Genomic DNA, 57,440 nt, shown 5'->3' with positions numbered 1-57,440 from the left:
GACGGCAGGCGTGCTGGAAGCGCCCGACAACGGTGGCCCACGCCACCAGAATGATTCGGAGGCAGACCCTTGGTGCGATTGGTTCTCGTTGGCCCGCCCGGTGCGGGCAAGGGCACCCAAGCGGCCGTGCTGAGCGAACAGCTCGCGGTCCCCCACATCTCCAGCGGAGACCTGTTTCGGGCGAACATCGACAACGCGACCCCCCTGGGGCGCCAGGCCAAGAGCTACCTGGATGCCGGGGAACTGGTCCCGGACGAGATCACCAACGAGATGGTGCGCCAGCGGCTGGCCGAGCCGGACGCACGTGAGGGTTTCCTGCTCGACGGTTTCCCGCGCACCACCCCCCAGGCCGACGTGCTCAGCGGCATCCTCGCCGAGAACGGTATGGAGCTGACCGCCGTGCTGCGCTTCGACGTCTCCCGCGACGAGCTGGTGCGCCGACTGCTGGAGCGGGGCCGCTCGGACGACACCGAGGACCTCATCCGCCGCAGGCTGGCCGTCTACGACTCGGAGACCGCGCCGCTGCTGGAGTACTACCAGGGCAAGGTGATCCCGATCAACGCGGTGGGCAGCGTTTCCGAGATCACCGAGCGAACCCTCGAAGCCCTGCGCGCCCGCGCCTGAGGTGGGTGCCGTGCTGCGACGTGGGAAGGGCATCGAGGTCAAGACGCCCGGGGAGATCCAGGCGATGCGGGCGGCCGGACTGCTGGTCGCCCGCGCCCTGAACGAGGTCGCCGACCTGGCGCGGCCCGGGGTCAGCACCGCCGAGCTCAACGAGGCGGCCGATCAGGTGATCCGGGACGCGGACGGGACGCCCTCGTTCAAGGGCTACCACGGGTTCCCGGCCTCGATCTGCACCTCGGTCAACGAGAAGGTGGTGCACGGGATCCCCTCGCGAGGGGAGGTCCTGGCCGAGGGCGACCTGGTTTCGGTGGACTGCGGGGCGATCCTCGACGGCTGGCACGGTGACTCGGCGGTGACCCTGCTGGTGGGGGAGACCGATCCGCGGCACCGGGCGCTGTCCGAGGCCGTCAAGCACTCCATGTGGGCCGGTATCGGCGAGGTCCGTGCCGGTAATCGGCTGACCGACATCTCGCACGCGGTGGAAATGGCCGCGCGGGACTCGATGACGACCGACGGCGTCGACTACGGCATCATCGCCGAGTACGGCGGGCACGGGATCGGCACCAGGATGCACATGGAGCCGTTCCTGCCCAACCTCGGCAAGCCGGGCAAGGGGCCGAAGCTCAAGGTCGGGATGGCCCTGGCCGTGGAGCCGATGCTGACCCTGGGCACGACCGAGACCGAGGAACTCGACGACGAGTGGACCGTGGTGACCGCCGACGGCACCAGGGCGGCGCACTGGGAGCACACCGTGGCGATCACGGAAGACGGCCCCTGGGTCCTCACCGCCCCCGAAGAGTGATCGCTGTCCGCTGGTCGACCTCGCGTAGCCGGTCGGGCGGCGGAACCTCAGGCGGGCCCCGCCCGTAACCCGGCCACCGCCCCTCGCGGAGGCGCTGCGGCGCGCAGCGCCTCCGCGAGGGGCGTTCTCGCGAGGCGATGACTGAGAGTCCCCCGTCCGGTGCCGGTTGGTTACGTGATGCGGGCGGGTTCGCCACTTGTGAAAAGCGGAGCGAGGTTACCCGTCCGATCCGCTACGCGAGCCAGGATCCGTATCTCCTCCTAGATCGGGCGGCGGCAGATGTAGTGCATGAGCGGGGGGAAGTTCAGCCAGGTCGTGTGCGTGAGCACTTCGTCGAAGGTCGTTTCGAGCTGCTGGTGGAAGTGCTTGCCGCTCCCGGAACACCGCGCGGACAGGTAGCTCAGTGCGGTGAAGGCGCCGTGGGGCGCGAGCACCTCGGTGCACTGGCGCAGGATGTGCAGCCGGGTGTCGTCGACCAGCAGTGACCACGGGATGCTGCTGATGATCGCGTCGACCCGGTGCACCCCGAGCTTGTCCAGCAACACGAGCAGGTCCCCCGCGTCACCGTGTACGATTTCCATTCCCGGTTGGTGGGTGCGCAGGTGCTCGACGAGCTCCTCGCCGAGCTCGACACCGATGTGACGGGCCCCGGCGGGAAGCCGTGTACTGATGGCGCCGCTGAGCGAGCCGGTCCCGGGGCCGAGCTCCACCACGACCGGTTCCCCGATGCTCGGAACGACCTGCGCGACCGTGGCCGCCACGGCGCTCGAGGTGGGGGTGGCCGCGCCGACCATGGTGGGGTGCCGGAGCGCCGTGTGTAGGAAAGTGCGGTATTCGTCCAATATTCCCGCCCCGAACGGCCTACTTCGGCTGTGCGGCGCGTGGTCCTGCTCGGCGTTCACGCTTCTCCTCGTCGATGGTCGCCGGTCCGCCCGGCCGTCGGTCGAGGCCGAGGCCGAGGCCGTTGACGGCAAGATATCCGCATTCACGAATCCGCGCGATGTGCGAGGCCTCTCATCGGGCCGCTTCACCGCCTGCACCGAATGTCGCAGGGTGCCTGTGCAAGGCGGTTACCGGCGGGCGTACACTGGAGCAACGGCGCACTCGTCGCGCCGGTCCGTACTCCGGTCCCGCACCGCCTGCGTGCCCGTGGGATTCCCACGGGACTCCCGTAGGACTCCGGTGCCGGTTCACCGGTTTCTTGCGGTACGCCGCCGAGGCTATCGCGTCGGCGGCTGTCCAGCCGTGTTCGGACCGGTTCGCGAGTGAGCTCGCCTTCGACGCCGGTCTTCGGTGTCGGCGGCCAGACAAACTGTCACCGTCACGAAACGCGGAGGACATGGGCAAGAAGGACGGGGCCATTGAGGTCGAGGGTCGGGTGATCGAGCCGCTCCCCAACGCGATGTTCCGTGTCGAGTTGGAGAATGGCCACCAGGTCCTGGCTCACATCAGTGGCAAGATGCGCCAGCACTATATCCGCATCCTGCCCGAGGACAAGGTCGTCGTGGAGCTGTCTCCCTACGACCTCTCCCGTGGGCGCATTGTCTACCGCTACAAGTGACCTCCACGGTGTTCGGGAGACCGGACACGCGTCCTAACAGGAGAGCACGACCGTGAAGGTCCAGCCAAGTGTGAAAAAGATCTGCGACACCTGCCAGATTATCCGTCGCCACGGGCGCGTACTGGTGATCTGCACCAACCAGCGCCACAAGCAACGTCAGGGCTGACGGACGGCGTCGCGGACGACGTACAACGACAAGGGACCTCCCTGGAACCTGCCGGCTTGTGAGGCGAGCCGGTTGACCCCCGGATTCCAGGCCGGGGCTCCGTCGCCCTCGAAATCCGGCCTTCGGCCGGTTCGTGGGTTGCGGGGACGGTCAGGGAGCAGACCTGGATCAACGAGTGAGGAGAACCTGCCTAATGGCAAGGCTCGCTGGCGTTGACCTCCCCCGCGACAAGCGGATGGAGGTGGCGCTGACGTATGTCTACGGCATCGGTCGTAGTAGCTCGAAGCGGATTCTGGCCGCCACGGACATTTCGTTCGACACGCGCGCCAAGGATCTCGGCGACGATCAGCTCGCCGCACTGCGTGAGCACGTCGAGAACAACTACCGGGTAGAGGGTGACCTCCGTCGCGAGGTCCAGGCCGACATCCGCCGGAAGATCGAAATCGGGTCCTACCAGGGGCAGCGTCACCGCCGTCACCTGCCGTTGAACGGTCAGCGGACCAAGACCAACGCTCGCACCCGCAAGGGGCCGAAGAAGACGGTCGCCGGCAAGAAGAAGGCCGGACGCAAGTAAGCCTCGCTAGGAGACCACGACAAACATGCCACCGAAGAGTCGCGCCGGGGCCGTCAAGAAGGTCCGGCGCAAGGAGAAGAAGAACGTTGCTCATGGGCAAGCCCACATCAAGAGCACGTTCAACAACACGATCGTCTCGCTGACCGACACCACCGGTGCGGTGATCAGCTGGGCCTCCGCCGGCCACGTCGGGTTCAAGGGCTCGCGCAAGTCCACCCCGTTCGCCGCGCAGATGGCAGCGGAGAACGCGGCCCGCAACGCCGCCGAGCACGGCATGAAGAAGGTCGACGTCTTCGTCAAGGGCCCGGGCTCGGGTCGGGAGACGGCGATCCGCTCGCTGCAGGCGGCCGGCCTCGAGGTCGGCACGATCCAGGACGTCACCCCACAGCCGCACAACGGTTGCCGCCCGCCCAAGCGGCGCCGGGTCTGACGCGGGGAAGGAGTAGGCAGACATGGCCCGTTACACCGGTCCAGCGACCCGCAAGTCCCGCCGTCTCAAGGTCGATCTCATCGGCGGTGACCAGGCGTTCGAGCGCCGTCCCTACCCGCCGGGCCAGCACGGCCGCGGCCGGGTCAAGGAGACCGAGTACCTGCTGCAGACCCAGGAGAAGCAGAAGGCTCGGTTCACCTACGGCATCATGGAACGCCAGTTCCTGAACTACTACAAGGAGGCCAACCGGCGTCCCGGCAAGACGGGTGACAACCTGTTGCAGCTGCTGGAGTCGCGGTTGGACAACGTGGTGTACCGCGCGGGACTGGCGCGCACGCGTCGGCAGGCCCGTCAGCTCGTCAACCACGGGCACTTCCTGGTCAACGGTCACCGGGTCGACATCCCGAGCTACCAGGTGACGAAGTTCGACATCATCGACGTGCGGCCGAAGTCGCAGAAGATGACGCCGTTCATCATCGCCAAGGAGACCCTCGGCGAGCGGCCGGTACCGGCTTGGCTGCAGGTCGTGCCCTCGACGCTGAGGGTGCTGGTGCACCAGCTCCCCGAGCGGGCCCAGATCGACACACCGGTCACCGAGCAGCTCATCGTCGAGCTCTACTCGAAGTGACGCTTCCCCGGGGGCGGCCCTGCCGGCCGTCCCCGGTGGCAGTTCGGTCGGCGGTGCCGGATGCACCGCCGGCCCGCCCGCGATCGTCCGCGGGCACGCCATCCATTCGGCGTCATATGGCGGGCGCCGTGCGGAAAGGAAACGACAGTGCTCATCTCCCAGCGACCCTCACTGTCCGAGGAGTCCGTCTCGGAGACCCGTTCCCGGTTCACCATCGAACCGCTGGAGCCGGGTTTCGGGTACACCCTCGGGAACTCGCTGCGTCGTACCCTGCTCTCCTCGATCCCGGGTGCGGCCGTGACCAGCCTGCGCATCGACGGTGTGCTCCACGAGTTCACCACGATCCCGGGCGTGAAGGAGGACGTCACCGACGTCATCCTGAACCTCAAGGAGCTCGTGGTCAGCTCCGAGGAGGACGAGCCGGTCACGATGTACCTGCGCAAGCAGGGGCCGGGTGAGGTCACCGCGGCCGACATCGTTCCGCCGGCCGGTGTGACCGTGCACAACCCCGACCTGCACATCGCCACCCTCAACGGCAAGGGCAAGCTGGAGATCGAGCTCGTGGTCGAGCGCGGTCGCGGTTACGTCCCGGCGGTGCAGAACAAGCAGGCCGGCGCCGAGATCGGCCGGATCCCGGTGGACTCGATCTACTCCCCGGTGCTGAAGGTGACCTACAAGGTCGAGGCCACCCGTGTCGAGCAGCGCACGGACTTCGACCGGCTGATCCTGGACGTGGAGACCAAGCCCTCGATCACCGCCCGCGACGCGGTGGCTTCGGCAGGTCGCACCCTGGTGGAGCTGTTCGGGTTGGCCCGCGAGCTCAACGTCGACGCCGAGGGCATCGAGATCGGTCCGTCGCCGGCGGAGGCCGACACCATCGCGGCCTACGCCATGCCGATCGAGGACCTCGACCTGACGGTGCGCTCGTACAACTGCCTCAAGCGGGAGGGCATCCACACCGTCGGTGAGCTGGTTTCGCGCAGCGAGGCCGACCTGCTGGACATTCGCAACTTCGGTGCGAAGTCCATCGACGAGGTCAAGTTGAAGCTCGTCGGTCTGGGTCTGTCGCTCAAGGACAGCCCGCCCGGGTTCGACCCGACCGCGGCCGCTGCCGAGTACCCGGCGGACCACTTCGCCGACGAGGACGAGGTCGGTGGCCTGGGCGACTACTCCGGTGGCTACGAGACCGCGGGTTACGAGACCGCGGGTTACGACAACGGCTACGACGACGGTCAGGACTACGCGGAGACAGAGCAGCTGTAGCTGTGGTGCGCGGAGGTTTTCGACGCTCCGCGCCTTGAGAGGAGCAATCCGATGCCCACCCCGACCAAGGGAGCGCGCCTCGGCGGGTCGCCGTCCCACGAGCGGCTGATGCTGGCCAACCTGGCCACATCGCTGTTCGAGCACGGGCGGATCACGACCACCGAGGCGAAGGCGAAACGGCTGCGGCCGCTCGCCGAGCGCCTGATCACCAAGAGCAAGAAGGGCGACCTGCACAACCGGCGGGAGGTCATGAAGACCGTCCGTGACAAGGATGTCGTGCACAAGCTCTTCGCCGAGATCGGCCCGTTCTTCGCCGACCGCAACGGTGGCTACACGCGCGTCGTCAAGACCATGCCGCGCAAGGGCGACAACGCCCAGATGGCCGTGATCGAGCTCGTGAACGAGAAGACCGCCACCGCCGAGGCGGAGGCCGCTCGCGGAACCAAGTTCGCCAAGGACGAGTCCGCGCAGCAGTCGACCGCGGGCAGTGTCGGTGACGAGTCGGTGTCCGACGAAACGGCCGCCGGTGAAGCCGCACCGACCACTCCCGAGGTCGGCTCGGAGTCCGAGGACGAGAACAAGGACCAGTCCTGACTCCTGCCGACAGCAGCAGTACCGACGAACCCGTCGCTTCCTCCGGGGAGGGCGGGTTCGTTCGGTTGCGCCTGGATGTCCGCTACGACGGCACCGATTTCTCCGGCTGGGCCAAGCAGCCGGGGCTGCGTACGGTCCAGGGCCTGATCGAGGACGCGCTGTGGAAGCAGCCGCCGGGGCGGCGGGCTCCGCGTTCGGTGGTCGTGGCCGGACGCACCGACGCGGGGGTGCACGCTCACCGCCAGGTGGTGCACGTCGACGTGGACCCCTTCGGCCCCGGCGAGGGGGGAAGGTTGCCCGTCGACGATCACGGCATCCCGGACCTGGAGCGGCTGTGCCACCGCTGGAACCGGATCTTGCCGGGGGACGTGCGTGTGCTGGGGGCGCGCGTAGCACCGGAGGGGTTCGATGCCCGGTTCTCGGCATTGCGCAGGTACTACCGCTACCAGGTTTCCGACGCGCCGTGGGGCGTGGATCCGTTGCGCCGTCGGGACACGCTGCCCTGGAATCGGCCGCTGGACGTGGACCGACTCAACGAGGCGGCGCGGGAACTACTGGGGCTCAACGACTTCGCCGCGTTCTGCAAACCGCGCGAGGGTGCCACGACGATCCGTGAACTGCAGCGGTTCTCGTGGGAACGCGTCGAGGAGCATCTGCTCGTCGCGCGGTTGGAGGCCGACGCTTTCTGCCACTCGATGGTGCGCAGCCTCGTCGGCTCGCTGCTCATGGTCGGTGACGGACGCCGCGAACCGGACTGGCCCGCCGACCTGCTCCGCGAAGGGGTGCGTACCAGCACCGTCGCGCCCGCCCACGGCCTTGCCCTCGTCGGCATCGACTACCCCCGCGACGTCGATCTCGCCGCCCGCGCCACCCAGGCCCGAGCCCGCCGTTCGCTGGGGTGAGCCGATTTTCCCTAAAGTTGTGCCACAACTTTAGGGAAAATCGTGAAACCCCGACGCGTAATTCATCCATAGGAGCCCGAGTCATCCACAGGACGTGAAATCGTTCTCGCGGTGACGGAACCAGGATCGCAAGACTGGGGCCATGCCACTTGCGCGGATCACGCCCAACGACAGCGCGGGTCTGTTCACTCGCGCCGAAGCTCTGTCGGCGGGATTGGACGACAACGATCTGAAGAGCCCCGAGTATCGGCGAGTTATCCAGGGGGTCTACTCGCTCGCCGAGAAGCCGTCGACGCATGTGCGGCGCTGCTCGGCAGCTGCGCTGAGACTGCCGGAGTACGCCGTCATCACGGGACGGTCGGCGGCGACGCTGTACGGAGTCGCGCTCGCTCGTCCCTTCGATCCCGTGGAAGTGATCGTTGGCGGTTGTAAGCGCGTCCACGGCGTCCGCAGCTGGGATGTCCGGAACTCTCCGTCGGAGTCGCTTCTTTGGTCACGGATCCGGCTGGCCACGCTCGAGCGAACCGCTCTCGATCTGCTCGCACGGAACGGCTTGTATCAAGGTGTGGCGTACTGTGACGCACTTCTGCACGCTGGCCTGCTGTCACCGGAGGACATCAGAGCGTTCCTGCAAGGGCGGCACGATCACGGCATCGTGCGTGCTCGACAAGGGGCGGAACTGCTCGACGAACGTGCGGAGTCGGTACCGGAGTCCGTTCTCCGGGTGGCACTGGTGCTGGCGGGGTTGAGACCGCGGCCCCAGTTGGAGATTCCGGGAGAGTTCGGTGCCCCGCTCCGCGCGGATCTGGGCTTCGAACGGGAGAAGGTCGTCGTCGAGTACGACGGTGCATGGCACGGTGATCCGGAGCGCTTTCGGCGGGACCAGCATCGGCTGGCGTGGCTGCGTGCTCACGGATGGCACGTCATCGTGGTGACGAGCGAGCGGTTGTACGGGGACTTGGCCGGGGTCGTGGACGAGGTTCGTGCGGCGGTCACGCGTCGGGCGCACGATTTTCCCTAAAGTTGTGCCACAACTTTAGGGAAAATCGTGAAACCCGAGCGGTCAGTCGCCGCGGCGGACGGGACCGAGGATCTCCTGCTCGCGCTGCTTGGTGACGAGTTGGATCGGTGTCCAGACCATGTTGCCCAACGCGATCACGGCATCGTCCTGCAACGTGGTGAGTTGCTGTACCTGGGGCGGTTGCAGGTACCAGATACGCCCTGCGAGCTGCGCCTGGTTCAGCGGTAGCCGCTGCAACAGCACCAGGTCCGCGGTGTTGACGGCCGTACCGTTGCCCGCCTGGGGGTGCAGGTAGGGAAGGATGTACATCGTGGTCTGCCACGGTGAGCGCGGCGGGAAGAGCTCCTGAGGCACGGCGCCGCCGTCGTGGATGACCAGCAGTGGTGCGTCCTCGGTGGACCGAGGAAGGTCGAACGGGGTGAGGCGCCGAATCTGGGCCAGCGGCACCTGATTCCCGTCCGGGGTCTGCCCCGCGGCCTGCTCCAGCACCTTCCACGCCGCCGGCCGTCCGGTCGCCACGATCACCCACGCACCGGTGGCCATCGCGCGCAGCGCGATCTGCCGGGCGAGGTAGAGCCCGCCGACCGTGGCCATCCGGGTCGGTTGTGGCCGCAGGATCGACGTGCCGAGCGGTTCACCCTTCGGCCCGGACCCGATGATCATGCCACCGCGGTCCCCGGACGGACTGACCGCGTCGAGGGTTTCGGGCGAGACGAGGAACTCCGGAGCCGCTCCCCGGGTGCTGCCCGGTGTGTCCAGTGTCCTGGTTCGGCTCATGCCGCACCTCCCAGCGGCAGCGTCGCGGTGAACCCTGCCAGTTGCAGGCCGCGTAGCGGGGTCAGAGTCAGTCCGAGGCGGTTGCTGATGGTTTGCAGTCGCTCGTCGGCGGCTTCGAGTTCACCGGGAGTCCTGGCGCTGACGCGCACGAGCCCGCGCAACCCGACAGCACCGTCCTCACCCACCGGAGAGATCGACATGGCGATGGTGGAGGACAGGGCGCGGACACCGGTCAGCGCGTTGAGGCTGTGGCTCATCTGGTTGGGCCAGCCGGTGATCGCGTAACTGGAGTGGCCGACACCGCCCGCTGTGACACCGTCCCAGCGCTCCTTGAGCCCGACCTGGCGCTGTGACCCCAGAACGGACTGAAGTTCCGCCGAGGCGATCCCGGCCTGGAGGAGCTCGTCCGGGTCGAGCGGCCGCGTCGGAACACCCTGCTGGTCCAGTGCACTACGCACACGCGACAGCGCGCCGATCAGCGCGCGGTGCGCGCCGACGACACCGCCACCGCGCTCGCCGACGGCCTTCGCGGAGTGTTGCGGGTCGAGCCGCACGGCGACCCAGGTGGTTCGGCGGGCAGCAGCGGGAAGCGGCCCCAGGACCTCCATGTAGGAGTTCAGCGCGGGCGAGTCGGACGGCAGCGCCGCACTGCCGGGGTAGCAGTGCCAGATCACCTGGATGGTGTCCAGCACCACGCCGCGGTCCTCCAGACACGGTGTGAGCGCCCCGAGGGGAAGATTGGGTGCGCTGCCGATCTCGTTGAGCAACGACGGCGTGGGTTCGACCATGAGTACCGCCGTCCACGTGCCCTCGTTGAAGGCCATTCCGACGGGGTTGCGGTCGTGGTCCTGACCGTGCGCGACCACCAGGTCCGGCACGGCCAGTCGCAGCAGGGAGACCCGGTGGTTCTCGTCCGGCCCGATGACGCCGTCGCCGTTCTGGTCACCGCCGTCGGTGCTGCCGGGGGTGACGGGATCGGCCACGCGCGTGTGGTTGCGGCTCTGGTACTCCAGCACCAGCCCGAACCACTGGGTGAGCCAGCGTCCGCGGCGTCGCAGCAGCGCGATGATGAGCGCGAGACCGGCGATGCCCGCGGACACCGGCCACCAGGTCTGGTTGAAGGCGACGAGGATCAGCCCGGCGGCGAGGCCGATCTCGATGACGACGAGGTTGGCCACGGGGAACGCCCCGAGGCTCGCGCCGATCGTGCGTCGTCGCGCGTGGATCCGCTTCCGTGGAGTGGCGGATTCGGTGCCGGCGGCCCCGGAGTTTTTGGGCTGGGCCGGATGTTGCGTGGTCACGGACATCCGTTCGGTCTCTCCCCCTCGCAGGTAGGTGCGGCGCACCCGCTCGTGGGTGCAGGCGAGTGTCGTTCGCGGCAACCGATCGAAGAGAATGCGCAACTGAGTCGGTCGAACCGTACCCACGCGGTGCCCTTCTCCGGCTACCCTGCTGAACGGTACCTCGGACGGGAGAGCTGTAGGCGAAGAATGGCATCAACACCCACAACGAAGTCACAAGTCCAGGCGTACAAGTTCGTCATCCGACGCATGGAGTCGGCACTGGCCCGCAAGGACGCCGTGATGCTGCACGATCCGCTGGGATCGCACAAGCGCGCGACCATCGCGGGAGCCATCATCGCCTGCGTAGGCATGATCGGTTTCCTGGTCTGGGGCCTTTTCGGCGGTCAGGGCTCTGTTCCCAAGCCGGGCTCCGTCGTCATAGCCAAGGAGAGCGGCAGTGTCTACGTCGTGACCAAGGACGACAGGGCGAAGAAGCGGTTGATTCCGATGCTGAACATGGCGTCGGCGAAACTGCTGGTCATGGCCAAGAGCGGCGACTACCGGGGTCAACGGATCAAGACCACGACGGTGCAGCAGTCGGCGTTGGCCCAGGTCCCCCGTGGACCGATGACGGGGATGCCGAACGCTCCGGGATTCCTGCCCAGCGCGGACAAGACCATCGCTTCGAAGTGGGCGATCTGCGACGTCGGTGACGTCAACACCCGGCTCAACGACGCGCAGGCCCAGTCATCGACCGAGGTGACGACCACGGTCCTCGGCGGGTCGAGCAAGCCCGGTCCCGAACTCGGGCCGAAGCAGGGTCTCTACGTGCAGGACCAGAGCAGTGAGAACAAGTACCTGGTCTATCGGGTGCAGATGGAGAATCGTCCGGGTACGCGCACGGTGAAGGCGCGTGTGCGCGAGAGCGAAGAGGCCGTGATGGAGATGTACGGTCTGAAGAGCGCGATTCCTCGTACGATCAGTACGAACATGCTCAACGCGATTCCCAGCGTGGCCCCGTTGGACGTTCCGACATTGCCGACCGGAACGGCCGACTACATGAACTCGGGCGACTACCAGCTCGGTAACGTGGTCCGCCGGACCGTTCCAGGTTCCGACGACGAGTACTTCGTGCTGGCGAACGGGGGCAAGCAGCGGATCTCGCGCGGTGCGGCCGCGGTCCTGCACGCCGCCAGGAACACCAGCAAGGAAATCCCGAACGCGACCGGCAGGCTCACCGACGTTCCCGACGTGAGCGCCGCCGAGGGGTTGAACGTGGGGCACTTCCCGCTGGCGGTGCCGCAGCCGGTGTCGTTCCAGGAGTCGAGCACGTCGTGCCTGAGCTGGAGTGCCGAGGAGGATAAGCGGCGGATCACGGTGACGCTGAACGACGGTTCCCCGACGGATCACTCCCCGGTCAAGCTGGCGCAGTTCGACGACTCCGGTCCGAGGGTGGACTTCTTCTACATGCCTCCGGGCAAGGCCGCGGTGGTGCACAGCACGACGACCGCGAACGGCGGTGACAGCGGCACGATCTCACTGGTCTCCGACCGCGGTGTCGTGTACCCCGTCAAGGACGTGGCCACGGCCAAGGGCCTCGGCGTGATCAACGGTTCCGGCGACATCAAGATGGCTCCGCCCGCTGTCCTGACGGCGCTTCCCGCTGGGGCGATGCTGGATCCGAGCCGGGCCAGCCGCGTCTATGACAGCGTTCCCGTGGAAAAGGGTTCCGGGGTGAACCGCCCGCCGAAGAAGGAGAACGCGCAGGCCGCGGGAGCGGCGTCCGCCGGTAGCTGAGTCGCAGGCGCCCGCTCGTCGCGTCCGAGACGATCCGCCCGCACCCTCCGAGGAGAGTGCGGGCGGATCGTCGTTTCGGCGCGTGGGTTCCGGAAGGTCGCTACAGCCGCAGCTTGGACTGGGTCTCACCTTCCTGGCGGGCGCGGACCTTGCGCACGGCGTTGACGAGGAACGCCGTGAAGACCACTGTGGCCAGACCGCCGACGGTTCCGCCGAAGGCGACCGCGACCGCGGCCCAGTTCCTGTCGGGGAACACGGCGGCTTCGAGCTGCCGTTGCTCGGCGGGACCTGCCGCCGCGTTGTGCTCGGCGGGGATCACGTCGTTGAGCGCGGCCATCGGATCGATCATGCCGTGCCCGATGATGTCGTTGCCCGCACCGGGGTTCATGGCCGTCTGCTCGATCCGGGTGATGACCTCTCCGGCGGTCAGCGGATCGCCCTGTTCCCGGAACTTCTCCTGGATCAGTGCGGCCAGCCCCGAGACGTAGGGCGCGGCGAAGCTGGTGCCCTGGACGGGCTGCGGCTGGCCGTTCGGGTCCGGGCTCACGCGGTTGACGAGTCCGTCGCCGTCCACACCGGGATCGATGGCGACGAGGTCCTCGCCCGGTGCTGCCACGTCCACCCACGGACCGGGCACGGTGAACTTCGACGGCGCACCCTGCTGGTTCACCGAGGCCACGGTCAGCACGTACTTGTCGAACCAGGCGGGGAGCACGGCCGTGCTCGGGTTGCCGGGCGAATTCTTCTGGCACTTCTTCCCGGTGTTGCCCGCCGCCGCCACGACGACGGTGTCCCGCTCGTAGGCGTACTTGACCGCCGCGTGGAGCTGTGGATTGCCTCGTCGCCCCACCGCGGTGGCGATCGGCTGGCAGGACGACTGCGAGATGTTGATCACATTGGCGCCCTGGTCGGTGGCCGACCGGATCGCCTTCGCCATCGTCAGGGTGTTGCCGACCGTTTCACCGCTGTCCGGTTTCTGGTACACGGCGGACTGCTGGCGAATCGAGAGGATGTTGCTGTCCGGCGCGATGCCGACGTAGCCGGTGTCCGGCGTCGAAGAGGCCGCGATGATCCCGGCCACGATCGTGCCGTGCCCGTCGCAGTCCTTGAGAGCCCCACCCGACACGCTGCTGCCGCCGGGGGTGAGCTGGTCCAGGCGTGGGTGCTGGTTCACCCCGGTGTCGATGACCGCGACCGTCTGGTTCTCGCCCGTGATCCCGTTGGCGTGGGCGCGTTCGAAACCGAGGACCCGCTGGCTCCACGGCACTTCCTCGATGGTCGGCGTGCCCTTGCTGCCGGCCATGCAGGCGTGTTGCTTCTCGTACTCGGGACGAACGGCGAGCTCACCGGAAGGAGCCGGTTTGCTCGGATCCACCGGTGGTGGCGTGATGTTGAGGTCAGGGTTCTCGGCGGGAGCCGCGGCGGCCTGGGGCACGGGGCCGCACAGGGCGACGATCCCGACCGTGGCCGCCAGGGCCAGGGCGTGCCGCGGCCCGCCGGAGCGCAAGGTGGAACGCATACCGCTTTCCTCTAGAAAAGGTTGATGTTGAGGTCGCGGATGGTCATGTAGACGTCCATCACGCCCAGCGCCAGCGGCAGCACCAGCGCGATCAGGACGGCTTCGAGAATGTCGACCGTGCGTCGCTGCACCGGTGAGAACCTCCGGTTCGGGAAGACCACGCCGAACATGAGCGATGCGGCACCGAGCAGCATCAGCGGCCAGAACACCCAGGCCAGCAGCACCAGCGACGGGGAGGTGGCCAGCAGGCCCACGGTCACCCCGAGCGCGGCGAGCAGGCCGCTGGACAGCAGGGCGACCGCCTGGCTGCCGTTGGCGTAGTTGCGACCACGCAGCAGCAGCACGGCGGAAACGACGATGGCCAGCAGCGGCCCCCAGACGTTCGGGGCGCTGGCGGCGATGACCGAACCCAGGGCGGCGGTCACACCGCAGCCCACGATCATGCCGGTCATGTACTGGTGGGCCAGACCGGACTGACGCTCGATCTCCCGGTAGTCCGGGGAGTCGTTTTCCTCCTTGAGGTCCTCGGAGCTGCCCGGCACGTGCGGCAGCGGCAGTTTGGCGAGCTGGATGGTCACGCGTGGCAGCATCGAGATCCCCGCGAGGCCGACGGCGGCGGCCCCGGCGGCGACTCCGGCCGGAGTCGCGACGGGACCCACCAGGGTCGCGACGACACAGGCCAGGGTCGCGAACAGGGACACGGTCGCCGCGCCGATGAAGACCACGATGCCGGACCCGATCACCATGATCGAGACCGACGAGAAGATCAGCGTCAGGGCGCTGGCCAGTAGTAGTGCCGGTTCCAGCTTGTCTCCGGGCACGATGTTGAGCCCGGAGACGAAGGCCATCGGCAGTCCGCCCGCCGCGGCGATCACCGTGCCCGTGGTGGAGGCCCCGTAGGCCCTGGTCACGATCGCACCGACCCCGGTGGCGAAGATCGCCACCACCATTCCGGCGACGGCGGCGATGATCTGGTAGATGATCCCTTGTGGAGCCGCGGCGATGCCCAGCGCGACCGCGGAGGCGATCAGTGCGAGCGCACCGGCCGTGTGACCGATCCGCGCGGCCGTCTCCTTGGTCCACGGGCGATAACTGCCCGGTTCGGCTTCGGCCAGCGCGTCGACGACGTCGTCGTAGAGCGGTGGCGGCGGATCGTCGGACCTGCGCCGCAGTTGCAGCATGTCACCGTCGACAATGCCCAGTGAGGCCAGTGTCTGGCTGGTGTCCAGTGGTGCGTCGCCCAACTTGGCCAGGCACCACCCGCCGTGTCGTGCCCCGCCGTCCGGACTGCCCTCGTGCGCCATGTCCAGCAGCATCGGTAGCAGGTCCGCCACCGAGACGTCGGAGGGCAGCGCCAGATCGATACGAGTCTTCGGCGCCACCACCGTCACGCGGCTGAACACCGTGGTCCCGGTCGCCACTTGGGCCCCCTACTCCCTTGTTCTCGTGCAAGTGCATGCCTTGGGTCGTGTGTGTGAGCGGTCCGATCCAACCAAGACGGAACGTTTTCGTTGAAAACGGCCCACTCGGGGATCGGGCGCCCCTAGTATGGCCCTGCCGGTCTCCGTCCGGGGTGGGAATGGTCGAACTCGTGCCTACTAGTTCATATTCGGTGGGCCACGGCAAGCCTCGAACGCCCTACCCCCGCGTCACCGGTGTCGCCGGCAGGACAGAATGCTGCCTGCGATCGAAAGCCACTCGACATGGAAGGGTGCTGCGTCCGGTGAGCACGCTGAAGTTCAAGCGACACCCACGCATGTCCGCTCCGCGGCCACCGGGCGGAGAGGTTCACCTCGAGGCTCCGCCCGAGATTCCGCGTGCGGTGCCGGGAAATATCGTCCAGAAGTTCCTTCCGGTAGTCATGATCGTCGCTTCGCTCGGCATGATGGTCTTCATGCTTCAGCGGGCGAGAAGCAACCCGATGATGATGATGATGCCGATGATGATGCTCGTCTCGACCGTCGGCATGATGGCGGGCGGTGGCCAGGGCGGTGGCCAGAGCAAGGCCGAGATGAACGAGGACCGCAAGGACTACCTGCGTTACCTCGGCCAGATGCGCGACCGCGCTCGGGAGGCCGCCGACGAGCAGCGGTTGGCGCGCACCTGGATGCATCCCGAACCGCAGACGCTGTGGTCCATCACCACCAGCCGCCGGATGTGGGAACGTCGCCCCGGCGACAGCGACTTCTGCCAAGTGCGGGTCGGTCTCGGCTCCCAACGGCTGGAAACCCGCCTCGTGCCACCGCAGACCGGCCCGGTCGACGAGCTGGAGCCGATCACCACGTTGGCCCTGCGTCGCTTCGTGCGCGCGCACTCGCTGGTTTCCGGCCTGCCCGTGGCGACGTCGCTGCGCGGCTTCGCCGGATTCGGGCTCCAGGGTGACAAGGAGGAGTGCCGGGGGCTGGCGCGCGCCATCATCGCCCAGCTCGCCACGTTCCACACTCCCGACGACGTCATCATCGCCGTGGCCAGCGGCGGCCGTACCCGCTCGGAGTGGGAGTGGATCAAGTGGCTGCCGCACGCGCAGCATCCCGAGCTCAGCGACGGTATCGGTTCGCAGCGCCTGATGGCCGGTTCGCTGCGCGCGGTCGAGGAGATGCTGGCCGACCAGTTCGAGGGCAGGCCGCGGTTCAGCCGCAACAGTGCGCCCCCGGAGGGGATGCCGCACATCGTGATCGTGATCGACGACGCCGAGATCAGCCGCGAGGAGCAGCTCATCCTCGAGGGCGGCATGGGCGGCGTGACCATGATCGACCTCTCCGACGCGCTGGGAGCCATCACCACCAAGCGCGGGATGCGCATGGTCGTGGAGCCGGGCCGCATCGGCGCGCGCGGCAACTCCGGCATCGAGTGGTTCGGTGAACCCGACTCGATGACCAAGGTCGAGGCCACCGCGCTGGCCCGGCAGCTCGCGCCCTACCGGACCGGGGGGACGGCGCAGGTCGAGGCCGACACGGCCGGCCAGGAGCCGTTGACCACCTCGCAGAACTACATCGAGCAGCTCGGCCTCAGCGGCGACCCGATGAGCTTCGACCTCAACGAGGCGTGGCGGCCGCGTCCGGTCGAGGAACGCTACAAAGTGGCCATCGGGCCGGGCGAGAACGGCGAGACCGTCTCGCTGGACATCAAGGAGACCGCCTCCGGAGGCATGGGTCCGCACGGGCTGTGCATCGGCTCCACCGGTTCCGGTAAGTCGGAGTTCCTGCGCACCATCGTGCTGGGCCTGCTGGCCACGCACTCCTCCACGGCGCTGAACTTCGTGCTGGTGGACTTCAAGGGTGGTGCGACGTTCAACGGGTTCGAGAACGCCCCGCACGTGTCGGCCACGATCACCAACCTCGCCGACGACCTGACCCAGGTCGACCGGATGCAGGACGCGCTGGCCGGGGAGATGAACCGGCGCCAGGAGGTGCTGAACAAGGCGGGCGCCAAGAACGTCTGGGACTACGAGGACATGCGTCAGGCCGGTGCCGAACTGGATCCGCTGCCCGCCCTGTTCGTCGTGGTCGACGAGTTCTCCGAGCTGCTGACGACGAAGCCGGAGTTCTCCGAGCTGTTCACCATGATCGGTCGACTCGGGCGTTCGTTGCAGGTGCACCTGCTGCTGGCCTCGCAGCGCCTGGAGGAGGGCAAGCTGCGCGGTCTGGAGTCGCACCTGTCCTACCGGATCGGTCTGAAGACTTTCAACGCCGCCGAGTCGCGTTCGGCCATCGGCGTGCCCGACGCGGCCGACCTGCCCTCCACCGGTGGGCACGGTTACATCAAGCACCCGGAGGGCATGGAGCGCTTCCGCGCCGCCTTCGTGTCCGGACACCTGCACCAGGGCACCGGACGCCGTCGCACCGTGGCGGCATCGCCGGTCACCGGGGAGAAGCGCCCGCGCTTCTTCATCCCGGACTACGTGGAGATGCCCCAGGAGCCCGAGCTCGAACCCGTCCCGGAGCCGGAACCGGAACCCGCCGCCGAGGCCAAGGGCGAGGACGGGGACGTCCGGGCGCCCACGGACTTCCAGCTCGTGATCCGCAAGGTTCAGGGGCAGGGGCCACCCGCGCACAAGGTGTGGTTGCCGCCGTTGGACGCGCCGCCGACGCTGGACACGTTGTTGCCGCCGTTGGAGGCCACGGAGGATCGTGGGTACTCGTCGGCGGGCTATGTGGGCTCGGGCAAGTTGCAGGTCCCGGTGGGGATCATCGACATGCCGTATCAGCAGCGGCAGGACCAGATGATGGTGGATCTGGGTGGTGCCAACGGGCACGGTGCCGTGGTCGGGGGTCCGCAGTCGGGCAAGTCGAACCTGTTCCGCGCGATGATCACGTCGATGGCGTTGACGCACACGCCCCAGGAAGTGCAGTTCTACTGCGTGGACCTGGGTGGTGGGTCGATGGCGGCGTTGCAGAACCTGCCGCACGTGGGTGGATTCGGCAGCAGGCGCGATCCGGACACGGTGCGGCGCACTGTCGCCGAGCTCAAGGACCTCATCGCCGAGCGGGAGGCGCGGTTCCAGGAGTTGGCCGTCGATTCGATGGGCGATTTCCGCAACCGCAAGCGTCGTGGTGAGGTCACCGAGGACGCGTACGGGGACGTGTTCCTGGTCGTCGACGGGTGGGGGGCGTTCCGCAACGAGTTCGAGTCGTTGGAGCAGGACGTGCTCGACCTGGCCGCCCAGGGGCTGACGTTCGGGGTGCACGTGTTCGTCTCGGCCAACCGGTGGGCCGAGATCCGACCGGCGTTGAAGGATCTGATCGGCACGCGGTTCGAGTTGCGGCTGGGTGATCCCAGCGAGTCCGAGATCGACCGCAAGGTCGCGGTCAACGTGCCCTCGGGCCGGCCCGGCCGGGGCCTGCATCCGACGAAGTTGCACTTCCTGACCGCGATGCCGCGGGTGGACAGTGAGAACCTGGCCGACCGGGTCGGGTGGGCGGCCTACAACGAGGACCTGTCCGACGGGGTGGCCGACCTGGTCAACAGGATCCGCGCGAATTGGTCCGGCCCGCCGGCGCCGCAGGTGCGGTTGTTGCCGGACGTGCTCGAGCACGCCCAGCTGCCCACGCCGGAGCAGCAGCCCCGGCCGAAGCTGGTGCCGATCGGCATCAACGAGGACGGGCTGCACCCGGTGTACCTGGACTTCGCCAACGAGCCGCACTTCTACGCCTTCGCCGAGCGGGAGGCGGGCAAGACCTCGTTGTTGCGCACCATCGTGCGCGGCATCATGACCCGCTACACCCCGCAGGAGGCCCAGATCCTGCTGGTCGACTACCGCCGCACCATGATCGGCTTTCTGGACACCGACCACCTGCTGGAATACGCCGTCAGCGCCGATCAGCTCAAGAGCAACGTCGCCGACGTCGGCAACGTGCTCAAGAAGCGCCTGCCCGGTCCCGACGTGACCCAGGAACAACTCAAAAACCGCACCTGGTGGTCCGGCCCCGAGGTCTTCGTCGTCGTCGACGACTACGAACTCGTCGCACCCCAGGGCAACAACCCCCTGGAACCGTTGGCCTCCTACATCCCCCAGGCCAGCGACGTCGGTCTGCACATCGTCGCCGCCCGCAACTCCGGCGGCGGCAGCCGCGCCCTGTTCGAACCCGTCATCGGCAAGATGCGCGAGGCTTCGGCACCGGGGCTGGCCATGAGCGCCAACAAGGACGACGGTCAACTCGTCGGCAACATCAAATCCCGGCCCCTGCCCCCCGGCCGCGGCACCCTCGTCAGTCGCAGCCTCCGCGGTGGGCCCCAGCTCATCCAAACCGCCTACATCCCGCAGGAATGAGGGGCGGGGTCGGCCCGTGAGGAACACCCGTGATCGGGGTGTCGACGGTTTCACGCGAAATCGTCGACACCCCGATCACTCTTCTCGCACGACCGAAGGCACACTGTTTCCACGCTCGCGCCGTATTTCGGGCGGGAGCGCACGGAAGACGACGTCGAGGGCGGCACCGTCCTCGACGGGCGACGAAGGAGTGGCCTGTGCCCCTGCACGTCTCGGTCGACTTCGGTACGTCGAGTACCTGCACTGTGGTCTCCGTCGACGGAGGCGAACCACAGGTGGTGGTGATCGACGGCTCGCCCCTGATCCCCTCCGCGGTGTTCGCCGCCGCCGACGGCACGCTGTTCGTCGGGCAGGAAGCCGAACGGCAGGCCGCCGTGGACCCGGCGCGTTTCGAGCCGCACCCCAAGCGACGTATCGACGAGGGTGAACTGCTGCTGGGAGACAGCGTGCTGCGGGTCGGCGACGTGATCGGCACGGTGCTGCGCAGGGCGGTCGGTGAGGCCCGCAGGTACGCGGCCGGAGCCGGGGTCGACCTGTTGGTGCTGACCCACCCCGCGGACTGGGGATCGATGCGGGTGCGCGAACTGCGTCACGCCGCGACGAATCTGGCCAGGGAACTGGTCATGGTGCCTGAGCCGGTGGGAGCCGCGGTGTTCCACTCGGCGGGTCACGGTCTCCCGGACGGTGGCGCGCTCGCGGTCCTCGACCTCGGTGGCGGCACGGTCGACGCCAGCGTGGTCCGCAAGCAGGGACGGACCTTCCGCGTGCTGGCCACCCGTGGTGATCCGCACTTCGGAGGCGCCGACATCGACCAGGCGCTGCTCGACCACGTCGGCGGTCTCGTCCCGGCCGCCGATCAGCGGTCCTGGCGTCAGCTGGTGGAGGGCCGCGAGATGGCCGAACGGCGCCGCAGACGGGTACTGCGCCAGGACGTGAAGGGAGCCAAGGAGACGCTCTCGCGGCACAGCTACACCGACGTGCCGATGCCGTCGCCGTTCTCCGACGCGCACGTCACCAGGTCCGACCTGGAGCGGCTGATCTCCGAGCGGCTGTCCGCCGCCGCGGACCTGGTGCCTGCCACGCTGCGCGAGGGCGAGGTCGGTCGCGACCGGTTGTCCGGGGTGTTCCTGGTGGGCGGATCGAGCCGCATCCCGATGATCTCCCGGCTGATCCACCAACGTACCGGTGTCGTACCGACCACGCTGGACCAGCCGGAGACGGTGGTCGCCCGCGGTGCCCTCCGCGCGGTGCGGCTGGATCCGGAGCGGACCGGAGGCCTGCCACCCACCGGGAGCACCCCCGCCGCGCCGTCCCGCCCGAACGCAGCCCGTGCTGCTCCGCGTCCGGAGCCGCACGGTTCCGCGAGCGCGACCGACTCGCTGAGCCGGGCGTCGACGATCGTCATCGGCGGCAGCGAACCGACGCGGCAGGTGACGGCCCCCGCCCGGCGACGAGGTCGTGGGATCTGGGTTCTCGTGGCCGGACTGGTGGCACTGCTCGCGGTCGGCGCGAGCATCGCGCTGATCATGAATGCCGAGGGCGGTGGCCGGGCGCGGGCCGAGACCCGGCACACCTCCCGCTACGGCTACCACTTCGACTACCCGGCGGGATGGCACCAGGGCGGGGGAGACCCCGCGAAGTGGGAGACCCGGGTGAGCCCGTCGAAGTCGAGCGGTTCCTACGTTTCGGTGCGCAAGGGCAGGCTCGATTACGACGTCGAGGCCGAGCGCGGACGCTCCGTTTCCGAGCTGCGGCGATACTACGAGCAGCAGATCGCCGCGGGTCAGGGGCTCTCCGGGTTCGAGTCGCGCACCCGATTCGCGGGCGAGGACGTGGTCCACTACCGCGAGCGGCTCGCCGAGGCCACTGTGGACTGGTACGTCCTGCACGAGAAACATGCCCGGATCAGCGTCGGTTGCCGCCACACCCCGGACGCCGCGGAGCGGATTCGTCGGGCCTGTCGGCGGGTGGTGAGTTCGCTGCGCCCCGGCTGAGCAGCGTCCACTGTGGAGCTGCGCGATCCTCGGGGTTTCGGGAGTGTTGTTGCGATTCGGTGTGCACCCGAGTTTTCGCACCTGCAAATCATGCCCTGACCTGCGTGTTCCGTTCGCGGTGTTTACATCCGCAACCGGTTCGGGACAAAACCGGGACAGGGGGGAACCGGGCATGGCACTGTTTGCGTCAGAAGGTCGTTCGATCTTCTTGAACACGATTCGATGAAGGGGGCCACCCGACATGAGCGGTTTCGGTACCGACGCGGAGCTGATGCAGAAGGCCGCGAGCCAGGTCGAAGAGGTTCGAAGCAGCATCGATCAGTCCATCAACCAGTTGCAGAGCCAGGCCGAGCCGGTGATCGCCAACTGGAAGGGTCAGGCCAGCCAGACCTTCGCGCGGCTGATGGAGCAGTTCCGGCAGGAGGCCAACGACATCACCACCAAGCTGGGTGAGATCGGCCAGAACATCGACTCCTCGGGCAAGACCTACACCCAGCAGGACGAGGAGCAGGCCTCCGAGATGTCCAAGATCGAGGGCAAACTGCTCGGCTGAGTCGGCTCCACGTTGTTCGACGAGCACCGTTAATTCGAGGGGAGAATCACCATGGGCGAAATCAAGGTCGACTTCAACCAGCTCGGTCAGCTGGCCGACGACCTCAACAGCACGGCCACCAAGGTCCAGGGGCAGCTCGACGAGCTGGAGCAGATGCTCAAGCCGCTGATCGCGACCTGGGAGGGTTCCGCGCAGGAGGCCTACCACCAGGCCCAGAACGAGTGGGACCAGTCCGCGGAGCGGATGCGGGAGATCACCGCCAAGATGGGCGCGGCCGTCAACGTGGCCCGCGAGTCCTACCAGCAGGGTGAGCAGCGCAACGCCGGCCTGTTCGGTGGCTGATCAGCCCACCGCGAGCTGAGGCGACGGGTGCCCCGGGATTCGGAAATCCCGGGGCACCGTCTTGTGCGCGGCGGGGTGCGGTAGGGTGGTGGAAGTGCTGTGGCGCGGTCGTGGGGACCCGGCTGGAGATCTGGTTGGGTACCTGGCTGGAAATCCTGCTGGGGTTTCAGCTGGAGCTTCACGCGGGTCGCCGTGGGTCCTGCCCGTTCGAGGGGGACCCGTTTCGACCGGGCCAACAGCTGCCGAGTATTCTCAGTCTCTAGTTGTGCGGTGTGTACGACTGTGACGCCGGATCGAGGGCCTCTTCGAGGCGGCTACGATCCGTGAAGGCGTCCAGGACGTGCCGGTTCCCCTGGGGCGAATCCGGGAGATCCGCCCCGGCGTGATGGGCGACGGGATACGACGGCCGCACCGAGATTCCGACGCGAACGACGACGAGGTAGACCCGTGCGCACGTACAGCCCGAAGGCCGGCGAGGTGAATCACGCCTGGCATGTGATCGATGCCGAGGACGTGGTGCTCGGCCGGCTGGCTACACAGGCCGCCACGCTGCTGCGCGGCAAACACAAGCCGACCTATGCCCCGCACATGGACACCGGCGACTTCGTCGTCATCGTCAATGCCGACAAGGTCGCCCTCACCGGCAACAAGCGTGATCAGTCCTTCGCCTACCGACACACCGGTTACCCGGGCGGTCTGCGGAAGAACTCCTTCGGTGAGCTGCTGGACTCGCGTCCCGACCGGCTGCTCGAGAAGAGCATCAAGGGCATGCTGCCGAAGAACAGGCTCGGCCGGGCGATGGGTAAGAAGCTCAAGGTCTACTCCGGGCCGGAGCACCCCCACCAGGCGCAGAACCCGCAGCCGTACGCCATCGACACGAAGGCGAACAAGAAGTGACCGAGGGATCCGAGGAACAGTACGTGAGCACTCCAGACTCCGAGAGCCCCGCTCCCGAAGAATTCGAGGGTGAGGCCTTCGTCGACGAGAGCTTCGAACAGGGCCAGGACTTCGAGCAGGACCAGGACTTCGAGCAGGACTTCACTCCCGCTCCGGTGCCCTCAGGCCGCCCGGTGCAGACCGTGGGGCGCCGCAAGAAGGCCATCGTGCGCGTGCGTCTGGTTCCCGGTGAGGGCAACTTCGTCCTCAACGGCAAGCAGATCGACGACTACATGCCGAACAAGGTGCACCAGCAGGTCGTGCGTGAGCCGCTGGAGCTGGTGGAGCGCCTGGAAAACTACGACGTCTACGCCAACCTGCGCGGTGGCGGGCCGTCCGGCCAGGCCGGGGCGATGCGCATGGCGATCGCGCGTGCGCTCATCGAGATCGAGGCCGACGACCGTCCGGCGCTGAAGAAGGCCGGGATGCTCACTCGGGATTCCCGCGCCAAGGAACGTAAGAAGTACGGCCTCAAGAAGGCCCGTAAGTCGCCGCAGTACAGCAAGCGCTGACGCGACTTCTCAGGCAACCTGCGGGAGCAGTCCTCCGTCCACGGGACGGGGCTGCTCCCGCAGTTGTTTGCCCTGCCGTCCGCGCGTGGTCACGCGCCGCTGATTCCTTGGAGGACGCGCATGTCCCGGTTGTTCGGCACCGACGGGGTTCGAGGTCTGGCCAACGCCGATCTGACCCCCGAACTGGCCCTGTCCGTTTCGTCGGCGACGGCCAGAGTGCTCTACGATCAAGACGATTCGCGGCGCAGGGTCGCCCTGGTCGGCCGTGATCCGCGCGCCAGCGGCGAGATGCTGCAGGCCGCCGTCACGGCAGGCCTGACCTCGGCGGGCGCCGACGTGATCCGCGTCGGTGTGCTGCCGACACCGGCCGTGGCGCACCTGGTGGCCGAGATGGGCGCCGATCTCGGGGTGATGATCTCCGCCTCGCACAATCCGATGCCCGACAACGGGATCAAGCTGTTCGCGGCCGGAGGGCACAAGCTGCCGGACGCGGTCGAGGACGAGATCGCCGAGCGGCTGGACGAGCACGGCGACCGCCCCACGGGCGCCGGTGTCGGGCGCGTGCGTGATCTGGACGACGCCGTGCAGCGCTACGTCGATCACCTGCTGGTGGCCACGCCGCAACCGCTGGACGGGCTGCGCGTGGTCGTGGACTGCGCCAACGGCGCCGCCGCCTTCGCCGCTCCCGCGGCCTACCGCAGGGCCGGGGCCGAGGTGATCGCGCTCAACGCCGAGCCCGACGGGCTCAACATCAACGAGGCCGTGGGGTCGACGCACCCGGAGGGGCTGCAGGAAGCCGTGGTCGCTCACGGCGCGGATCTCGGTATCGCCCACGACGGTGACGCGGACCGCTGCCTGGCCGTGGACTCCTCCGGTGTGCTCGTGGACGGCGACCAGATCATGGCGCTGCTCGCGGTCGCGCTGAAGGAGTCGGGGGAGCTCGCCGAGGACACCTTGGTGGCCACGGTCATGAGCAATCTCGGTCTGCACCTGGCGATGCGGGACCACGGCATCAAGCTGCGTACCACGGCCGTCGGCGACCGCTACGTGCTGGAGGAGCTGCGCACGGGCGGGTTCGCCCTCGGTGGCGAGCAGTCCGGGCACCTCGTGCTGCCCGGCTACGCGACCACCGGTGACGGTCTGCTCACGGCGCTGCGGCTGATGGGGCGGATGGCCGGAACGGGTGAGGCGCTACACACGCTGGGTAAGACGATGACCCGGCTGCCGCAGGTGTTGGTCAACGTGCGGGTGGCGGACAAGACGGTCGCCGTGTCGGCCCCGACGGTGACCGCGGCCGTGGCTCAGGCCGAGGAGGATCTCGGCGACACGGGCCGTGTGCTGCTGCGTCCCTCGGGCACAGAGCAACTGGTGCGGGTGATGGTCGAGGCTCCGACGGCGCGGACGGCGCAGGACACGGCCGACCGACTGGCCGAGGTCGTTGGCTCGATCCGGTGAATCTGTGACGCACCTCTCGTTTTGATCTTCATCTTGTGAGATCCTTCTCACATGGGTGCCATTGTCGTCGCCATGTTGGTGGGATTGTTCGCGATCGGCCTCGTCGCCGCTCTCGTCGTGCTCTCCACGTTCGTCATCGCCGGTCTCAAAGCGGTCACGGCCGCGCACGACGGGAGTAGGTGGTTGGTCGACCATCGGCACCGACGTACCGCACCCTGAGCGATCAAACGGGTCTCATCATGCGTGACTTCTTCTCGAACCTGCTTTACGTTCTGTTCCTGCCGCTGGCCGTGATGATCCTCGGTGCCATCGGCGTCGTCTGGCTCGTCTCGGGCTAGGCTGCCGATGTGGAAGCCTTTCTCGTACCTTCCTTGGTCCTGCTGATCGGTGGCGGCGTCGCCCTTGCGGTCGTGCTGTCTCAGCGCAGGGGGCGCGCTGCTCCTCCGCAGTACCCGCCTTGCCCGCCTCAGGGGTACGGCTATCCGTAGCAGCAGGCCTATCCCCAGCAGCCTCCTCCGCCGCCGCAGTATCCGCCCCGCTGAATCGTTTGCAAGTGCAATCGATCCGGGGTAAGCGGTATGTTCCCTCATGATCTTTGACAGGATCAGGAGATCAGCCGGTACCAGCACGCGTCGCAGCGCGGAAAGCGAGCGCGTGGACTGGGCTGCGCGTAAGTCGTAAGTATCGGGTGGAGGGGATCCGGGTGTCGGGGTACGACGTCAACACCGGTGAGCTGGTCGCCGCGGCAGGCAGCGTACGAGCCGCCGCGGACCCGCTCCGGGACACGCACAGCAAGCACATCGCCGATCTGGGATTGGGCCAGGCCGACTTCGGTCGCGTGCACGGGCAGCACTTCTCGGGCTACCAAGCCGGTATGGACAAGCTCTCCAGGTGCGTGACCAGCATGGCCGATGCCATGGACAGCTACGCCGAGAAGTTGGAGAAGAGCGGTTCCGGCTACGACTGGAGCGACCAGAGCGCGTCCGAGACCGTCGCACAGTCCCGGGGGTAACCAATGGCCGAGAATCCGTCATGGGAAGAAGTCAAGAAGCTTCTGGACAGTCCCGATGTCGCGGACAAGCAGAAGCGCGATCTCGCGCTGGCTTACGCCGCCGAGGACGAGTGGGCCATCTTTGGTATTCGAGACGAGGTCGAACCCTATCTCGAAAAGTACGATGACGGCTACTGGCGAGTGCAGGGGTCCGGTTTCAACAACGGAGCTGATCTGGACGGAAATCTCCAGGATAAGTACGAAGCGGCCAAGAGTCAGAAGAATAAGGCCGCAGGTGCCGAAGACGAGCATGACCGGGCGGTCAAGGACGGCCACGCCGTTCTGCAGGACGGCCGGAATTCGGCTGCGGAGGGAACCCACGGTGGCGCTGGAGCGGCGACTTCTGATGAGATCCTCGACGCGGGGAAACCGGGTCTGAGATTCTTCGAGAACTTCGTTCCCGTGTATCATAAGATCGAGAACGATGTTAACGACAGTTCGAAAGTTCCGAAGCTGCAGCAGATCAGGGATCGTTATCATGAGCAGCGGGGAACACATTTCGATAAGTTCGCCACGCAGATGGAGGACCTAAAGGCCGCCGAGGATGCTCTGCGCAGGGCGCACCAGGACATGGCCACCAGATTGGGCAAAGTCTGGGAGGGGTGGACTGGGGCCGCCTCGGAGGCATCACAGGACTTCTTCGGAGACAAGTTCACGCCGACGGTCAACGATCGGGTCATCCGGCGTGTGAGCGACTCGCGCAGTGTCAACCAGGAGGCTTGCGGAACAGTCGCAAGACTGTGCCGAGACAAGGCGGAGGCCGTCCTCAGGCTCGACAAGATGGGCGATCAGATCGCCAAGAAGAGCGTCCAGGACTGGGAGACGACCATCGAGGTCGCCAACTACACACAGGACGACACGACTCTCCGCACGGCGTGCAAGATTTGGGATGTGAAGATCGAAGAGAGCTGCGGCGATCTTACTGATAGTCAAAGGCAGAAAATCGTCGAAGAGTGTCGAAACATGACGCGCCAGACATTCGCGAAAACGGTCGAGGACCAGTGCGTCAACTTTGACAAGCTCTGCGACAACACGAAGAAGAAGGTCGACGAGGCATGGAAGGGGCTGAACGACGAGCTGGCCAAGGCGGAGGAGAACCCGTTCGCCGATCCTGGCCCGAGCAAGGAGGGCAAGCCGCAGGAGAAACCCCCTCAAACCGGGGGACAGCAGCAGCCGTCCGGAAACAGCCCGACAGGTAGCGCCCCCGGCAGTAGTCCGTCCAGCGGCGGCGGAACTTTCGGTGGGGGAGGTATGTCCGGCGGCGGTGGCATGCCTGGCGGTTCGGGGATGCCGTCGGGCGGAGGTACTCCACCTCCTGCGCCCGGGGTTCCCCAACCCGAGGTGCCTGGCGGACCTCAAGCAGGTGGCCCGCAACCGGGTGGCCCGAGCCGGCCGCAGGCGGAGGAGGTCTCCCTCGGCGAGGGCCAGGACAAGGTCACGCTCCAGGAGCCGGGCCAGCAGGGCCACACCCAGATCACCGTGCTGGGGGAGAACGGTGAACCGAAGACCTACGAGATCGCTTTCGGCGGCCAGGGCGAGGGTGCGCAGCGAACTCCCGGGCAGATCCCCGGAGCGGGGGCGGGCGGTCCTGCCGACGACCCGCGGACCATGCCCGGTCAGCCCGGAGTGAGCGGTCTCGGGGGCGATCCGCAGGCTATGCCCGGTCAGGCTCCCGGCCAGTCCGCGTCGGGGATGCCGGGACAATCCGGGCCGGGAATGCCCGGACAACAAGCCGGGCCGGGCGTCGGTGGCGGAGGCCAGACCATGCCGGGCCAGGCGGGTGCGGAAGGCCAGTCGGGATCCCTTCCCGGACAGTCACCGGGCCAGGGTGAGAACGTGATCCCGGTCCAGCCGGGCGAGGACGGTACGGCCGTCATTCAGGACGGCGACCGGACCATCACCGTGGAGCAGACTCCCGAGGGTCGATACGAGGTCAGCATCGACAACGGTGGCGATCAGCCCCCGATGAGCCAGACCGTCGGTTTCGGTGATGACGAGCCCGCGAGCGCGCCCGGCCCCGGAGCGGACTCTCCGCGCGGCCCCTCGGGATTCCCCGCGGAGGAACCTTCGAACCGGTTTTACGAGGAATCCGCCGCGGAACAGCCTGCACAGCCCATGTCGGCCGGTGCCTCGGCCGACGCGGCATCGGCCCCGGCCGGTTCCGAGGCGAGCTTCCGGCCCTCGCCCGAGTCACAACAGTCCGTGCCCCAGCAGCCCACGCCGCAACAATCCGTCCCCCAGCAGCCCACGCCGCAGCCGGAAGCCGCCGCTTCGGCGCCTCCGGCGGGTGGTGGTGCCTCCGGGCAACCACCGGTCGACCCGATGAACACCCCGGCCTCGACCACCGTGCAGTCGGTCGGTTTCGCCGGCGGGATGAGCGGACTCGGCGGTGAGGGGATGCAGAACTCCTTCGGCAGCGCCTCGGGGAGCCTGTTCAGCTCGGCCGACTCCGGTGGTGGAAGTCCGTGGGGGTCCGCCGCCGGAGACCAGCGGGGTGCGCAGCCCGGCGGAGATCAGCAGGGCGCGCAGTCCGGGGCGACGGGTCTGGGCAGCATGAGCGGCGAAGCCAGGTCCAGCAGCTCGCAGGGTGCTACCGGCCTGGCCTCCGTGGGTGGTGCCGGGGATGCTTCGTCCCCCCAGGATCAGAACTCCTCCGGAGCGCGCGGAGGTATGCCCATGGGTGGCATGGGCGCCATGGGCGGCGGTGGTCAGCAGGGCGGCGACGAGGAACGCTCCAACGACAGCCCGTGGCGTACCCAGGGGAATCTTTTCGACGACGGCATCGAGGACTCGAACGTCCGCTTCCAGGCCGTCATCGGCGATGCCGGGGAGTCGGACCAGCGGAAACAGTGAGTTCGATGATCGTAGGCGAGAGGTGTCATCGTCGTGGCCGACAGTGATGGCGTGCTGGCGTTTCGGGAGAAGATGTCCGGGCTCGTGCAGGAGCACACGGCTGTCTTGGATTCAGTGGAAAAGGACTGGGCATCGACCAGCGAGGCCGCCGAGCAGTCCGCGAAGGAGCAGACCGAGAAAGCTCAGAAGCTCGTCGAGCGTATCGGGCAGCGAGCCGAGGCGATTCGCGAGTCCGAGGAGAACAAGGGGCTTCAGGAGATCAGCATCGGAGTCGAGGACGAGGTTGCCGAGGAGGAGGATCCTGAGGTCGAAGCGCTGAGCCGGGGAATGTTGGCCGCGCGGCAGGCGGCTCCGGTTTTGGAGCCTCAGGAACCGCCGGAACATCCCAAACCGGAGGGTTGGCAGGTCAAGGCCGGACGCTTCGGTCGTCAAGCCGAGGAGCCGCAGGCGCCGGCGGCACCGGAACCTGCTCCGACTCCTGCTCCCAAGCCGGCGCCACGACGCCGCGCGGTGGCGCAGGACTGGGACGACGATGGCGACGACCTGTCCGCCCGGAGCTGGCTGCAGTGATCCTCGGCGGGGTGCGGCCCGGCGCTGTTCGGCCGCACCCCGCCGCTTTTCCGTAAAATTGCTCGTGATTCAAGGAGCACCGCAGTGACCCAGGGTTTCCCAGTCGGCCAGCCTGGCTACCCCGCTCCGCCCCAGGGCGGTTACTCGCAGCAGGCCACCCAACGCCCCCAGCGGAAATCGGAGGGCAAGGGACTTCTCATCGCATTGGGACGCGTTGCTCTTGCCTTCCCGGCTTTTTCTTCGCTAGGGATTTTGTGAACTATGCGGTGGAAGCTGAGTTCGAGTACTTGCTCCGGAGATTGAACGAGTGGATCTACGCGTCTGTGTCGCCGGTTTGCGGTGTAGCGGTGATGTTTCGATCGGCGCTCGCGCGCTGGGGTCTTGTTGTGCTCGCTGGATTGACTATTATTCTTCCGGTTTTGAGTGCTGCCCCCTCCGGGGATATGCATTGCTCGATAATATTTATTTTTGTCGTTCCTGTGGTCATACTCGTGATGGCTTTTTTGCCGCCGGTGAATCGGGCGCTGCGGAAGACGCCGCAGGTGGCGATGAGGTACGGGCAGCCGGTGCCGCAGCAGATGGGGTATCCGCCCCAGCAACCGCCTCAGTCGATGCAGCAGCCGATGCCGCAACAGCCGCCCCAGCAACCCCAGCCGGGTTACGAGTACCCGCCGCAGCAGTACCCCCCAGCAGCAGTGGCAGCGGGGACCGCCCCGGTGACTCCCGTTCAGGCCTTGGCCAGCGCCCTGGTGGAGTGGTCGGTGTCGATGGGGCAGAGCCGGAGACGTCACCGGTCAGCAGGGCCTCCCCTCGCTTGTCACCGGACAGGGTGCGCAGGAAGAACGTCGTGAGCGGGGCGTTGGCCAAACGCTGGTTGTGGATTCTGGTTCCGGATCCACTACCGGGGCCCCGTCGCCACGATGCTGCGCCACAGTGGAGGAGAATTGGAATGACGAGGGCATTATGGCCACTATGGAATTCCTACGATGGTCGTGTGCCGTGAGGCGCTGGGAGCACGTGCCCACGCCCTGTTTTGTCTATCTGCTCGACTGCGCCATATGTCCCTGTTGCGAGGTAGAGTTTTTCGGGTGTAAAGTGCGAGCTACCGGGGGTATAAAAACGAGTGTCATTGGGATCAGGCAAGTAAAGCCCCATGCGATTCCGGGCCACCAGTAGAGGGCATTCGCTGGGGTTTCCCCTCCGGACGCAGATTGCAAGTCGTTGATGACCTGAACGATGTAGATGCCGATCGGTAGGGAGCCACTGATGATCGCCGTTGTCTTGGCGATGCGGTTTCGCGCGAAAAGAAGAATCGCTGTGACTGCCAGAGCGATTCCATTTACTATGTGCAGCGCGTCAACGGTGTACCAGAGTGCGAATGTCAGAGTCGAGGGCGAGTCGTGCCATTCGTAGTCGTCGGTAAGGGAGAAAATTAGGCTGTCCGTGGCGTCTATGGCGAGCCAGACCCCGACGACGAGGGCGAAGACTCCCACGAGGATGGGAGCGATCTGTGGTCCACCTCGTGGTGGTTGTTGTCCCGGATAACCGGGCTGCTGGTACGGGTAGCCGTACTGCTGCGGCTGTGGGTACGGCTGGCCGCCGTACTGCTGACCGGGGAACCCTTGGGGCTGCGGCTGCGGCTGTTGCTGAGGATAGCCGGGTGGTGGTTGTCCCTGGGGAGTCTGGGGCGGGTGGCCGTACTGCGGTTGCCAGGGCGGCTGCGGCTGTTGCCCGTAAGGCTGTCGTGGTGGGGTCACGTCCGCATTGTGGCTTATCCCGATCTCGGCGTGTTTCGGTAAGCCTTGTTCAGGCCTTGGCCAGCGCCCCGGTGGAGTGGTCGGTGTCGATGGGGCAGCCGGAGGCGTCACCGGTCAGCAGGGCCTCCCCGCGCTTGTCACCGGTCAGGGTGCGCAGGAAGAACGCCGTGAGCAGGGCGCGGGCCAGCCGCTGGCTGCCGTAGTGGGACTTGCCGTGCAGCAGCAGCTCGGTCCAGTGGCGCCCCTCGGTGAAGGCGAGGTGGCTGGCCTTCTTGGCCGTGCGCAGCTGGGTCGGCCCGGACCACGCCCGCGCGATGGGTTCGGCGTTGGACACCGGCGGCGCCAGCAGGTCCTCCTGGGCCGCGATGTGCAGTCCCGGGACCGAGACGCGGGAGGCCGCGCCGATGGCCGAGGGCGTGGTTTCGGACGCCGCCAGCGTGGCGACCGCGCGCACGCGCTCGTCCTCGGCCGCCGCGAGCACGCCGCAGCCGCCGCCCATGGCGTGTCCGGCCACCCCGAGGTGCTTCGGATCCACGCTGATCTCGCCCTCGCCCAGGCGCACCCCCACGCAGAGGTCCAGCGCGCTGCGCAGGTCCGAGGCCAGCAGCCGGTGCGAGGCGAACATCCCGCGGTGGGTGTCCGGAGCGGCGACGACGATTCCCCAGGACGCCAGGTGGCGCAGCAGCTCGGCGTAGCGCTCCGACGGCTGCAGCCAGCCGTGCCCGAAGGCCACGGCGGGCAGCCCTCGCCCGCTGCGCGGGGTGCAGACCGTGCCGGGCAGGCCGACCAGCGCGAGGTCGCCGTGCAGCACTTCGTGCGGTCCCCGCCGGGAGAACTCCTCGAGGGCCTTCTTGGGGGTTTTAGCCGTCTTCGTGGCAGTACGCGCCATCATCTTTCGGCGAGGGGATTCGTTGTTTGAGCTGCGGGGTGGGTCGTCGCTATGGCAGACGACGTGCCTTGGCAGCTCCCGCCGTGTGGCCCCTCGCCTCCTCCTCTCGATCTGGTTGCGGTGCGTGTGTGTACTGTTGGTTTCTGTGGCCGGGAGGGTTCGCCGGTTCTCGGGCGGTGTGTGACCTCGGGCTGCCTGTGGTGTGGTGCCCGAAGTATCGCCGCCGCGTGCTCGGCGGGCGAGTCGCGGCCCGCCTGGGGTGAACTGATCCGCGAGGAGGCGGACGAACGGGGGCGGGGGATCGTGGCGCTGGAAGTCATGCCGGAGCACGTGCACCTGTTCGTCGAGCACGACCCGAAGTCGTCGGTGTCGTAGATGGCGAACCAGTTTACGGGGACACGTCGCGGGTGCTGGGCGGTGAGTTCCCGCACTTGCGGTCGCGGATGCCGAGACTGTGGTCGTCGTATTTCGCCGTCACGGTCGGCGCGGTCAGCGCGGATGCCGTGCAGCGGTACATCGACACCCAGGGGGGAGCGCGAATGAAACGCTCCTACAAGTTCCTGCTGCGCCCCACGACGCGGCAGGCCCGCGCGTTGGGCGACATGCTGGACGACCACCGGCACCTGTACAACGCGGCGTTGCAGGAACGCCGGGACGCCTACCGGCACCCGTCGGCCACCAGCGTTCGCTACGGTGACCAGTCCGCCCAGCTCCGCGATATTCGTACTGCCGACGCCGAGGGGCAGGGTCGGTGGTCGTTCTCGTCGCAGCAGGCCACGTTGCGGCGGTTGACCAAGGCGTTCGCCGGGTTCTTCCGCCGCGTCAAGGTCGGCGACAAGCCGGGCTCCCCGCGTTTCAAGGGCCGGGGGCGGTTCGACACGGTGGAGTTCCCCAAAGACGGCGACGGGTGCCGCTGGGACTCCACCCCCGACGACCGGCAGACTCGTGTGCGGCTGCAGGGCGTGGGGCATGTGCGGGTGCACCAGCACCGCCCAGTGCGGGGCCGGGTGAAAACCGTCAGCGTCAAGCGCGAGGGCACCCGGTGGTTCGTGGTGCTGTCCTGCGACGAGGTGCCGGTAGAGCCGTTGCCGGAGACCGGCAACACGGCCGGGATCGACATGGGTGTGGTGCACTTCGCCACCACCAGCGACGGCCAACACGTCGAGAACCCCCGGTGCGGGCGACGGCTCGCGGACGAGCTGGCCGAAGCGCAACGGCACCTGGCCACGTCCCCGACACGAAAACGAGCGCGGGATCGGACCAAAAAGCACCGCGACGCCGCACGCAAGGTCGCGAAGCTGCACGCCAAGCTGCGACGACAACGGGCCGACTACCACCACAAGACCGCGCTGGCGCTGGTGGGCAGCTACGACACGAGCGCGGTGGAAGACCTCAACATCGCGGGCATGACCCGCACGCCCGCACCGAAACCCGACCCCGACCAGCCGGGCACATTCCTGCCGAACCAGGCAACAGCCAAGGCGGGGTTGAACAAGAGCATCCTCGACGCGGGTTGGGGGCAGTTCCTGGGAACCCTGGCGGACAAAGCTGAAAAGGCTGGTCGCCGCGTGGTCCCGGTGGACGCCCGCAACACCTCCCGCACCTGCCCCGACTGTGGGCACGTGGACGGCGGGAACCGCGTCAGCCAAGCCGAGTTCGGCTGCCAACGATGCGGATACACCGCGAACGCGGACGTGGTTGGCGCGGCGAACATCGCTTTCAGGGCCGGGCTGGTCCTCCGTTCTGCGGCCTAGCCACAGACACGGGAAACCCGCCGCTTCAGCGGTGGGTGGAGTCACAGTGGGTCACGGTATCGGATAAGGGTGGACGTGTTGGCTTGAGAGCGGTGCAGATGGTGGAACCTCGGCCGGGGCCCACCCGTAACCCGGCCACCGGCCCCTCGTGGAGACGCTCCGCGTCACTGCCACGTAAGAGGACCCGCGGCTGGGTCGGCTTGCGTGGGTGGGGAGAAAACGACTTCGCCACTTGCCTGGCGACTGGTACGGCCGAGCAGGTGGCCTTCACACGACCGCGAACGAGTCCGCCGCAGGTACAGACCACTGGTTCTGGCTACGGTGGGACGGGTGTGCGGCATTGTGGGTTACGTAGGACATCGCCAGGCCCTCGACGTGGTGCTCGACGGCCTGAGGCGGCTGGAGTACCGCGGCTACGACTCGGCTGGCGTGGCCCTGCTCGACGGGAAGAACTCGCTCGCGGTGGAGCGCGCGGCCGGTGCGCTGGCGAACCTGGAGAACCGGGTGGCCGAGGTCGGCCGGGAGCGGTTCGAGGGCACGGCGGGCATGGGACACACGCGGTGGGCCACCCACGGTGCGCCGACCGACCGCAACGCCCATCCCCACCAGGACCCCACGGGCAGGGTGGCGGTGGTGCACAACGGCATCATCGAGAACTTCGCCGCGCTGCGCGCCGAGCTGGAGGCGGCCGGTGGTGAGCTGGCCAGCGACACCGACAGCGAGACCGCCGCGCACCTCGTCGCGGCCGCCTACGAGCACGGCTCGACAGCCGGTGACCTGCCCGCGAGCGTGCGCGCGGTGGTGCGCCGCCTGGAGGGCGCGTTCACGCTGGTCGTCACGCACGCCGACGAGCCGGACACGATCGTGGCCGCCCGCCGCTCGTCGCCGCTGGTGCTCGGAGTGGGGGAGGGCGAGACCTTCCTGGCTTCCGACGTGGCCGCCTTCATCGAGCACACCAGGGAGGCCGTGGAGCTCGGGCAGGACCAGGTCGTGACCATCACCCGCGAGGGCTACCGGGTCACCGACTTCGGCGGCGACGAGGTCGAGACCAGGCCGTTCACCGTCGACTGGGACCTCTCGGCCGCCGAGAAGGGCGGTCACGACTACTTCATGCTCAAGGAGATCGAGGAGCAGCCCGAGGCGCTGGCCGACACCCTGCGCGGGCACTTCGCCGACGGCGGTGTCGTGCTCGACGAGCAGCGCATGAGCGACCAGGACCTGCGCGAGATCAACAAGGTGTTCGTCGTCGCCTGCGGTACGGCGTACCACTCGGGACTGCTGGCCAAGTACGCCGTCGAGCACTGGTGCCGGATCCCGGTGGAGGTCGAGCTGGCCAGCGAGTTCCGCTACCGGGATCCGGTGCTGGGGCGGGACACCCTGGTGGTGGCGATCTCGCAGTCCGGCGAGACCGCGGACACGCTCGAAGCCGTCCGGCACGCCCGCACGCAGCACGCCCGCGTGCTGGCCATCTGCAACACCAACGGTGCGCAGATCCCCCGCGAGTCCGATGCCGTGCTCTACACCCACGCGGGCCCGGAGATCGGGGTCGCCGCGACGAAGACGTTCCTCGCCCAGATCGCGGCGAACTACCTGGTCGGACTGGCGCTGGCGCAGGCGCGCGGCACGAAGTACCCCGACGAGGTGGCGCGCGAGTTCTCCGAGTTGGCGGCGATGCCCGAGGCGGTGCGCGCGGCGCTGTCGACCGTCGAGCAGGTGCGGGAGCTGGGTAAGCGGCTGGCCGACTCCAAGGCTGTGCTGTTCCTCGGCAGGCACGTCGGCTATCCGATCGCGCTGGAGGGGGCCCTCAAGCTCAAGGAGCTGGCCTACATGCACGCCGAGGGCTTCGCGGCCGGGGAGCTCAAGCACGGCCCCATCGCGCTGATCGAGGACCAGTTGCCGGTGGTCGTCATGATGCCCTCGCCCAAGGGGCGCGCGCAGCTGCACGCCAAGATGCTGTCCAACATCCGCGAGATCCAGGCCAGGGGCGCCCGCACCATCGTCGTGGCCGAGGAGGGCGACGAGGCGGTGCGGCCGTTCGCCGACGAGCTCGTCGAGATTCCGCGGGTACCGACACTGCTGCAACCCCTGGTCTCGACGCTGCCGTTGCAGGTGCTGGCCGCCGAGATCGCCCGCGCCCGCGGTTACGACGTGGACAAGCCGCGGAACCTCGCCAAGTCCGTCACCGTGGAGTGAGGAGTCGGGTCGCCTTGCAGCGTGTGGGGCGGCGGCTCCACTGCTTTCCGGAAGAGAGACGTGAGTTCGAGCGCGGAGCGAGGAGAACCGGATGTACGGAGCGTGGACGCCGGAACAGGTGCGTGACGCCGAGCAGCGGTTGTTCGAGCGCGTGCCGGAGCCCACCGTGATGCGGCGTGCCGCTTATGCGGTCGCCGTGCACACGGCACGGCTGCTCGACGAGCACACCAGTGGGGTCGCCGCTCGCCACGTGACGCTGCTCGTCGGTGCGGGCAACAACGGAGGCGACGCGCTGTGGGCGGGCAAGTTCCTGCGGCGGCGCGGTGTGGGGGTCACCGCGCTGCTCCTCTCGCCGGAGAAGACGCACGCGGCCGGTCTCGAGACGCTGCGCCGGGCAGGGGGGCGCGCGATCGAGGCGGCGGGCCCCGGTGCCGACACCTCGGGAATCGGCGCGGACGCCGCCGACGCGCTGGAGCGTGCCGATGTCGTCATCGACGGCATCGTGGGGCTCTCGGCGCGTGGACCGCTGCGACCGCTCGCGGCGGAACTGGTCGATCGTGTCGAGGCGCCCATCGTGGCCGTCGACTTGCCCAGCGGTGTGGATCCGCTGACCGGAGCCGTGGACGGGCCGGCGGTGTCCGCGCAGGTCACGGTCACCTTCGGCGGGCGCAAACCCGGGCACGTGCTGGGGGCCGGGCTGGTGCGCTCGGGCGGGGTGGAGCTCGTCGACATCGGCCTCGACCTCGGTGAGCCCGAGCTGACGGTGCTGTCCGACGCCGATGTGGGCGCGGGGTGGCCGGTGCCCTCGCCGTTCGACACCAAGTACAGCCAGGGCGTGGTGGGGGTGGCCGCCGGATCGGCGAACTTCCCCGGTGCGGCCGTGCTGACCAGCGGTGCGGCCGTGCACGCCACTTCGGGCATGGTTCGCTACGCCGGGCCGGCGGCGGACCCTGTGCGCTCGCGGCTGCCGGAGATCGTGGCCACCGGCTCGATCACCGACGCCGGGCGGGTGCAGTCGTGGGCCGTGGGACCGGGCATCGGCACCGGCGCCAGCGGCCGGGAGGTCCTGCGGCAGGTGCTGGAGGCCGGGCGGGCGGTGTGCGGGGACGCCGACGTGATCACGTTGTTGGCCGGGGACCCCACGCTGTGGGATGCGCGCGATCCGGACGCACCGCTGGTGCTGACGCCGCACGAGGGCGAGTTCGCCCGGTTGGCCGGGGATCCCGGCGGTGACCGGGTCACGGCCGTTCGCGAAGCCGCGCGGCGCTATGACGTCGTCCTGCTGCTCAAGGGCAACAGCACGATCGTGGCCGCTCCCGACGGACGCGTGCTGGTCAATCCCGCCGGGCACGCGTGGCCGTCCACGGCGGGTTCCGGCGACGTGCTCACCGGCATCATCGGCGCGCTGCTGGCCAGTGGGCTCGATTCGTGGCTGGCGTGCGGCTACGCCGCGCACGTGCACGCGCTCGCCGCTTCCCTGGCCGCCTCCGGTGACGGGCAGGGCGTGGGTGCGCCCATCGGGGCGTCGGCGCTTCTGGAGGCCGTGCCCGAGGCCGTGCGCACGGTCCGCGCCGCAGCTTGATCACTCGGAAGTCCACTCCTTCGGGTGAACTTCGCGAAATCACCCTCTTTCGAGGGACGTGCGGCCTCGTTCGAGGGGCCTGCGGCCTTACTTCTGCCGAGTCCCGGGGGCCGGACGACGAATGTCCACGCCGAGATGTCGGAACATGGTCACGGTGTTGTAGATGGCTCGCCAGTCCGACGTGGTCTTCGGGATGGAGCGGATCACACCGTTGGGCAGAATAACCTTGTGGTGGCGGTGTGCGCTGCGTACTTCGCATCCGTGCGCCCGTAAGCGTTCGATGACCTCGGCGTAGCTGGTCGGGTGCTGGCTGCCGGACGGGCCCTTTTTGGTGCTGCGTGCTTCCTGGCGGCCCTGCTGGCTCTCCGTGAGCAGGTGGCTGGGCTCGTCGGACTGCTCGTAGGTGCCGATCCACAGCGCAGCGCCCGTGCTGCGGGAGACGACCACCACGTGGCCGTCGGCGCAGCGGCGCTCTCTGTCCTCGGGATCACTGCGGTCGGGGGCGATGAACTGCGGCTCGTTGTAGGCACGCTCCAGCGCGCGAAAGTGTTGTTCGCCTCGCACGTGGCGGGCGGCCGCGGGAATCAGTGGCAGCATCGAAAGCCTCCTCGGGGGCCATCAGCGTGCGGGGGTACCGAGGGGTCGCGAATCCTGGCACATCAGTGGTACCGGTGAAACCGCAACCGTGGCACCTAACACCTACGGTAGCCCCCGAACAGGGGATACCGTACGGCCGAAACGGTGAGCTGTGCGACCATGACTCTGTCATGGACACCCAGACCGCGCACCGTGCCAATCTCCGCATCGATGCCGGTGCCCTTCGGCACAACGTCGGCGTGCTCGTCGAGCGTGCCAGGCGTTCCGGTGCCCGCACGATGGCGATCGTGAAGTCCGACGGGTACGGGCACGGGGCGCTGACCGCGGCTCGTGCCGCGCTGCGAGCCGGTGCCGACGCGCTCGGTGTGGCTTCCCCCGCCGAAGCGATTCAGCTGCGCCGAGGCGGTATCGACGCGCCCGTGCTGTGTTGGCTCTACGCCCCCGGCGAGGACTTCGGTCCCGCGATTCGTGCCGGGGTGGACCTCTCGGCGTCCTCACCGGCCGAGCTGAGGGGCATCACCGAAGCCGCGACCGCTCGCGGCGAAACCGCGCGCGTCCACCTGAAGATCGACACCGGGCTGCATCGCAACGGCTGCCCTCCGGAGGAGTGGCCGGGGATGGTCACCGAGGCCGCCAAGGCCCGGGCCGACGGGCACGTGGAGATCGTGGCGATGTGGTCGCACCTGGCTTGTGCCGACGAGCCGGGGCACGCCTCGATCGACATGCAGGCCGAGCGGTTCCGGCGAGCCCACGAGCAGGCGCTGTCCGCGGGACTCGACCCGCTGCGGCACCTGGCGAACTCGGCGGCGACGCTGACCCGTCCCGATCTGCACTTCGACATGGTGCGTCCGGGCATCGCCTGCTACGGCCTCGACCCGGTCCCGCAGGCGGGCGAGCACGATCTGCGTCCCGCCATGACGTTTCGCTCCTCCGTGGTGCTGACCAAGCGCATCGCAGCGGGCGAGAGCGTGTCCTACGGGCACTCGTGGACCGCGGAGCGGCCCGCGAACCTGGCGCTGGTGCCGGTCGGCTACGCCGACGGGGTGCCGCGCGCGTTGTCGGGGCGGATGTCGGTGTGGCTGCGGGGGCGGCGCAGGCCGGTGGTCGGCCGCGTGTGCATGGACCAGCTGGTGGTGTGCTGCGACGACGACCCGGTCGCCGAGGGCGACGAGGTGGTGCTGTTCGGCGAGGGCGATGAGGGTGGTCCGACCGCCGCCGAGTGGGCCGAGGAACTCGGCACCATCCACTACGAGATCGTCACCGGGCTGTACCGGCCGCGGGTGGGCAGGACCGTGGTGGATCCGGCCCCCGAGGATCCCGAGGACGTGTCGTGAGCCGGCTGTGGCAGGCCCTGGCCTGGTCCGGTGGTGTTCTCGGTGCGGCCGTTACGGGTACTGCGGTAGGGATGGCAGCGCACAGTTCGCGGATCGCCTCGCAGCGTCGCAACGGCGCCGAGGAGGATCCCTACGCGGAGGAGGCGTTCGGGTCCCTCAAACCCGACCGCCAGTCCATGGTGGCCGCCGACGACGGTGTTCCGCTGGCCGTGCAGGAGATCAATCCCGCCGACGGTGGCGAGGCCGAGCTGACCGTGGTCCTGGTGCACGGCTACACGCTGGACTCGCGATGCTGGCACTTCCAGCGCAGGGACCTGCCGCAGCTGAACGACCCCCGGGTCCGGGTGGTGCTCTACGACCAGCGCAGCCACGGCCGCTCGGGGCAGTCCGGCAGGCGCAACAGCACCATCGACCAGCTCGGCAGGGACCTCGACGCAGTGCTGCGGGCGACCACCCCCAGGGGGCCGATGATGCTGGTCGGTCACTCCATGGGCGGTATGGCGATCATGGCGCTGGCCGAACAGCGTCCCAAGCTGTTCCGCGACCGGGTGTGCTCCGTGGCGCTGCTGGGCACCTCGGCGGGTGAGGTCGGCGCCTCCGGGTTGTCCCGGCCGTTGCTGTCCCGTCGCAACCCGCTGACCAGGGGGCTCGGCCTGGTGGCCGGTTTGCAGCCCGACATGGTCGAGCGCGCCCGGCGGGTGGGCGACCAGCTCACCTGGAGCATCGTGCGCGGTCTGGCCTTCGGCGAGCGCGCGGTGAGTCCCGCCCTGGTCGACCTGATGGACGATATGATCACCGGGACCACGGTCGAGTCGGTGACCGACTTCCTGGACACCCTCGGCTCGCACGACCGCAAGGCGGCGCTGGCCGGACTGCGCCACTGCGAGGTGCTGGTGCTCAGCGGGGACTCCGACCGCCTCACCCCCTTCTCGCACTCCGAGGTCATCGCCGCCGAGCTGCCGGACGCCGAGCTGGTGCGTGTCGAGGGAGCCGGGCACATGGCGATACTGGAACGCAACGAGCTCGTCACCGAGCACCTGACCGCGCTCGTGCGGCGCGGTGCTTCCCGCGTGCGCGAGCGAGTCCGGTCGTAGAGGTGAGGCAGTGAGTTCGGAAGCCACGGCGCGCACTTACGAGCTGGAGCGCGAGTCCGACACGCTGGAGTTCGGCAGGGCGCTGGGTGCGGCGCTGCGCGCCGGTGACCTCGTGTTGCTGGACGGGCCGCTCGGCGCGGGCAAGACGGTGCTGGCCAGGGGGATCGCCGCGGGAATGGGGGTCACGGGTGCGGTCACCTCGCCCACGTTCGTGCTCGCCAGGGTGCACCGGCCCGAGCGCGAAGCGGCACCGGCCCTCGTGCACGTGGACGCCTACCGGCTCGTCTCGCTCGACGAGCTCGACGACCTGGACCTGGACACCGAGCTCACGGAGGCCGCCGTCGTCGTCGAGTGGGGCGAGGGCGTCGCCGAGCGCCTGGAGGACGAGTACCTGCTGGTGCGGATGAACCGCCGCGACGACGACGTCCGCGAGCTCGTCCTGGAGCCCCACGGCACCTCCTGGCCCGACCGGTTGCCCGCGGGGTGTCCCGAGCGGTAGCCGTCGCACTCGACGATGGTGGTTTCCCGGTTGCGCGCGAAACCGGGAAACCTCGAGCGGCCGGCTTGGTACGCTCCGCCCGAGGAGACCGATACCGTCGGGCCGCGGCGAGGTCCGTGTCGCGGGGCGGAGGGGGAGGAGCGCGTGGAAGCGTTCGGTGGGCTTCTCGGTGCCGCCTTCGGTCTCGTCCAGCTGAGCATCTTCATGGCGTTCACCAGGAGTTCGTTCCTGAACGGCGGCCTGGAGCGGAACTCCCTCGTCGGGATCAAGACGAAGGTCACGAAATCGTCCGATCGTGCCTGGGACGCCGGTCACCGGGCGGCCCTTCCGTGGTTGTCCGTCGCCGCGCGGGTCGGCTACGCCGTCGCTCTGCTGACGGTGGTCGTCGCGGTCGTGCAGCTGGTGACGGGCGTGGGCCAGGATATTTTCCTGGCGGTTCCGGGAGCCGGTTACGTGGCCTGCGTCGTCATCCTGCTGATCGGGACCAGGAAGGCGAACGAAGCCGGGCGGAACGCGGTGGAATGATCCGGCCCCGAGCCCGCCTCACTCGCTCTCGCCGGAGGTGTTGAGCTCCGCGCCGAGGTCGCGGGACAGCCGCTGCATCAGTGGGAGTACCTCGTCGGTGCTGATGCTGCTCATGCGGGCCTCCGGTCCGCTGATGGAGATCGCCGCCCCCGCGGGCGCGTTCGGCACGGCCACCGCGTAGCAGCGCACGCCGACCTCCTGCTCGCCGTCGTCGACGGCGTAGCCGAGCCGGCGGATGCGCGCCAGCTCGGTGTGCATCGCCTCGATCGAGGTGATGGTGCGCTCGGTCTGCGGCGCCATGCTGGACCGGCTCAGCAGCTGGGTGACCGAGTCGGCGGGCATGGTGGCCATGACCGCCTTGCCCACGGCCGTCGCGTGCGCGTCCACGCGCCTGCCGACCTCGGTGAACATGCGCATCGAGTGCTGCGAGGGCACCTGGGAGACGTAGACGATCTGCAACCCGTCGAGCACGGCCATGTTCGAGGTCTCCCCGGTGGCTTCGGTGAGCTCGGCCAGGTACGGCCGCGCCCACGAGCCGAGCGCGCGGCTGGCGGTCTCGCCGAGTCGGATCAGGCTCGGACCGAGGGCGTAGCGCCGCGAGGGTTGCTGGCGCGCGTATCCGGAGCTGACCAGGGTCCGCATGATCCGGTGGATCGTCGGCAGCGGCAGCGCGGAGGCCTCGGCGAGGTCGCTGAGCGTCGCCTCGCCACCCGCGTCGGCCATCAGCTCCAGGAGTTCGAAGGTGCGTTCGACGGACTGCACACCTCCACCCTGATTGGCTCGGCGGGAGCCAGTCGACATCGCCACGATCCTCTCCATGTTGCTCGCCGGTACCTGCGCACCCTAAGGCGGCCGTCCAGCCCGACCGGTCGCCGGGTGCGCCAGCTCATCTTGCCTGAAACGGCATGTGGAAACTAACCTCCACGATACAGAAAACATAACGGGCGTACCGCTAGCTGGTCGAGATCCCGCCCAAGGGTGCGAGGAAGCGGCCGACGCGGCAGGGTGGGCCAATGAGCCACCGTCTGTAACCCGGCTTCAGAGAGAGGTGGACACCGACATGTCCCAGACGACCACTGCGCAGGGCGTGCAGGTGCTCGGCGGCGCGGTCGAGCGGGGTGACGAGATCCTCACCCCCGAGGCACTCGACTTCGTCGCCACTTTGCACCGCGCGTTCGGTGCGCGCCGTGACGAGCTGCTGGAGCGCCGCAAGCAGCGGCGCGAGGAGGCGGCCCGCACCGGCAAGCTGGACTTCCTGCCCGAGACCCGCGAGATCCGTGAATCGGACTGGCAGGTCGCCGAGGCCCCGCCCGCCCTGCGGGACCGCCGTGTGGAGATCACCGGCCCGACCGACCGCAAGATGTCGGTCAACGCGCTCAACTCCGGGGCCAAGGCGTGGCTGGCCGACCTGGAGGACGCCAACACCCCGCACTGGTCCAACGTCGTGTCCGGTCAGGTCAACCTCTACGACGTCATCCGCAAGCAGGTCGAGCTGAGCACCCCGGAGGGCAAGCAGTACAAGCTGCGCGACGACGTCGAGCACGCCGTGCCGCTGGTGCGCCCGCGCGGTTGGCACTTCGACGAGAAGCACATCCTGGTCGACGGCGAGCCCGTCGTCGGTGCGCTGGTCGACTTCGGGCTGTACTTCTTCCACAACGCCCGGGAGGCGCTGCGCCGCGGCACCGGCCCCTACTTCTACCTGCCGAAGATGGAAAGCCACCTCGAAGCGCGGCTGTGGAACGACGTGTTCACCCGGGCCCAGCAGGAGCTCGGCGTTCCGCACGGTTCGGTGCGGGCGACCGTTCTCATCGAGACCATCCCGGCGGCGTTCGAGATGGAGGAGATCCTCTACGAGCTGCGCGATCACAGCGCCGGGCTGAACGCGGGTCGCTGGGACTACCTGTTCAGCGTCATCAAGACCTTCCGCTCGGCCGGCTCGGAGTTCATCCTGCCCGACCGCAACAGCGTCGGCATGACCGTGCCGTTCATGCGGGCCTACACCGAGCTGCTGGTGCGCACCTGCCACAAGCGGGGTGCCTTCGCGATCGGCGGGATGGCGGCGTTCATCCCCAACCGCCGCGACCCGGAGATCACCGAGCAGGCGATGGCCAAGATCCACGAGGACAAGCGCCGCGAGGCCGAGGACGGCTTCGACGGCTCCTGGGTGGCCCACCCGGACACCGTGGAGCCGTGCAAGGAGGAGTTCTCCAAGGTCCTCGGTGACAAGCCGAACCAGCTCGACCGCAAGCGCGAGGACGTCTCGGTGGCGGCCGATGACCTGGTCGACGTCGCCTCCACGCCGGGCGACAAGACCATCGACGGCCTGCGCGCGGCGGTCGACGTGGGAGTGCGCTACCTCACCTCGTGGCTCGGCGGCAACGGGGCGGCGGGCATCCACAACCTGATGGAGGACGCCGCGACCGCCGAGATCTCGCGGTCGCAGATCTGGCAGTGGCTGCACAACGACGTCGTGCTCGCCGACGGCAGGCGGGTCACCAAGGAACTCGTGCGCGAGGTGCTGGGCGAGACCGAGCAGCAGCTGCGCGCCGAGAAGGGCTTCCCGGTCGAGAACCTGGACCGGGCGATCGAGCTGTTCGAGCAGGTCGCGGTGGCCGACGAGTTCGTCGACTTCCTGACCCTGCCCGCCTACGAGCAGCTCGACTGATCGCCGTGGGTGGCCGTGCCCGCCGGTGCGGCCACCCATCACCGAAGATGGGAGTACACGTGGTCAGCACCTCCTTGGACAGCACGGGAGTCGACGGTCTGCTCAGTCGACTGGTCTCCGTGGACGAGCATGTGGCGAGCAGGTACCCGGGCGCGAGTTCCGCGCGGCAGCCGGTGCACACCTGCTACGTCCCCGCGAACGACGTGGACGCCGACACGGTGCGCTGGTGGGGTCAGGAGGCACTGGCGGCGCTCGACGAGCACGCACCTCAGGCCAGGGACTTCATGGAGATCCTGGGGCTGGAGCCGCAGGACGCGGAGGCGGTGCATCCGCGGGTGCGCAGGAAGCTGGTCGAGGAGCCGGTGGAGGACCTGCGCATCGACTTCGAGGACGGTTACGGGCGCCGCGACGACGAGACCGAGGACGCCGACGCCGAGCGCACGGCCGGTGTCGTGGCCGAGTGGTTGCGGGACGATGTGGCCCCGGGCGTCTTCGGGCTGCGCGTGAAGTCCTTCGAAACCCCCCAGCTGCGGGAGCGTTCGGTGCGCACTCTGGACGTCTTCCTGACGAAGCTGCTGGCGGAGTGGGGGGAGTTGCCCGGCGGGTTCGCGCTGACCTTTCCCAAGATCGTCGACGTGGCCCAGCTCGAGGTCTTCGTCGAGGTCCTGGAACTGGCCGAGCGGCGGTTCGGTCTCGGCCACGGTTCCCTGCGGTTCGAGATCCAGGTCGAGACCACCCAGTCCATAGTGGACTCCGAGGGGGGCGTCGCGTTACCGCGTTTCATCCGTGCCGGTCGGGGGCGGGTCAGCGGGTTGCACTTCGGCACCTACGACTACACCGCCGCCTGCGGACTGACCGCGGCTCACCAGCACATGGCCCACGGGGCCTGTGACTTCGCCCGGCACGTGATGCAGGTGGCGGCGGCCGGTACCGGGATCTTCCTGTCCGACGGGTCGACCAACGTGCTACCGGTGGGCAGCGCGGCCCAGGTCCGGTACGGCTGGGAGCGGCACTACGAGCTGCTGCGCCGCTCACTGGAGCACGGCTTCTACCAGAGCTGGGACCTGCACCCGGCACAGCTGGTCACCCGCTACGCGGGCGTGTTCACGGCCTTCCGCGAGTCGGCTCCCGCCGAGGCCGGACGGTTGGCGGCGTACGTCTCCGACAGCGGCGGTACGGTCCTCGACGAGCCCGCGACCGCCCGGGCGCTGGCGGCCTCCTTCGTTCGCGCCCTGGACAACGGGGCCACCGATCCGGACGAGGTCGCCGAGATGACCGGACTGGACGAGTCCAGGATCCGCGAGATCGGCCGGTTGTGACACGCGGCCGTGCGTCTTTCGAGCTGCCGTAGCAGCTCGAAAGACGGACGGCCTGTCAGCTACCGCCGTGCAGGACGTTTTCGCGGCGTACCGCGAGCGCGGCGGCGGCTGCCTTGGTGCTCATACCGCCAAACCGTCTCCGTCCACCGGCAAGGACCCGATCGGAAAACCCCGCTCACTCGTCGGTGTCCCCCGCCGCGGCCGGGTCGATTCCGGACCAGGTGACCAGGCGTTCCGAGACCTCGTCGGTTCTCGGCCGGTCGCTCGGCTCGGGGGCCAGGCAGGCGTCGATGGTGGCGGCCGGTTCCGCCGGCAGTTCCCGGTGCCTGCCCAGCGGAACGACGGTGCTGTCGCGCTGCGGGTGGCGCCGGGTTCCGTCGTCGTGGCGCTCGCGGTGCGAGACGCCGGCCCACGGCGTGGTTCCGGAGATCGCCTCGTACAGCGTGAGCCCGAGCCCCCAGGTGTCGACCGTCGCCGTCATCTCGTCACCGCGGGCCTGCTCCGGTGCCAGGTAGTCGAAGGTGCCGCTGGAGCTGGCTTCGCCGATGCGGCAGGTCAGGCTCAGGTCCAGCAGGATCGCGCGGCCTCCGGCGACGACCACGTTGGAGGGTTTGACGTCGAGGTGGACCCACCCCTGCCGGTGCAGGTGCCCCAGCACCGAGCACAGCTGGACGCCGAGCAGGGCGACGTCGGCAGGGGCGAGTCGCTCGTGCTCGGCGACGAGGTAGCCGAGGGTGTGCCCGGGGAGCGTTTCGGTGACCACCACCGGCCGGAGCGGGTCGGTGGCGAGCACCGTGCCGTAGCCGCGCACCAGGTGCGGGTGCGTCAGGCTGGTGAGCAGCATCGCCTCGGTGCGCAGCGGGGCGATGGCCGATTCGTCGGCGGCGCGCTCCGGGCGCACGGTCTTGCCGACGCACCGGCACGAGCGTTCCTCGCTCCACAGGTCGTAGACGTCCATGCGGTGCCCGCGGCGCAGCCGGGCCACGACGCGGTAACCGGGTGCCAGGTGCGCTCCCGGCTCGACCATGGGCGCGGCCGGAGCCCGATCCGTGTCGCCGTCATTGCGGGACGAGTCGGTGTGGGACGCCGACTCGCCTCCCCGCGTCTCGCTCACGTCGGCCGGCGTCAGCTGCTGCTGCGACGACGGCGGTGCCCGCCGGAGCCGCTGCGGCTGCGGGAATGCCGACGCTTCCGGTCGCTGCCGGAGCGGCGACGCTTCCGGTCGCTGCTGCTGCGCGAGGCGCGCGTCTCGCGCTCGCGCTTGGCCGGTGACAGCGTCTCGAGTAACCCGGAAAGACCCATGGGCGTTACCTCCTGCCTGGAACCCGCCGTCATCACGGCGGTGAACGGTATGAGGCCATTCTCCAGGCGATGATCGCCCGGGTCGAGGAAATCTTTCGGGCGAGACCTGTCACCGCGGTGGGGATCACCCGAGGAGCTTCGGACGCGATCCGTTCCAGCCCAGCTCGGCCAGGTACGTGCCGCGTGGACCACCGGGTTCCACGAGGTCGCCGTGGAAGACGATGTGGGAGCCCGACTCGGACACGTCCTGGCCGCCGGGGTCGGTGATGCCTCCCCCGAGGGTTCGCGTGCTGAGGAAAGCACCCGGTGCTTTGGTGTAGGGACCGGTGAGAGTGGACGCGGTCGCGTAGTTGGTGAAGTAGTTCCCGCTGGCGAACGTGTTCGCCGAGTAGAACAGGACGTAGCCCTCGGGGCGGCGCACCAGGGTCGGCGCCTCCACCACTCCGGCTTCCTCGGGCCGGGTCGCCCGCAGCAGCACGGTTTCCCGGCCTCGCGGGGTGACTCCGTCCTGGTTCACCGGAAGCAACCTGATCGTGGAGGGGCCGCCGCGCGAGTCCTTGTACAGCAGGTAGCGGAGTCCGTCGGAGTCGACGAAGGCGGCGGGGTCGATGACGTCGCCCCGGCCGGACCCGCAGACCAGCGGCTGCGGACCGGTGGGCGTGAACGGGCCGGCGGGGGTGCCGGCGACGGCGGCACCGAGGCACTGGTGTCCGTCACCGGGGTGGAAGGCGGTGTAGTAGAGCAGGAAGGTGCCGTCGGTGCGCCGACTGACGTGGGGTGCCCAGATGTTGAGCCGTCCCCGCGCGTCGGGGCCGACCCACTTCGGCAGCTCGGCCGAGGGCAGGGCATCGGCAGGCGGTTGCCACGGTCCCCGGAGCCCGTCGGCCCTGGCTACCTGCACGTTCCTGCCGCCGCTGTTGGTGGCGTGGGCGTAGTGGCCGCCGTTGAATTCCACTATGGATGGATCCGGGAAGTCGCGGTCGATCACGAGTCGGGCCGCTCCGGGGCGGGCCCGGGCTTTCGGTGGGGACAGCAGCGCCAGGCCGGCGGCGGTCATGACGGTACGGCGTGAGCATCGGACTCGCGGTGCTTGCTGCTCCGAAGTGGACATGATCCGAGTGCACCCGTTGAGGCGCGGCACCACCCGGTGCATCACCTCAACGGGTGTCCCTCGTGAGTGGCAGGGACGACCGCGTACCGGTGTTTCCCCCCTGCCGGGATTACTGGGTGGATTCGGTGGTGTGCGTGGACTGCATCGGCCGGGGCGCCGGTACCGGACCGGCCTCCTGACCGGCCGCGCCGACCTCGTCGAGATCGGCGGCGTTGGGGCGGACGTGCTCGCCGGAGTCCATCGTCACCTCTTCCGCGGACTTCTCGTCGACGTCCTCACCCAGCTCGGCCAGCTGGGCCTTGCGCCGGGCACCGCTGTTGAACAGCAGGTTCAACGCCAGGGCGACGATGCAACCGGTGCTGATACCGGAGTCGAGCACCGTGCGCGCGGCGGCGGGGAAGTGTTCGTAGAACTCCGGCGCGATGATCGGGATCATGCCCACGCCCAGCGCGCCGGCCACCACCAGTGCGTTGAACGGGTCCCCCAACTGCGCCCGGCCCAGCGTGCGGATGCCGCTGGAGGCCACGGAGCCGAACAGCACCAGCGAGGCACCTCCCAGCACGGGCTTGGGGACCAGCGAGACGACCGCTCCGAGCACGGGGAACAGCCCCAGCACGATGAGCACGCCGCCGGCCGCGGCGACCACGTAGCGGCTCTTGACCCGGGTCAGCGCGACGAGCCCGACGTTCTGCGCGAAGGCACTGCAGGTGAATCCGCCGAAAACGGCGCTGAGCGCGCTGCCCGCGCCGTCGGCGCGCAGCCCGTCGGCGATCGTGCGCTCGTCGGCGGGCCGCTCGACGATCTCGCCGAGCGCGATCATGTCGGCGGTGCTCTCCATCATCGCCACGAGCATCACGATGCAGATCGAGATGATGGCGGTGATGTTGAACGCGGGGGCGCCGAGTTCGAACGGGGTGGGGAAGTTGAACACGGGGGCCTGCGAGAAGGTGCCGGTGTCCACGGCACCGAGCGGCCAGGCGACCAGCGTGCCCAGCACCAGCGCGATGAGCAGCGCGATCCGGTTCAGGAACCCCTTCAGGAACCGGTTGAGCAGGAGTACGAGGACGAATGTCCCGGCGCCGAGCGCGATTCTCAGCGGGGAGGCGTAGTCGGCGGCTTCCGGATCCTGCCCGGCGATCCACCCGGAGGCGACGGGGAACAGGGACAACCCGATCAGGGTGATCGCCGTTCCCGTGACGACCGGTGGAAAGAATCGGATCAGTTGTGAGAAGTACCGGGCTGCCAGGAACGCGAAAATTCCGGCGATCAGCACCGAGCCGTAGATGATCGACAGAGATGTGTCCTGGCCGTGCTGGGACACGATCGCCAGCATCGGAGCCACGGAGGCGAAGGTGACACCGTTGACGAAGGGCAGCCTGGCGCCGATGCGCCACACCCCGATGGACTGCAGCAGCGTCGCGATCCCCGCGGTGAGCAGGCTGGCCCCGATCAGCAGGGTCATCTTGATCGGAGTGAGCCCGATGGCCTGACCGACGATCAGCGGCGGTGCCGCCACGCCCGCGTACATCGCGGCGATGTGCTGGACCCCGTAGGCCGTCAGCTTGCCCGGCGGCATCATCTGGTCCACCGGATGAGCACCGGATCTGCCGTTGCGCGTGCCGCGATTGTGGCGTTTCGTGAACAGGGCCATAGGGAACTCCTGGGCCGCAGGGAAATGTGGTCAGATCATCTGAATATCGATGTCTGGTTTCGGAATGATTTCGCTCTTTTTGGGAGTGTGAAAAGGGGCGCGCAAGAGAGCGGTGAGAGTTTCGGCGGGGGCCGCCGGAGGGGGCCCGTCGGGGTCGCCGGGCCCGGCACCCGGCGACCCCGACGGGGGATCAGAACTCGGGCAGGCTGTACCAGGCGGCCGGGGCGGCCTCGACGTCGTCGCGGGTGACGGTGCCCTCGATCAGGCCGTACGGGCGGTCGGCGGCGATGAAGACCTCGTTGTTGTTGTCCAGGCCGAACCGCTCGAGGTCGTAGCGGAAGTTGTGCTTGTTCGGCAGCGACATCCGGATCTCGGCGACCCGCGGCTGCTGCTCCAGCACCGCTCTGCCCATCTCGTAGAGGCTCTGCTGGAGCGCGTAGCTGTGCGTGGTGGCGAAGGCCTCCAGCATGGTCGAGCGAATCGCCTCGAAGCTCTTCGCCCAGTCCACGTCGGTGCTCAGGTAGCGCCAGCGCGCGGTCACGGCGGTGGCCAGGATGCGGTCCTCGGTCTCGGCCAGCGTCGTGTACTGGTCCTTGGGGTAACCCCAGAACTCGGAGCCGGTGGACTTGAGCACGACCATGTCCTTGAGCCCGGAGACGACGTGGGCCCGGGAGCCGTCGATCGTCACCGCCGTGGTGCGCTTCTCGTCGTTGGCGCGGGAGAACGCGTGGTCGTGTCCCGCACCGCCGACGGGGATCCGCTCCCAGGCGTACTCGTCGATGAGCACGCGCGCGCCCCGGACGGGCTCCTGGGTGTCGACGAAGTGCCGCCCGAGGCGCAGCGCGAAGTCCTCGATCTCGCCGACCGGAGCTTCCTTGGCCTTGGCGTAGACGGTGTTCTTCTGCGTGTCGGTCGGCAGGACGCTGCTGTTGTCCCCGGTCAGGTGCGTCTCGTCGAAGTCACCGCGCAGCGAGGTGCTGACGTTGAGGTCCTTGATGCTGTGCCGCTCGGTGTCGCGGTTGACGGTGACGAGGCGGCACTCGGCCTTGCCGTACTGGTTCGGGCCCATGACGATGCCCATGAGGTGGTCAACTCCCTCGGTAGGTGGAATAGGAGAACGGGCTCAACAACAACGGCACGTGGTGGTGCTGCTCGGGGTCGCCGATGCGGAAGGTGATCTGCACCTGCGGGTAGAAGGACTCGGTTCCCAGCCCTTCGAAGTAGGCGCCCGTGGCGAAGGTCAGCCGGTAGTCCCCGGCCTCGAGTCGCTCGGGGCCGAGCTGTTTCGCGCGTCCGTCGCCGTCGGTCACGGCCTCGGCCAGCTTCGTGGGGCCGGACTCGCCGACGGACTCCAACCGCACGGCGACGCCGGAGGCGGGCAGACCACGCGCCGCGTCGAGCACGTGCGTGGTCACCGCACTGACTGTGTTGGTACTCAACCCTCGATCACCCTTGCCAGTCGTAGCCGCGCGATCTCGCGCAGCTCCTCCGCGACGATGTCCAGTTCGGTGTCCCGGTCGTTGTCCAGCCGCGAGCGCAGGATCCGCAGCAGCTCGGCTCCGCTGCGGCCGCTGGCGCAGACCAGGTACACGTGTCCGAATCGCCGCTCGTACTCCTCGTTGCCCTCGCGGAGTGCGGTGGTCAGGTCCGCGTCCGCGGGATCCACTCCGGACTGCTCGGAACGCGACCACGACGAGGACGTGTCGTCGCCCTCCGAACGCTGCCCGATGCGGGGGTGGGCCGCCAGCGCGGTGTGGATTTCCTCGGGGGTCAGTCCCGGAGCCGCCGCGTCGGCCGCTTCGTGGAGCTCGCCGGCGTCGGCGAAGGGACGCCGATCGGCGATCTCGTTGGCCCAGCGCTGGATGTCGAGGCAGGCCAGAAGCTGTTTGACCAGTTCGGGACGGGGCAGGCTGTTGACCCTGCCGACCCCGGAACCGGCATCGGTCGATGATGCTGACATGGACGCGGACTCCACGGATTCGCGGTGGTGCTCCGCACCGTCACCGGTTTCGGTGAACGGAAGGCGGATGCGATGTGTCACGCAAGCTACGACCACATCCGCGCGAGTGTCAACAGTTTGTTGAAGTAGGAGTTCGCCGGTTGTGCAGCGGCACAAGGCGGCGCCGTGACTACCGGTCGGACTGCTCCCGGTTGAGGTAGTTGTAGACGGTGAACCGGCTGACTCCGAGCGTCTTCGCCACCGATTCGACGGACTTGCGCAGCGTGAACGCGCCGCGCTCCTCCAGTAGTCGTACGGCGCGCTGCTTGTCGGCGCGGGGCAGGTCCGACAGGCGGGCGCCGAGCTCGAACTCGACCTGGCCGATGACCCGGTCCAGCGCGCTGGTGAGTTCCTCGCCGGGGAGTCGAACGGCTATCGCGGGTGCGTCCTGCCAGTGCAGCACGACGTCGCCGGGTTGGCGCTGTTCCAGGGGCACCACGGTGCCGCCGGTTCGGCGCAGCAGGGGTGCGATGGCGGTGGCGAGGGGGTGCGGTTCAGTCATCGGCGACGCTGTCGAGGCTGACCTGGACCGTGATCCGGTGCGCTCCCGCGTCCAGTGCGGTGTCCAGGACCGAGGACAGCGCGGCCAGGACCGTCTCGCGGTCCCCGCTGATCGAGGTGCCCAGCGGTCCGAACTCGGGGTCCAACCCCGCCTGGCGCAGCTGGTTCTCGGCGGCCACCGCGTGCGCGGGTGGCTCGCCCTCGCCCTGGAACGGCTCGGTCGTGAACTCCGCTCGCAAGTCCATGAGCACCTCCTCGCTGTTTGGGGGCACGGTAGCCCTCCGGTGCGGCCCCGCCGTTGACCCCTAGGCGGAAGCGCGCTAATCTACCACTACACGGAATAAAGTTTTCGTATTACGGAATAACTGCGGAATATTGGCAGCACAGCTGCGGTACGGCCGCGAAATGTCAACGGACCAACGACCAAGGGGGTGGGTGTGGAACCCTTCCGATACGCCGTCAACGCCTCGATCCTGTTCACCGAGCTCGACCTGCTGGAGCGCCCCGCGGCGGCCAAGGCCGCCGGCTTCGAGGCCGTCGAGTTCTGGTGGCCGTTCTCCGAGGCCGTGCCCACCGACGGTGCGGTCGACGAGTTCGTCCGTGCCGTCGACGAGGCCGGTGTGGCGTTGATCGGGCTGAACTTCTTCGCCGGGGACATGCCCGCGGGTGACCGCGGGGTGCTGTCGCACCCGGAGCGGTCGCGGGAGTTCGTCGACAACGTCGACGTCGCGGTGGGCATAGGTGCGCGGTTGGGCTGTACCGCCTTCAACGCGCTCTACGGCAACCGGCTCGACGGGATCGACCCGGCGACCCAGGACACGGTCGCCGCGGAGCACCTCGTCCGCGCGGCCAAGGCCGCGTCCCGGATCGACGGCACGGTGCTGATCGAGCCGGTGAGCGGAACTCCCAGCTACCCGCTGAAGACCGCCGACGACGCGGCGGCCGTCATCGAGCGGGTGCGCTCCGAGGGCGGCGTGGACAACCTTCGCCTGCTGTTCGACCTGTACCACGTGGTGGCCAACGGCGACGATCCGGACGCGGCGCTGGACAACCACGCCGACCTGATCGGACACGTGCAGATCGCCGACTCGCCGGGGCGGAACGAACCGGGTACGGGTGAGATCGACTTCCGGTACTACTTCGACCGATTGCGCGAACTCGGCTACAGCGGTGACATCGCCGCCGAGTACAAGGCCGGCGGGGCCACCACCGACAGCTTCGGCTGGGCGTTTTCCTAGGAGTCCTGCGGCTGGCTCGCGCAGCGGTGCCGGTAGCGGAACCTCGGGCGCCGTAGCTCGCGTACGTGGGAAGAATCGGCGTCCGGGAAGCTGACGCCGCTTTTTCCGAAATCAATCAGCGATCATTCGAACGGAGAGAGACGATGACCAGGATCGGGTTCATCGGACTGGGGATCATGGGTGGCCCGATGGCGGCGAACCTCGTCGCCGCGGGCTACGAGGTGACCGGGTACAACCGCAGCCAACCCAAGATCGACAAGCTGATCGCCGAGGGCGGCAAGGGCGCGCGGACCGTGGCCGAGGCGGTGCGTGACGCCGACGTCGTCGTGACCGTGCTGCCCGACTCGCCGGACGTCGAGCAGGTGGTGCTCGGCTCCGACGGCGTGCTGGCCAACATCGCCAGCGGTGCGCTGCTCGTCGACTTCAGCACGATCCGCCCGGACACCACGCGCGCCGTGGACGAGGCCGCCGCCGAGAAGGGGGTGCGGACCCTCGACGCTCCGGTCAGCGGCGGTGAGCAGGGGGCCATCGACGCCGCGCTGTCGATCATGGTCGGCGGTACGGCCGAGGCGTTCGAGGCCGGGCGCCCGGTGCTGGACTCGGTCGGCAAGACGATCGTGCACGTCGGCCCGGCCGGCGCGGGGCAGACCGTCAAGGCCGCCAACCAGCTCGTCGTGGCGGGCAACATCGGCCTGGTCGCCGAGGCCATGTCGTTCCTGGAGGCCCAGGGCGTGGACACCGAGGCGGGACTGCGCGTGCTCGGCGGCGGTCTGGCCGGCAGCAAGGTGCTGGACGCCAAGGGCCCCAAGATGGCCGACCGCGAGTTCAAGCCCGGATTCCGGCTCGAACTGCACCACAAGGACATGGGCATCGTGCAGGCCGCCGCTCGCGAGGTCGGCGTGGCCACTCCGCTCGGTGCCGTGGCCACCCAGCTCGTGGCCGCCGCCGTCGCGCAGGGTGACGGCTCGCTGGACCACTCCGGGCTGTTCCGCCAGATCGCCCGGCTCAGCGGTCGCGAGTGAATCCTCACTCGATCGAGTGATCTCGGCGGTTTCGACGAAAGCCGCCGGAACCAGGTCACGGGTGGGCGATTCCCGCGCCGCCAAGCTCCGGTCTCGCCCACCCGTCGCCCAACCACCCCCACGGATGCGCTTCGCGCCACTGCGTCCAACCGCACCCGAGAGGAAATGTGTATACCATGCCGAAAGTTCCCGCAATGCAGGCCGTCGTCGACGTGCTCGAGTCCGAGGGGGTCGACACCGCGTTCGGGTGTCCGGGCGCGGCGATCCTCCCGCTGTACGCCGCGTTGGAGCATCGCGACATCAAGCACCTGACCGTGCGCCACGAAGAGGGCGCGACCCACATGGCCGACGGCTGGGCGCGCACCAACGGACGGGTCGGGGTCGCCGTCGGCACCTCGGGGCCCGCGGGCACCAACATGATCACCGGCCTCTACACCGCGCAGGCCGACTCCATCCCGATGGTGTGCATCACCGGCCAGGCCGTGTCGACCAAGCTGCACCAGGAGGCCTTCCAGGCGGTCGACATCGTCGACGTCGCCAAGCCGGTGACCAAGTGGTCGGTGCAGGTCAAGGAGGCCGCGCAGGCTCCGTGGATGCTTCGCGAGGCGTTCCGCACGGCCCGCTCGGGGCGTCCGGGGCCGGTGCTGGTCGACTTCCCGCTGGACGTGCAGCAGCAGGAGATCGAGTGGGACCCGGCGATCGACACCGCGCTGCCCGTGCCGCGCGTCGAGCCGCACATGCCGCGCGTGGAGCGGGCACTGGACATGCTGCTGGCCGCCGAGCGCCCGCTGATCCTGGCCGGTGGCGGTGTCGTGCTCGGCGAGTGCCACGAGCGGCTGCGCGAGCTGGCCGAACTGCTCGGCATCCCCGTGCAGGTCACGCTCATGGGCAAGGGTTCTTTCCCGGAGGACCACGAGCTGTGGGCCGGCATGACCGGCATCCAGACCAGCCAGCGCTACGGCAACCAGTCCTTCATGGAGTCCGACCTGGTGCTGGCGCTGGGGGCGCGTTTCGGAGACCGCCACACCGGGGCGCTGGACGTCTACCGGGGCGAGCGCACGTTCATCCACGTCGACATCGAGCCGACCCAGCTCGGCAAGGTCTTCGGCCCCGACCTCGGGGTCGTCTCCGAGGCCGGGTTGTTCCTCGACGCCATGCTGGCGATGGCCAAGCGGCGTGAGCGGGGCAAGGACTTCTCCGGGTGGAAGGCCCGCGTGGGCGAGCTGAAGCGGACCCACAACCGCCCCGACGACTACGACACCGTCCCGATCAAGGCACCGCGGGTGTTCAGGGAGATCAACGAGGCCTTCGGGCCGGACACGTACTTCACCACCGCCATCGGCCTCTACCAGATCTGGTCCGGCCAGTTCCAGACCACGCACAAGCCGCGGCACTACCAGGTGTGCGGCCAGGCGGGACCGCTCGGCTGGGAGATCCCGGCAGCCATCGGCGTGAAGTCGGCCGAGCCGGAGGCCGAGGTGGTCAGCGTGGTCGGCGACTACTCCTTCCAGTTCCTGGTCGAGGAGCTGGCCGTGGCAGCCCAGTACGACGTGGGCTTCGTGGTGATCATGCTCAACAACGAGTACCTCGGCCTGATCCGGATGGCCGAGCAGGGCTACGGCATGAACACCGAGGTCGACCTGCACTACGACGAGCACGGCACCGACAACGTCAAGATCATGGAAGCCTACGGCTGCTCGGGTCGTCGGGTGGTCGATCCGGGCGAGCTCGCCGACAGCATCGAGTGGGCGCGCAAGGAGGCGGTGGCCACCAGCCGCCCCGTTCTGGTCGAGGTGATGATCGAGCGCGAGGCCAACACCGCCAATGGTGTGCGCATCGACGCCGTGGCCGAACCGGAACCGGTGTCCTGACACCGGATTCCCTCCGAACGGGGTTGTCGGGTGGAATGGGCCCGACAATCCGGTCTCCTCCGCCGGCCGTGCCGGGCGTGTCGGCGGGGGAGACCATCCTCGCGAAGACGGGAGCGTGCAGTGCCCGACCGAATCCTGATCGCACCTGACAAGTTCAAGGGTTCGCTGACCGCCCCCGAGGTCGCCGAGGCCGTCGCGGCGGGCGTGCTGCGGCGCAGCCCGGACGCCCGGGTGTGTCGCACTCCGGTCGCCGACGGTGGCGACGGCACCGTGCGGGCAGCGCTCACCGGCGGATATCGACAGGTGCCGGTGCGGGCCACCGGCCCCCTCGGCGACCCGGTGGACACCGAGATCGCGGTGGACGGTGACACCGCCGTCGTGGAGCTGGCCACGGCGTCCGGGCTGGCGCTGCTCGACGCCGACGACCTCGCCCCGCTGGCGGCCTCCAGCGAGGGCACCGGTGAGCTGATCGCCGCCGCGCTGGACGCGGGTGCTCGCAGGATCCTGCTCGGTGTGGGCGGCAGCGCCTCCACCGACGGCGGAGCGGGGATGCTCGTGGC

General features: G+C 68.6%; 54 protein-coding genes and 1 pseudogene. 38 read left to right on the top strand and 17 right to left on the bottom strand.

Annotated features, from left to right (window positions below; genetic code table 11):
- Positions 1-69 precede the first annotated feature (69 nt).
- Together FHX42_RS21165 and map are read left to right on the top strand one after the other, a co-directional pair.
- The gene (locus FHX42_RS21165) at positions 70-624 is read left to right on the top strand and encodes an adenylate kinase (RefSeq protein WP_182546204.1); all 555 of its coding nucleotides are present in this window, start codon (positions 70-72) and stop codon (positions 622-624) included.
- A gap of 10 nt (positions 625-634) precedes the next feature.
- Positions 635-1,426 carry a type I methionyl aminopeptidase gene (gene map / locus FHX42_RS21160; protein ID WP_182546203.1) on the top strand — a complete coding sequence of 264 codons (792 nt, stop codon included), beginning with the start codon at positions 635-637 and terminating at the stop codon, positions 1,424-1,426.
- 260 nt (positions 1,427-1,686) lie between these two features.
- On the opposite strand, the gene FHX42_RS21155 is transcribed toward map, so the two are convergent.
- Positions 1,687-2,328: a class I SAM-dependent methyltransferase gene (locus tag FHX42_RS21155; protein ID WP_328796572.1), complete on the bottom strand. Its 642-nt coding sequence runs from the start codon at positions 2,326-2,328 to the stop codon at positions 1,687-1,689.
- Between the two features lie 437 nt (positions 2,329-2,765).
- Between FHX42_RS21155 and infA the strand changes: the two genes are divergently transcribed.
- The 9 genes from infA to FHX42_RS21110 all read left to right on the top strand — a co-directional run bounded on the left by infA (position 2,766) and on the right by FHX42_RS21110 (position 8,565).
- Positions 2,766-2,987 carry a translation initiation factor IF-1 gene (gene infA / locus FHX42_RS21150; RefSeq protein ID WP_089302347.1) on the top strand — a complete coding sequence of 74 codons (222 nt, stop codon included), beginning with the start codon at positions 2,766-2,768 and terminating at the stop codon, positions 2,985-2,987.
- Between the two features lie 52 nt (positions 2,988-3,039).
- Positions 3,040-3,153: a 50S ribosomal protein L36 gene (gene rpmJ, locus FHX42_RS21145; protein WP_182546202.1), complete on the top strand. Its 114-nt coding sequence runs from the start codon at positions 3,040-3,042 to the stop codon at positions 3,151-3,153.
- 193 nt (positions 3,154-3,346) lie between these two features.
- The gene (gene rpsM, locus FHX42_RS21140; RefSeq protein WP_182546201.1) at positions 3,347-3,727 is read left to right on the top strand and encodes a 30S ribosomal protein S13; all 381 of its coding nucleotides are present in this window, start codon (positions 3,347-3,349) and stop codon (positions 3,725-3,727) included.
- A gap of 25 nt (positions 3,728-3,752) precedes the next feature.
- Entirely contained in the window at positions 3,753-4,157 is a 405-nt protein-coding gene (gene rpsK / locus FHX42_RS21135) for a 30S ribosomal protein S11 (RefSeq protein WP_182546200.1), read from the top strand.
- A gap of 22 nt (positions 4,158-4,179) precedes the next feature.
- Complete coding sequence (gene rpsD / locus FHX42_RS21130; protein WP_182546199.1) at positions 4,180-4,785, top strand: 30S ribosomal protein S4; 606 nt, start codon at positions 4,180-4,182, stop codon at positions 4,783-4,785.
- Positions 4,786-4,932: 147 nt separating this feature from the next.
- Positions 4,933-6,048 (top strand): DNA-directed RNA polymerase subunit alpha, encoded by a 1,116-nt coding sequence (locus FHX42_RS21125; protein ID WP_182546198.1) that lies wholly within the window; start codon positions 4,933-4,935, stop codon positions 6,046-6,048.
- Between the two features lie 51 nt (positions 6,049-6,099).
- Entirely contained in the window at positions 6,100-6,642 is a 543-nt protein-coding gene (gene rplQ / locus FHX42_RS21120) for a 50S ribosomal protein L17 (protein WP_182546197.1), read from the top strand.
- 65 nt (positions 6,643-6,707) lie between these two features.
- Positions 6,708-7,544: a tRNA pseudouridine(38-40) synthase TruA gene (truA, locus tag FHX42_RS21115; RefSeq protein WP_235987716.1), complete on the top strand. Its 837-nt coding sequence runs from the start codon at positions 6,708-6,710 to the stop codon at positions 7,542-7,544.
- Positions 7,545-7,686: 142 nt separating this feature from the next.
- Positions 7,687-8,565 carry a DUF559 domain-containing protein gene (locus FHX42_RS21110; protein ID WP_182546196.1) on the top strand — a complete coding sequence of 293 codons (879 nt, stop codon included), beginning with the start codon at positions 7,687-7,689 and terminating at the stop codon, positions 8,563-8,565.
- A gap of 42 nt (positions 8,566-8,607) precedes the next feature.
- Here FHX42_RS21110 and FHX42_RS21105 read toward each other — a convergent pair whose 3' ends face one another.
- Both FHX42_RS21105 and eccE read right to left on the bottom strand, forming a co-directional pair.
- Positions 8,608-9,342: a hypothetical protein gene (locus FHX42_RS21105; protein WP_182546195.1), complete on the bottom strand. Its 735-nt coding sequence runs from the start codon at positions 9,340-9,342 to the stop codon at positions 8,608-8,610.
- Positions 9,339-10,520 carry a type VII secretion protein EccE gene (gene eccE / locus FHX42_RS21100; RefSeq protein ID WP_328796685.1) on the bottom strand — a complete coding sequence of 394 codons (1,182 nt, stop codon included), beginning with the start codon at positions 10,518-10,520 and terminating at the stop codon, positions 9,339-9,341. Before eccE ends, FHX42_RS21105 begins: the two co-directional genes overlap by 4 nt.
- 108 nt (positions 10,521-10,628) lie before the next feature.
- Here eccE and eccB point away from each other — a divergent pair, with 108 nt between their 5' ends.
- Positions 10,629-12,422: a type VII secretion protein EccB gene (gene eccB, locus FHX42_RS21095; protein WP_328796564.1), complete on the top strand. Its 1,794-nt coding sequence runs from the start codon at positions 10,629-10,631 to the stop codon at positions 12,420-12,422.
- Between the two features lie 100 nt (positions 12,423-12,522).
- Here eccB and mycP read toward each other — a convergent pair whose 3' ends face one another.
- On the bottom strand, positions 12,523-13,941 hold the full coding sequence (gene mycP, locus FHX42_RS21090; RefSeq protein ID WP_182546193.1) for a type VII secretion-associated serine protease mycosin: 1,419 nt from the start codon (positions 13,939-13,941) through the stop codon (positions 12,523-12,525).
- An 11-nt stretch (positions 13,942-13,952) separates the two neighbouring features.
- A complete protein-coding gene (gene eccD, locus FHX42_RS21085) occupies positions 13,953-15,362 on the bottom strand; it encodes a type VII secretion integral membrane protein EccD (RefSeq protein ID WP_182546192.1) in 1,410 nt (469 codons plus the stop codon).
- Positions 15,363-15,664: 302 nt separating this feature from the next.
- On the opposite strand from eccD, the gene eccCa reads away from it, so the two are divergent.
- The 12 genes from eccCa to FHX42_RS21025 all read left to right on the top strand — a co-directional run bounded on the left by eccCa (position 15,665) and on the right by FHX42_RS21025 (position 31,776).
- Positions 15,665-19,711 carry a type VII secretion protein EccCa gene (eccCa, locus tag FHX42_RS21080; RefSeq protein ID WP_182546191.1) on the top strand — a complete coding sequence of 1,349 codons (4,047 nt, stop codon included), beginning with the start codon at positions 15,665-15,667 and terminating at the stop codon, positions 19,709-19,711.
- A 197-nt stretch (positions 19,712-19,908) separates the two neighbouring features.
- Positions 19,909-21,705, top strand: a complete 1,797-nt coding sequence (locus FHX42_RS21075; RefSeq protein WP_182546190.1) for a type VII secretion-associated protein — start codon at positions 19,909-19,911, stop codon at positions 21,703-21,705.
- A gap of 241 nt (positions 21,706-21,946) precedes the next feature.
- Positions 21,947-22,258 (top strand): WXG100 family type VII secretion target, encoded by a 312-nt coding sequence (locus tag FHX42_RS21070; RefSeq protein ID WP_182546189.1) that lies wholly within the window; start codon positions 21,947-21,949, stop codon positions 22,256-22,258.
- Between the two features lie 51 nt (positions 22,259-22,309).
- Positions 22,310-22,600 carry a WXG100 family type VII secretion target gene (locus FHX42_RS21065; protein WP_182546188.1) on the top strand — a complete coding sequence of 97 codons (291 nt, stop codon included), beginning with the start codon at positions 22,310-22,312 and terminating at the stop codon, positions 22,598-22,600.
- Positions 22,601-23,047: 447 nt separating this feature from the next.
- Entirely contained in the window at positions 23,048-23,497 is a 450-nt protein-coding gene (gene rplM, locus FHX42_RS21060; protein WP_182546187.1) for a 50S ribosomal protein L13, read from the top strand.
- A 23-nt stretch (positions 23,498-23,520) separates the two neighbouring features.
- Entirely contained in the window at positions 23,521-24,048 is a 528-nt protein-coding gene (rpsI, locus tag FHX42_RS26040; RefSeq protein ID WP_328796559.1) for a 30S ribosomal protein S9, read from the top strand.
- 120 nt (positions 24,049-24,168) lie between these two features.
- Positions 24,169-25,503 carry a phosphoglucosamine mutase gene (gene glmM / locus FHX42_RS21050; RefSeq protein ID WP_182546185.1) on the top strand — a complete coding sequence of 445 codons (1,335 nt, stop codon included), beginning with the start codon at positions 24,169-24,171 and terminating at the stop codon, positions 25,501-25,503.
- A 51-nt stretch (positions 25,504-25,554) separates the two neighbouring features.
- A complete protein-coding gene (locus tag FHX42_RS21045) occupies positions 25,555-25,722 on the top strand; it encodes a hypothetical protein (protein ID WP_182546184.1) in 168 nt (55 codons plus the stop codon).
- Between the two features lie 484 nt (positions 25,723-26,206).
- On the top strand, positions 26,207-26,515 hold the full coding sequence (locus FHX42_RS21040; protein ID WP_182546183.1) for a type VII secretion target: 309 nt from the start codon (positions 26,207-26,209) through the stop codon (positions 26,513-26,515).
- A gap of 3 nt (positions 26,516-26,518) precedes the next feature.
- The gene (locus FHX42_RS21035; protein ID WP_182546182.1) at positions 26,519-29,407 is read left to right on the top strand and encodes a mediator complex subunit 15 domain-containing protein; all 2,889 of its coding nucleotides are present in this window, start codon (positions 26,519-26,521) and stop codon (positions 29,405-29,407) included.
- A gap of 33 nt (positions 29,408-29,440) precedes the next feature.
- The gene (locus FHX42_RS21030; RefSeq protein ID WP_182546181.1) at positions 29,441-29,977 is read left to right on the top strand and encodes a hypothetical protein; all 537 of its coding nucleotides are present in this window, start codon (positions 29,441-29,443) and stop codon (positions 29,975-29,977) included.
- Positions 29,978-31,509: 1,532 nt separating this feature from the next.
- Positions 31,510-31,776, top strand: coding sequence for a hypothetical protein (locus FHX42_RS21025; RefSeq protein ID WP_182546180.1), 267 nt, complete (start codon positions 31,510-31,512; stop codon positions 31,774-31,776).
- A gap of 7 nt (positions 31,777-31,783) precedes the next feature.
- On the opposite strand, the gene FHX42_RS21020 is transcribed toward FHX42_RS21025, so the two are convergent.
- A complete protein-coding gene (locus tag FHX42_RS21020) occupies positions 31,784-32,626 on the bottom strand; it encodes a dienelactone hydrolase family protein (RefSeq protein ID WP_235987708.1) in 843 nt (280 codons plus the stop codon).
- A gap of 140 nt (positions 32,627-32,766) precedes the next feature.
- On the opposite strand from FHX42_RS21020, the pseudogene tnpA reads away from it, so the two are divergent.
- The 4 genes and pseudogenes from tnpA to FHX42_RS21000 form a co-directional block, all read left to right on the top strand.
- A pseudogene (tnpA, locus tag FHX42_RS21015) lies at positions 32,767-33,156 on the top strand (IS200/IS605 family transposase); the annotation flags it as partial.
- A gap of 6 nt (positions 33,157-33,162) precedes the next feature.
- Positions 33,163-34,377, top strand: a complete 1,215-nt coding sequence (locus tag FHX42_RS21010; RefSeq protein WP_182546503.1) for an RNA-guided endonuclease InsQ/TnpB family protein — start codon at positions 33,163-33,165, stop codon at positions 34,375-34,377.
- Positions 34,378-34,707: 330 nt separating this feature from the next.
- Positions 34,708-36,570: a glutamine--fructose-6-phosphate transaminase (isomerizing) gene (gene glmS, locus FHX42_RS21005; RefSeq protein WP_182546179.1), complete on the top strand. Its 1,863-nt coding sequence runs from the start codon at positions 34,708-34,710 to the stop codon at positions 36,568-36,570.
- Between the two features lie 91 nt (positions 36,571-36,661).
- A complete protein-coding gene (locus tag FHX42_RS21000) occupies positions 36,662-38,152 on the top strand; it encodes an NAD(P)H-hydrate dehydratase (protein ID WP_182546178.1) in 1,491 nt (496 codons plus the stop codon).
- 87 nt (positions 38,153-38,239) lie between these two features.
- On the opposite strand, the gene FHX42_RS20995 is transcribed toward FHX42_RS21000, so the two are convergent.
- Complete coding sequence (locus tag FHX42_RS20995) at positions 38,240-38,749, bottom strand: hypothetical protein (RefSeq protein WP_182546177.1); 510 nt, start codon at positions 38,747-38,749, stop codon at positions 38,240-38,242.
- Positions 38,750-38,919: 170 nt separating this feature from the next.
- On the opposite strand from FHX42_RS20995, the gene alr reads away from it, so the two are divergent.
- The 4 genes from alr (at position 38,920) to FHX42_RS20975 (ending at position 42,201) form a co-directional block, all read left to right on the top strand.
- Positions 38,920-40,083 (top strand): alanine racemase, encoded by a 1,164-nt coding sequence (gene alr, locus FHX42_RS20990; RefSeq protein WP_182546176.1) that lies wholly within the window; start codon positions 38,920-38,922, stop codon positions 40,081-40,083.
- 71 nt (positions 40,084-40,154) lie between these two features.
- Positions 40,155-41,177 carry an alpha/beta fold hydrolase gene (locus FHX42_RS20985; RefSeq protein WP_182546175.1) on the top strand — a complete coding sequence of 341 codons (1,023 nt, stop codon included), beginning with the start codon at positions 40,155-40,157 and terminating at the stop codon, positions 41,175-41,177.
- Positions 41,178-41,187: 10 nt separating this feature from the next.
- The gene (tsaE, locus tag FHX42_RS20980) at positions 41,188-41,676 is read left to right on the top strand and encodes a tRNA (adenosine(37)-N6)-threonylcarbamoyltransferase complex ATPase subunit type 1 TsaE (RefSeq protein WP_182546174.1); all 489 of its coding nucleotides are present in this window, start codon (positions 41,188-41,190) and stop codon (positions 41,674-41,676) included.
- A 144-nt stretch (positions 41,677-41,820) separates the two neighbouring features.
- On the top strand, positions 41,821-42,201 hold the full coding sequence (locus FHX42_RS20975) for an SdpI family protein (protein WP_182546173.1): 381 nt from the start codon (positions 41,821-41,823) through the stop codon (positions 42,199-42,201).
- 18 nt (positions 42,202-42,219) lie between these two features.
- Here FHX42_RS20975 and FHX42_RS20970 read toward each other — a convergent pair whose 3' ends face one another.
- A complete protein-coding gene (locus FHX42_RS20970; protein WP_182546502.1) occupies positions 42,220-43,002 on the bottom strand; it encodes an IclR family transcriptional regulator in 783 nt (260 codons plus the stop codon).
- A gap of 259 nt (positions 43,003-43,261) precedes the next feature.
- Between FHX42_RS20970 and aceB the strand changes: the two genes are divergently transcribed.
- Entirely contained in the window at positions 43,262-44,866 is a 1,605-nt protein-coding gene (aceB, locus tag FHX42_RS20965; protein WP_182546172.1) for a malate synthase A, read from the top strand.
- Between the two features lie 59 nt (positions 44,867-44,925).
- Positions 44,926-46,185, top strand: a complete 1,260-nt coding sequence (locus tag FHX42_RS20960) for a DUF6986 family protein (RefSeq protein WP_182546171.1) — start codon at positions 44,926-44,928, stop codon at positions 46,183-46,185.
- Between the two features lie 175 nt (positions 46,186-46,360).
- Here FHX42_RS20960 and FHX42_RS20955 read toward each other — a convergent pair whose 3' ends face one another.
- The 9 genes from FHX42_RS20955 to FHX42_RS20915 form a co-directional block, all read right to left on the bottom strand.
- Positions 46,361-47,299, bottom strand: coding sequence for a serine/threonine-protein kinase (locus FHX42_RS20955; protein WP_328796553.1), 939 nt, complete (start codon positions 47,297-47,299; stop codon positions 46,361-46,363).
- Positions 47,300-47,310: 11 nt separating this feature from the next.
- Positions 47,311-47,487: a hypothetical protein gene (locus tag FHX42_RS20950; protein ID WP_182546170.1), complete on the bottom strand. Its 177-nt coding sequence runs from the start codon at positions 47,485-47,487 to the stop codon at positions 47,311-47,313.
- Positions 47,488-47,611: 124 nt separating this feature from the next.
- On the bottom strand, positions 47,612-48,544 hold the full coding sequence (locus tag FHX42_RS20945; RefSeq protein WP_182546169.1) for a glycoside hydrolase family 43 protein: 933 nt from the start codon (positions 48,542-48,544) through the stop codon (positions 47,612-47,614).
- A gap of 163 nt (positions 48,545-48,707) precedes the next feature.
- Positions 48,708-50,249, bottom strand: coding sequence for a nucleobase:cation symporter-2 family protein (locus tag FHX42_RS20940; protein ID WP_182546168.1), 1,542 nt, complete (start codon positions 50,247-50,249; stop codon positions 48,708-48,710).
- Between the two features lie 190 nt (positions 50,250-50,439).
- Positions 50,440-51,330, bottom strand: a complete 891-nt coding sequence (gene pucL, locus FHX42_RS20935) for a factor-independent urate hydroxylase (RefSeq protein WP_182546167.1) — start codon at positions 51,328-51,330, stop codon at positions 50,440-50,442.
- A 7-nt stretch (positions 51,331-51,337) separates the two neighbouring features.
- Positions 51,338-51,688 (bottom strand): hydroxyisourate hydrolase, encoded by a 351-nt coding sequence (gene uraH / locus FHX42_RS20930; RefSeq protein ID WP_182546166.1) that lies wholly within the window; start codon positions 51,686-51,688, stop codon positions 51,338-51,340.
- The gene (uraD, locus tag FHX42_RS20925) at positions 51,685-52,209 is read right to left on the bottom strand and encodes a 2-oxo-4-hydroxy-4-carboxy-5-ureidoimidazoline decarboxylase (protein ID WP_182546165.1); all 525 of its coding nucleotides are present in this window, start codon (positions 52,207-52,209) and stop codon (positions 51,685-51,687) included. Before uraD ends, uraH begins: the two co-directional genes overlap by 4 nt.
- Positions 52,210-52,378: 169 nt before the next feature.
- Positions 52,379-52,750: a helix-turn-helix domain-containing protein gene (locus FHX42_RS20920; RefSeq protein ID WP_182546164.1), complete on the bottom strand. Its 372-nt coding sequence runs from the start codon at positions 52,748-52,750 to the stop codon at positions 52,379-52,381.
- Positions 52,743-52,994: a thiamine-binding protein gene (locus tag FHX42_RS20915; protein WP_182546163.1), complete on the bottom strand. Its 252-nt coding sequence runs from the start codon at positions 52,992-52,994 to the stop codon at positions 52,743-52,745. Before FHX42_RS20915 ends, FHX42_RS20920 begins: the two co-directional genes overlap by 8 nt.
- Before the next feature lie 186 nt (positions 52,995-53,180).
- Between FHX42_RS20915 and FHX42_RS20910 the strand changes: the two genes are divergently transcribed.
- The 4 genes from FHX42_RS20910 to FHX42_RS20895 form a co-directional block, all read left to right on the top strand.
- Positions 53,181-53,987, top strand: a complete 807-nt coding sequence (locus FHX42_RS20910; RefSeq protein ID WP_328796550.1) for a hydroxypyruvate isomerase family protein — start codon at positions 53,181-53,183, stop codon at positions 53,985-53,987.
- Between the two features lie 143 nt (positions 53,988-54,130).
- The gene (locus tag FHX42_RS20905) at positions 54,131-55,009 is read left to right on the top strand and encodes a 2-hydroxy-3-oxopropionate reductase (RefSeq protein ID WP_182546161.1); all 879 of its coding nucleotides are present in this window, start codon (positions 54,131-54,133) and stop codon (positions 55,007-55,009) included.
- Positions 55,010-55,203: 194 nt separating this feature from the next.
- On the top strand, positions 55,204-56,880 hold the full coding sequence (gene gcl, locus FHX42_RS20900) for a glyoxylate carboligase (protein ID WP_456318586.1): 1,677 nt from the start codon (positions 55,204-55,206) through the stop codon (positions 56,878-56,880).
- 120 nt (positions 56,881-57,000) lie between these two features.
- Positions 57,001-57,440: glycerate kinase (locus tag FHX42_RS20895; protein WP_182546159.1), on the top strand; the 440-nt coding region annotated here is incomplete at its 3' end.

The sequence above is a fragment of the Halosaccharopolyspora lacisalsi genome (assembly GCF_014137975.1).
GTDB classification, from domain to species: Bacteria; Actinomycetota; Actinomycetes; order Mycobacteriales; family Pseudonocardiaceae; genus Halosaccharopolyspora; species Halosaccharopolyspora lacisalsi.
This window is presented reverse-complemented; position numbering and strand designations above follow the sequence as displayed.

Bases quoted from the DNA above. Each gene is read 5' to 3' on its own strand.
- infA (WP_089302347.1), top strand. From the start codon at position 2,766: ATGGGCAAGAAGGACGGGGCCATTGAGGTCGAGGGTCGGGTGATCGAG.
- rpsM (WP_182546201.1), top strand. From the start codon at position 3,347: ATGGCAAGGCTCGCTGGCGTTGACCTCCCCCGCGACAAGCGGATGGAG.
- rpsK (WP_182546200.1), top strand. From the start codon at position 3,753: ATGCCACCGAAGAGTCGCGCCGGGGCCGTCAAGAAGGTCCGGCGCAAG.
- rpsD (WP_182546199.1), top strand. From the start codon at position 4,180: ATGGCCCGTTACACCGGTCCAGCGACCCGCAAGTCCCGCCGTCTCAAG.
- rplQ (WP_182546197.1), top strand. From the start codon at position 6,100: ATGCCCACCCCGACCAAGGGAGCGCGCCTCGGCGGGTCGCCGTCCCAC.
- FHX42_RS21110 (WP_182546196.1), top strand. From the start codon at position 7,687: ATGCCACTTGCGCGGATCACGCCCAACGACAGCGCGGGTCTGTTCACT.
- FHX42_RS21105 (WP_182546195.1), bottom strand. From the start codon at position 9,342: ATGAGCCGAACCAGGACACTGGACACACCGGGCAGCACCCGGGGAGCG.
- eccB (WP_328796564.1), top strand. From the start codon at position 10,629: ATGTTGCGTGGTCACGGACATCCGTTCGGTCTCTCCCCCTCGCAGGTA.
- mycP (WP_182546193.1), bottom strand. From the start codon at position 13,941: ATGCGTTCCACCTTGCGCTCCGGCGGGCCGCGGCACGCCCTGGCCCTG.
- FHX42_RS21070 (WP_182546189.1), top strand. From the start codon at position 21,947: ATGAGCGGTTTCGGTACCGACGCGGAGCTGATGCAGAAGGCCGCGAGC.
- FHX42_RS21065 (WP_182546188.1), top strand. From the start codon at position 22,310: ATGGGCGAAATCAAGGTCGACTTCAACCAGCTCGGTCAGCTGGCCGAC.
- glmM (WP_182546185.1), top strand. From the start codon at position 24,169: ATGTCCCGGTTGTTCGGCACCGACGGGGTTCGAGGTCTGGCCAACGCC.
- FHX42_RS21045 (WP_182546184.1), top strand. From the start codon at position 25,555: ATGGGTGCCATTGTCGTCGCCATGTTGGTGGGATTGTTCGCGATCGGC.
- FHX42_RS21035 (WP_182546182.1), top strand. From the start codon at position 26,519: ATGGCCGAGAATCCGTCATGGGAAGAAGTCAAGAAGCTTCTGGACAGT.
- FHX42_RS21020 (WP_235987708.1), bottom strand. From the start codon at position 32,626: ATGATGGCGCGTACTGCCACGAAGACGGCTAAAACCCCCAAGAAGGCC.
- FHX42_RS21010 (WP_182546503.1), top strand. From the start codon at position 33,163: ATGAAACGCTCCTACAAGTTCCTGCTGCGCCCCACGACGCGGCAGGCC.
- FHX42_RS21000 (WP_182546178.1), top strand. From the start codon at position 36,662: ATGTACGGAGCGTGGACGCCGGAACAGGTGCGTGACGCCGAGCAGCGG.
- FHX42_RS20995 (WP_182546177.1), bottom strand. From the start codon at position 38,749: ATGCTGCCACTGATTCCCGCGGCCGCCCGCCACGTGCGAGGCGAACAA.
- alr (WP_182546176.1), top strand. From the start codon at position 38,920: ATGGACACCCAGACCGCGCACCGTGCCAATCTCCGCATCGATGCCGGT.
- FHX42_RS20985 (WP_182546175.1), top strand. From the start codon at position 40,155: ATGGCAGCGCACAGTTCGCGGATCGCCTCGCAGCGTCGCAACGGCGCC.
- FHX42_RS20970 (WP_182546502.1), bottom strand. From the start codon at position 43,002: ATGTCGACTGGCTCCCGCCGAGCCAATCAGGGTGGAGGTGTGCAGTCC.
- aceB (WP_182546172.1), top strand. From the start codon at position 43,262: ATGTCCCAGACGACCACTGCGCAGGGCGTGCAGGTGCTCGGCGGCGCG.
- FHX42_RS20950 (WP_182546170.1), bottom strand. From the start codon at position 47,487: ATGGGTCTTTCCGGGTTACTCGAGACGCTGTCACCGGCCAAGCGCGAG.
- FHX42_RS20945 (WP_182546169.1), bottom strand. From the start codon at position 48,544: ATGACCGCCGCCGGCCTGGCGCTGCTGTCCCCACCGAAAGCCCGGGCC.
- FHX42_RS20940 (WP_182546168.1), bottom strand. From the start codon at position 50,249: ATGGCCCTGTTCACGAAACGCCACAATCGCGGCACGCGCAACGGCAGA.
- pucL (WP_182546167.1), bottom strand. From the start codon at position 51,330: ATGGGCATCGTCATGGGCCCGAACCAGTACGGCAAGGCCGAGTGCCGC.
- uraD (WP_182546165.1), bottom strand. From the start codon at position 52,209: ATGTCAGCATCATCGACCGATGCCGGTTCCGGGGTCGGCAGGGTCAAC.
- FHX42_RS20920 (WP_182546164.1), bottom strand. From the start codon at position 52,750: ATGACTGAACCGCACCCCCTCGCCACCGCCATCGCACCCCTGCTGCGC.
- FHX42_RS20915 (WP_182546163.1), bottom strand. From the start codon at position 52,994: ATGGACTTGCGAGCGGAGTTCACGACCGAGCCGTTCCAGGGCGAGGGC.
- FHX42_RS20905 (WP_182546161.1), top strand. From the start codon at position 54,131: ATGACCAGGATCGGGTTCATCGGACTGGGGATCATGGGTGGCCCGATG.
- gcl (WP_456318586.1), top strand. From the start codon at position 55,204: ATGCAGGCCGTCGTCGACGTGCTCGAGTCCGAGGGGGTCGACACCGCG.